This window comes from Sphaerothrix gracilis Ecp01 (genome assembly GCF_030405905.1).
Lineage (GTDB): Bacteria > Cyanobacteriota > Cyanobacteriia > Phormidesmidales > Phormidesmidaceae > Sphaerothrix > Sphaerothrix gracilis.
Map to the genome: position 1 here is coordinate 225670 of NZ_JASATW010000005.1, position 56410 is coordinate 282079.

Annotated in this window: 52 protein-coding genes, 1 tRNA gene and 1 pseudogene (2 of these 54 running past the window's edge); 29 read left to right on the forward strand and 25 right to left on the reverse strand. The window is 54.0% G+C overall.

What is annotated here, in order from left to right:
* Positions 1-1016, reverse strand: the 5' portion of a protein-coding gene (locus tag QJQ48_RS07485; protein ID WP_346290587.1) for a TldD/PmbA family protein. 469 nt of this gene lie to the left of the window's left edge; the window shows 1016 of its 1485 coding nt (coding positions 1-1016); the start codon lies at positions 1014-1016; its stop codon lies off the left edge, out of view.
* A 228-nt stretch (positions 1017-1244) separates the two neighbouring features.
* Here QJQ48_RS07485 and QJQ48_RS07490 point away from each other — a divergent pair, with 228 nt between their 5' ends.
* Positions 1245-2636 (forward strand): adenylate/guanylate cyclase domain-containing protein, encoded by a 1392-nt coding sequence (locus QJQ48_RS07490; RefSeq protein ID WP_346290588.1) that lies wholly within the window; start codon positions 1245-1247, stop codon positions 2634-2636.
* Between the two features lie 26 nt (positions 2637-2662).
* Here QJQ48_RS07490 and QJQ48_RS07495 read toward each other — a convergent pair whose 3' ends face one another.
* Positions 2663-3376: a DUF1997 domain-containing protein gene (locus QJQ48_RS07495; RefSeq protein WP_346290589.1), complete on the reverse strand. Its 714-nt coding sequence runs from the start codon at positions 3374-3376 to the stop codon at positions 2663-2665.
* Positions 3377-3800: 424 nt separating this feature from the next.
* Here QJQ48_RS07495 and QJQ48_RS07500 point away from each other — a divergent pair, with 424 nt between their 5' ends.
* Entirely contained in the window at positions 3801-4460 is a 660-nt protein-coding gene (locus QJQ48_RS07500; protein WP_346290590.1) for an SDR family oxidoreductase, read from the forward strand.
* Positions 4461-4620: 160 nt separating this feature from the next.
* Positions 4621-4932, forward strand: coding sequence for a hypothetical protein (locus QJQ48_RS07505; protein WP_346290591.1), 312 nt, complete (start codon positions 4621-4623; stop codon positions 4930-4932).
* Positions 4933-4934: 2 nt separating this feature from the next.
* Here the strand turns inward: QJQ48_RS07505 and ccsB are convergent, their stop codons facing one another.
* On the reverse strand, positions 4935-5957 hold the full coding sequence (gene ccsB / locus QJQ48_RS07510; protein ID WP_346290592.1) for a c-type cytochrome biogenesis protein CcsB: 1023 nt from the start codon (positions 5955-5957) through the stop codon (positions 4935-4937).
* A gap of 68 nt (positions 5958-6025) precedes the next feature.
* Positions 6026-7831: a DUF3352 domain-containing protein gene (locus QJQ48_RS07515; protein ID WP_346290593.1), complete on the reverse strand. Its 1806-nt coding sequence runs from the start codon at positions 7829-7831 to the stop codon at positions 6026-6028.
* A gap of 79 nt (positions 7832-7910) precedes the next feature.
* Here QJQ48_RS07515 and QJQ48_RS07520 point away from each other — a divergent pair, with 79 nt between their 5' ends.
* From QJQ48_RS07520 to QJQ48_RS07540, 5 genes are all read left to right on the forward strand, one after another.
* Entirely contained in the window at positions 7911-8546 is a 636-nt protein-coding gene (locus QJQ48_RS07520) for a CatB-related O-acetyltransferase (protein ID WP_346290594.1), read from the forward strand.
* A 110-nt stretch (positions 8547-8656) separates the two neighbouring features.
* Positions 8657-9571, forward strand: coding sequence for a 2-carboxy-1,4-naphthoquinone phytyltransferase (gene menA, locus QJQ48_RS07525; RefSeq protein ID WP_346290595.1), 915 nt, complete (start codon positions 8657-8659; stop codon positions 9569-9571).
* On the forward strand, positions 9555-10514 hold the full coding sequence (locus tag QJQ48_RS07530) for an o-succinylbenzoate synthase (RefSeq protein ID WP_346290596.1): 960 nt from the start codon (positions 9555-9557) through the stop codon (positions 10512-10514). Before menA ends, QJQ48_RS07530 begins: the two co-directional genes overlap by 17 nt.
* Positions 10499-11914, forward strand: coding sequence for a 2-succinylbenzoate--CoA ligase (locus QJQ48_RS07535; protein WP_346290597.1), 1416 nt, complete (start codon positions 10499-10501; stop codon positions 11912-11914). The genes QJQ48_RS07530 and QJQ48_RS07535 overlap by 16 nt, the downstream gene beginning before the upstream one ends.
* A 177-nt stretch (positions 11915-12091) precedes the next feature.
* Positions 12092-12442 carry a 4a-hydroxytetrahydrobiopterin dehydratase gene (locus tag QJQ48_RS07540; RefSeq protein ID WP_346290598.1) on the forward strand — a complete coding sequence of 117 codons (351 nt, stop codon included), beginning with the start codon at positions 12092-12094 and terminating at the stop codon, positions 12440-12442.
* A gap of 4 nt (positions 12443-12446) precedes the next feature.
* Here the strand turns inward: QJQ48_RS07540 and QJQ48_RS07545 are convergent, their stop codons facing one another.
* The 7 genes from QJQ48_RS07545 to QJQ48_RS07575 all read right to left on the reverse strand — a co-directional run bounded on the left by QJQ48_RS07545 (position 12447) and on the right by QJQ48_RS07575 (position 19481).
* Positions 12447-12746: a hypothetical protein gene (locus QJQ48_RS07545; RefSeq protein WP_346290599.1), complete on the reverse strand. Its 300-nt coding sequence runs from the start codon at positions 12744-12746 to the stop codon at positions 12447-12449.
* 43 nt (positions 12747-12789) lie between these two features.
* Positions 12790-13851 (reverse strand): ABC transporter permease, encoded by a 1062-nt coding sequence (locus tag QJQ48_RS07550; RefSeq protein WP_346290600.1) that lies wholly within the window; start codon positions 13849-13851, stop codon positions 12790-12792.
* 15 nt (positions 13852-13866) lie between these two features.
* Positions 13867-14379, reverse strand: a complete 513-nt coding sequence (locus QJQ48_RS07555; RefSeq protein WP_346290601.1) for an adenine phosphoribosyltransferase — start codon at positions 14377-14379, stop codon at positions 13867-13869.
* 230 nt (positions 14380-14609) lie between these two features.
* Positions 14610-15518, reverse strand: a complete 909-nt coding sequence (locus tag QJQ48_RS07560) for a fasciclin domain-containing protein (RefSeq protein WP_346290602.1) — start codon at positions 15516-15518, stop codon at positions 14610-14612.
* Positions 15519-15849: 331 nt separating this feature from the next.
* Complete coding sequence (locus QJQ48_RS07565) at positions 15850-17712, reverse strand: PhnE/PtxC family ABC transporter permease (RefSeq protein WP_346290603.1); 1863 nt, start codon at positions 17710-17712, stop codon at positions 15850-15852.
* A 66-nt stretch (positions 17713-17778) separates the two neighbouring features.
* On the reverse strand, positions 17779-18537 hold the full coding sequence (locus tag QJQ48_RS07570; RefSeq protein ID WP_346290604.1) for a phosphonate ABC transporter ATP-binding protein: 759 nt from the start codon (positions 18535-18537) through the stop codon (positions 17779-17781).
* Positions 18538-18542: 5 nt separating this feature from the next.
* On the reverse strand, positions 18543-19481 hold the full coding sequence (locus QJQ48_RS07575) for a putative selenate ABC transporter substrate-binding protein (RefSeq protein WP_346290605.1): 939 nt from the start codon (positions 19479-19481) through the stop codon (positions 18543-18545).
* Positions 19482-19589: 108 nt separating this feature from the next.
* Between QJQ48_RS07575 and sfsA the strand changes: the two genes are divergently transcribed.
* From sfsA to QJQ48_RS07590, 3 genes are all read left to right on the forward strand, one after another.
* Positions 19590-20324: a DNA/RNA nuclease SfsA gene (gene sfsA / locus QJQ48_RS07580; protein WP_346290654.1), complete on the forward strand. Its 735-nt coding sequence runs from the start codon at positions 19590-19592 to the stop codon at positions 20322-20324.
* 587 nt (positions 20325-20911) lie between these two features.
* Positions 20912-21112 carry a DUF2811 domain-containing protein gene (locus QJQ48_RS07585; RefSeq protein WP_346290606.1) on the forward strand — a complete coding sequence of 67 codons (201 nt, stop codon included), beginning with the start codon at positions 20912-20914 and terminating at the stop codon, positions 21110-21112.
* A 322-nt stretch (positions 21113-21434) separates the two neighbouring features.
* Positions 21435-22160 carry a PHP domain-containing protein gene (locus QJQ48_RS07590; protein ID WP_346290607.1) on the forward strand — a complete coding sequence of 242 codons (726 nt, stop codon included), beginning with the start codon at positions 21435-21437 and terminating at the stop codon, positions 22158-22160.
* 432 nt (positions 22161-22592) lie between these two features.
* Here QJQ48_RS07590 and QJQ48_RS07595 read toward each other — a convergent pair whose 3' ends face one another.
* Together QJQ48_RS07595 and QJQ48_RS07600 are read right to left on the reverse strand one after the other, a co-directional pair.
* The gene (locus QJQ48_RS07595; RefSeq protein ID WP_346290608.1) at positions 22593-23801 is read right to left on the reverse strand and encodes an energy transducer TonB family protein; all 1209 of its coding nucleotides are present in this window, start codon (positions 23799-23801) and stop codon (positions 22593-22595) included.
* Positions 23802-23851: 50 nt separating this feature from the next.
* Complete coding sequence (locus tag QJQ48_RS07600; protein ID WP_346290609.1) at positions 23852-24628, reverse strand: precorrin-2 C(20)-methyltransferase; 777 nt, start codon at positions 24626-24628, stop codon at positions 23852-23854.
* A 386-nt stretch (positions 24629-25014) separates the two neighbouring features.
* Between QJQ48_RS07600 and QJQ48_RS07605 the strand changes: the two genes are divergently transcribed.
* From QJQ48_RS07605 to QJQ48_RS07615, 3 genes are all read left to right on the forward strand, one after another.
* Positions 25015-25088, forward strand: a tRNA-Pro gene (locus QJQ48_RS07605).
* 307 nt (positions 25089-25395) lie between these two features.
* On the forward strand, positions 25396-26130 hold the full coding sequence (locus QJQ48_RS07610) for a Tic22 family protein (protein WP_346290610.1): 735 nt from the start codon (positions 25396-25398) through the stop codon (positions 26128-26130).
* 306 nt (positions 26131-26436) lie between these two features.
* Entirely contained in the window at positions 26437-27048 is a 612-nt protein-coding gene (locus QJQ48_RS07615) for a TetR/AcrR family transcriptional regulator (protein WP_346290611.1), read from the forward strand.
* 30 nt (positions 27049-27078) lie between these two features.
* Here the strand turns inward: QJQ48_RS07615 and QJQ48_RS07620 are convergent, their stop codons facing one another.
* A complete protein-coding gene (locus tag QJQ48_RS07620) occupies positions 27079-27573 on the reverse strand; it encodes a HugZ family pyridoxamine 5'-phosphate oxidase (RefSeq protein WP_346290612.1) in 495 nt (164 codons plus the stop codon).
* Positions 27574-27685: 112 nt separating this feature from the next.
* On the opposite strand from QJQ48_RS07620, the gene QJQ48_RS07625 reads away from it, so the two are divergent.
* Complete coding sequence (locus QJQ48_RS07625) at positions 27686-28255, forward strand: SRPBCC family protein (protein WP_346290613.1); 570 nt, start codon at positions 27686-27688, stop codon at positions 28253-28255.
* A complete protein-coding gene (locus tag QJQ48_RS07630) occupies positions 28256-28933 on the forward strand; it encodes an SOS response-associated peptidase (protein ID WP_346290614.1) in 678 nt (225 codons plus the stop codon).
* Between the two features lie 52 nt (positions 28934-28985).
* Here the strand turns inward: QJQ48_RS07630 and QJQ48_RS07635 are convergent, their stop codons facing one another.
* Both QJQ48_RS07635 and QJQ48_RS07640 read right to left on the reverse strand, forming a co-directional pair.
* Positions 28986-29987: a lipase family protein gene (locus tag QJQ48_RS07635; protein WP_346290615.1), complete on the reverse strand. Its 1002-nt coding sequence runs from the start codon at positions 29985-29987 to the stop codon at positions 28986-28988.
* Between the two features lie 209 nt (positions 29988-30196).
* Entirely contained in the window at positions 30197-33277 is a 3081-nt protein-coding gene (locus QJQ48_RS07640) for a coiled-coil domain-containing protein (protein WP_346290616.1), read from the reverse strand.
* 438 nt (positions 33278-33715) lie between these two features.
* On the opposite strand from QJQ48_RS07640, the gene QJQ48_RS07645 reads away from it, so the two are divergent.
* The 6 genes from QJQ48_RS07645 (at position 33716) to QJQ48_RS07670 (ending at position 39338) form a co-directional block, all read left to right on the forward strand.
* Complete coding sequence (locus QJQ48_RS07645) at positions 33716-34300, forward strand: DsbA family protein (RefSeq protein WP_346290617.1); 585 nt, start codon at positions 33716-33718, stop codon at positions 34298-34300.
* Positions 34301-34356: 56 nt separating this feature from the next.
* Complete coding sequence (locus QJQ48_RS07650; RefSeq protein ID WP_346290618.1) at positions 34357-35406, forward strand: glycosyltransferase family 4 protein; 1050 nt, start codon at positions 34357-34359, stop codon at positions 35404-35406.
* 23 nt (positions 35407-35429) lie between these two features.
* On the forward strand, positions 35430-36779 hold the full coding sequence (locus tag QJQ48_RS07655; RefSeq protein WP_346290619.1) for an FAD-dependent oxidoreductase: 1350 nt from the start codon (positions 35430-35432) through the stop codon (positions 36777-36779).
* Positions 36780-36852: 73 nt separating this feature from the next.
* Positions 36853-37260: a ketosteroid isomerase family protein gene (locus tag QJQ48_RS07660; protein WP_346290620.1), complete on the forward strand. Its 408-nt coding sequence runs from the start codon at positions 36853-36855 to the stop codon at positions 37258-37260.
* A 9-nt stretch (positions 37261-37269) separates the two neighbouring features.
* Positions 37270-38007 carry a ZIP family metal transporter gene (locus QJQ48_RS07665; protein WP_346290621.1) on the forward strand — a complete coding sequence of 246 codons (738 nt, stop codon included), beginning with the start codon at positions 37270-37272 and terminating at the stop codon, positions 38005-38007.
* 437 nt (positions 38008-38444) lie between these two features.
* Positions 38445-39338, forward strand: coding sequence for a WecB/TagA/CpsF family glycosyltransferase (locus tag QJQ48_RS07670; RefSeq protein WP_428843031.1), 894 nt, complete (start codon positions 38445-38447; stop codon positions 39336-39338).
* An 18-nt stretch (positions 39339-39356) separates the two neighbouring features.
* Here the strand turns inward: QJQ48_RS07670 and QJQ48_RS07675 are convergent, their stop codons facing one another.
* Positions 39357-43169 (reverse strand): hypothetical protein, encoded by a 3813-nt coding sequence (locus QJQ48_RS07675; RefSeq protein WP_346290622.1) that lies wholly within the window; start codon positions 43167-43169, stop codon positions 39357-39359.
* A 207-nt stretch (positions 43170-43376) separates the two neighbouring features.
* Between QJQ48_RS07675 and QJQ48_RS07680 the strand changes: the two genes are divergently transcribed.
* The 7 genes from QJQ48_RS07680 (at position 43377) to QJQ48_RS07710 (ending at position 48894) form a co-directional block, all read left to right on the forward strand.
* The gene (locus QJQ48_RS07680) at positions 43377-44861 is read left to right on the forward strand and encodes a GUN4 domain-containing protein (RefSeq protein ID WP_346290623.1); all 1485 of its coding nucleotides are present in this window, start codon (positions 43377-43379) and stop codon (positions 44859-44861) included.
* A 36-nt stretch (positions 44862-44897) separates the two neighbouring features.
* Positions 44898-45416: a GUN4 domain-containing protein gene (locus tag QJQ48_RS07685; RefSeq protein ID WP_346290624.1), complete on the forward strand. Its 519-nt coding sequence runs from the start codon at positions 44898-44900 to the stop codon at positions 45414-45416.
* A gap of 10 nt (positions 45417-45426) precedes the next feature.
* A complete protein-coding gene (locus tag QJQ48_RS07690) occupies positions 45427-46155 on the forward strand; it encodes a 16S rRNA (uracil(1498)-N(3))-methyltransferase (RefSeq protein WP_346290625.1) in 729 nt (242 codons plus the stop codon).
* A gap of 295 nt (positions 46156-46450) precedes the next feature.
* On the forward strand, positions 46451-46624 hold the full coding sequence (locus tag QJQ48_RS07695; RefSeq protein WP_346290626.1) for a hypothetical protein: 174 nt from the start codon (positions 46451-46453) through the stop codon (positions 46622-46624).
* Between the two features lie 93 nt (positions 46625-46717).
* On the forward strand, positions 46718-47701 hold the full coding sequence (locus QJQ48_RS07700) for an ABC transporter ATP-binding protein (protein ID WP_346290627.1): 984 nt from the start codon (positions 46718-46720) through the stop codon (positions 47699-47701).
* Positions 47698-48540: an ABC transporter permease gene (locus QJQ48_RS07705; RefSeq protein WP_428843032.1), complete on the forward strand. Its 843-nt coding sequence runs from the start codon at positions 47698-47700 to the stop codon at positions 48538-48540. The genes QJQ48_RS07700 and QJQ48_RS07705 overlap by 4 nt, the downstream gene beginning before the upstream one ends.
* A gap of 78 nt (positions 48541-48618) precedes the next feature.
* On the forward strand, positions 48619-48894 hold the full coding sequence (locus QJQ48_RS07710) for a hypothetical protein (protein WP_346290628.1): 276 nt from the start codon (positions 48619-48621) through the stop codon (positions 48892-48894).
* A gap of 11 nt (positions 48895-48905) precedes the next feature.
* Here the strand turns inward: QJQ48_RS07710 and QJQ48_RS07715 are convergent, their stop codons facing one another.
* The 8 genes and pseudogenes from QJQ48_RS07715 to QJQ48_RS07750 form a co-directional block, all read right to left on the reverse strand.
* Positions 48906-49217 (reverse strand): thioredoxin family protein, encoded by a 312-nt coding sequence (locus QJQ48_RS07715; RefSeq protein ID WP_346290657.1) that lies wholly within the window; start codon positions 49215-49217, stop codon positions 48906-48908.
* A 99-nt stretch (positions 49218-49316) separates the two neighbouring features.
* A pseudogene (locus QJQ48_RS07720) lies at positions 49317-49793 on the reverse strand (nucleoside monophosphate kinase); the annotation flags it as partial.
* A gap of 388 nt (positions 49794-50181) precedes the next feature.
* Positions 50182-51930: an amidase family protein gene (locus QJQ48_RS07725; RefSeq protein WP_346290629.1), complete on the reverse strand. Its 1749-nt coding sequence runs from the start codon at positions 51928-51930 to the stop codon at positions 50182-50184.
* 361 nt (positions 51931-52291) lie between these two features.
* Positions 52292-52594, reverse strand: a complete 303-nt coding sequence (locus tag QJQ48_RS07730; RefSeq protein WP_346290630.1) for a DUF2442 domain-containing protein — start codon at positions 52592-52594, stop codon at positions 52292-52294.
* A 105-nt stretch (positions 52595-52699) separates the two neighbouring features.
* Positions 52700-53956 (reverse strand): SUMF1/EgtB/PvdO family nonheme iron enzyme, encoded by a 1257-nt coding sequence (locus tag QJQ48_RS07735; RefSeq protein WP_346290631.1) that lies wholly within the window; start codon positions 53954-53956, stop codon positions 52700-52702.
* Positions 53957-54150: 194 nt separating this feature from the next.
* Positions 54151-55170 (reverse strand): HEAT repeat domain-containing protein, encoded by a 1020-nt coding sequence (locus QJQ48_RS07740; protein WP_346290632.1) that lies wholly within the window; start codon positions 55168-55170, stop codon positions 54151-54153.
* A gap of 3 nt (positions 55171-55173) precedes the next feature.
* Positions 55174-55974 carry a zinc-dependent metalloprotease family protein gene (locus QJQ48_RS07745; protein ID WP_346290633.1) on the reverse strand — a complete coding sequence of 267 codons (801 nt, stop codon included), beginning with the start codon at positions 55972-55974 and terminating at the stop codon, positions 55174-55176.
* A gap of 15 nt (positions 55975-55989) precedes the next feature.
* Positions 55990-56410, reverse strand: the end of a protein-coding gene (locus QJQ48_RS07750) for a hypothetical protein (RefSeq protein ID WP_346290634.1). The gene runs 647 nt beyond the window's last position; the window shows 421 of its 1068 coding nt (coding positions 648-1068); its start codon lies off the right edge, out of view; it ends in the stop codon at positions 55990-55992.

Consider the following 56410-nt stretch of genomic DNA (forward strand, 5'->3'; position numbering starts at 1 on the left):
AGGGTGCGCTGGGCGGGCATGCCCTCGTCGTCCATGTCGATGGTGCCAAACTCATCGGGAGAAAGGCCCTCATCCCAGGCGGTGAGGTTTTCGTGGGCAATCTTTTCCCCTTTCTTGTCAATGAAGGGGGTAGTACCGCGTTCGATCTGGGTCGTTTCGAGGAGATGGCCGCAGGCTTCGTGGAAAATGACGCCGCCAAACTGGTTTGCCATCACGATGGGATAAGCGCCTGACTCGACATAGTCGGCATAGAGCATTTGCCCAGCGGCTTCGGCCACTTCGCTGGCAGTGGCCTCATAGTTCCAGTTTCTCAAGAAAGCCGGATCGCTGGTATCTCCGACCCGCTGCCCGATTGAGGTACGATGCTCGCCGTCGGCGCACAGCAAACTGTAGCCTACCGACTGGGTAAGGCGAATGTCACGGGCAAAGGTGCCGTCACTGGCTGCGACCAGCACTTCTTGCCAGTCGCGGAAATAGGCAGCGCGCCGGGCCTGGGCGTGGTTGGCCTTTTTCTCCAGAGTGGCATTGGCCGCTAGTAAGATATCGCCCATCTCCTGCATGGAACTGCAGTTTGACAGCCAACCCTCTTTCTGGCGGGTGGTGGCGTAATCCCGCACTAGTTCCAGGTTGACGATGGGGACATGGGCGTTGGCGCTAGGCAGATTCAGCCCTAAGATAGCCAGCCCTTTTTCTAAAGCCGCTTTTAGCCCTTGAAAAGACAGGTCATTGGTGCTGACATAGCAGTCACCTTTGCCCCGGAAGACGCGGACACCCGCCCCGGTGACTAAGCGAGGCGAAATACTGGTAATACCGTCGTCTTCAGCCAGACAGCTAATATAGTTGCTGCGCTCTAGAAAGAATTCAATAAAATCAGCGCCAGCCGCTCGGCCCAGCCCCAACAGTGTCGATAGGGGCGCTTCCCAACTCTGGTCGAAGCGATCGCGGGTAGCGCTGTACTGGAGGGCAGGAATTTCCTGGGTGCGTAAAAAGGAGCGAGAGAGAGTAGCGAGGGTCATGCAGGCAATATCCTTAAGCGAACGACCGCAATGGCTTCTATAGTCTAGCAAACTCCCCAGAAGCTAGGCTGACGCTGCCGAGCTATGAATCTGGGTGGCTTGTTCCCTCTCCATTCGCTCAGGCCATCCTCAGTAGGTTCTCAGCGGACTCTTAGAGAAAGCCGCCGCTTTTAGCCGGAATTGGCCAAGCAGACTCGGTAGGATGAATAAAAGTTTGGGCAATTCGGCATGTCTGGAATTCTACAGTCCTCCCTCGGCCTGCTGAAGTCGCGGCTTTCGCGCCGCATTGTTGCAAGCATTTTTCTCAGCATTGTGACAATTGAAGGTATTATCTTTGTGCCCTCTTATTTTCGGCGGCAGCGAGAGAAGCTGGCAGAGCTAGAGCAGGTTTCGAGCGAAGTTCTATTTACTGTTAAAAACAATCTGATGGCCGGCATGGCGGCTCAAAACCTGCTGGATTCAGCTCAGTCTAGAATCAAGCCTGACTCGGTTATTTTGGGAGCAGCCCTGTATCGGGTAGAGGGGGACTTAGTCAATACTTTTGGCGAAATGCCAAAGATTTCTGATGAAGCCTTGCAAGCCCGCTCCACCTGGAGCAGTTTGCGCCGCCAAGGCGATCGCTACGATGTTGCCTGGCCGGCTGAAAATTTTCAGGATCAGTTCGTCTTCGTAGTGCGTTTAGATGCTACGGGCGTTAAGCAGGCGATGAGGCAGTATGCCCTGGCGATTGGGGGACTGGTGATTATAATTTCTGCCTTTGTCACCCTGGTTACAGTGGTTGTGCTAGAGCGAATTTTGATCGTGCCGATTTTGCACCTGCGCGACGATTTGCTAGCGGCGGGGGAGGCGGTGAGTCAGGCGCAGCCGCCCAATTTTCATACAGCTACATCGCAGCGACAGGATGAACTGGGAGAAGTGGCCCAAGCCTTTAACCAGATGTTTCAGCGCATTCGTCAGGAAATTCAGGAACGGCAGCAGGCAGAGACGGCATTGCGCGTAGAGCAGGAAAAGTCTGAGCGACTGTTGCTGAATATTTTGCCCGCCTCCATTGCCCAGCAGCTCAAAACAGAACCCGGCGTCATTGCCTCTCGTTTTGAAGAGGTGACTATTTTGTTTGCCGACATCGTGGACTTTACCGGACTGTCCTACCAGGTTTCGCCAAATCGTCTGGTCTGTCTTCTCAACGATATTTTTTCCAAGTTTGACAGTATTGCTGAGAGCTATGGTTTAGAAAAAATCAAGACCATTGGGGATGCCTACATGGTGGCAGGTGGACTCCCCTACCCTCGCACCGACCACGCGGAGGCGGTGATGGCGATGGCGATCGCCATGCAGCATACCCTTAAAGAATTTCAGCGGCCCGACGGTCAGCCCTTTCATAGCCGCATTGGCATCAATACCGGCCCGGTGGTGGCCGGTGTGATCGGTATTAAAAAGTTTAGCTATGACCTTTGGGGCGATACGGTGAATGTGGCTAGCCGTATGGAATCTCACGGCGTTTTGGATCGGATTCAGGTAAGTGAAGCCACCTATCTGCGCCTCAAGCACCAGTATGAGTTTGAAAGCCGCGGCCCGATTGAACTCAAGGGTCGCGGCCAAATGAAAGCCTATCTCTACTAGTGTGACCTTGCTAAGACGGGCTGGAGCTAGGCGTTTTCGCCAGAGCGCCGCCGCTGCCAAAAGCGGGATTTTCGCTGTTCCGGCAGGGGGAGATCCAGCGTGGTATGAAAATCTTCCTGGACTTTGTGGGTCAGGCGGTTGGAAACCTGACGGACAATTTGATTCAGCACGCGATCGCCCGTACTCTTTACCACTGAGCGTGGCAGAGCCTGGATAAAGCGGGGAAACTGCAGGTCAACTAGCAAATTAAGTTCCCATTCAACCTGAGTCAAGGCGTTGGGGGTGTCATTTCCAGCTCCCTCAATTAGCCGCATCGCTGCCTGAAAATCCACCTGATAGCCCTGAGGCTTATATCCAGGTACCGGAATGGTTTGAATGCGATAGATGCCCTGCTCTTGGGGCAGCAAATGCAGGCCAATTTTAGGCTCGACTTCATAGTCCAGCGCCCCAAAGCGGCCAATAGTCAGAGCGTAGCCGTTAGTGCTGAGAACATCTGCCTGCATGGGATGAGCACAGCGGCGAAACCAACCCTGATGCGCATCTAGATACTGGGCGACTGTCTCGGCATCAGCAGACATTGTCATATGACCCACGTAGTGTCCCTGCAGTTGCAGAGGAGCCGAATTTTTCAGGGGGATACCCTCTTCGGCAACGTCTGTGCGATCAATGAGTCCCGATACCGCGTCGAGAATCTGCTCAGAGAATTCAGGAGAAGGACGTTTTGTAGATGGAGACTGCATAGATGCTATAGAAAGTTGCTTATGCTTGCAAATTAGAAGATGCTTAAGTGGGTCTATTGGTTATTCAGTCTGAACCATGCATTTTACGCTGAGATTTTAAAAATTAGGTATACCTAATTTTGCATGTCTGCTGATCTCTGAATTTTCTGCTGGTTTACCAAACTGCTTCAGCATAGCGTAGGCAAATTTTACGTCACCATCGTTGATATACGGAGAAATCAAAACTCTGCATCCTCTATAAACTGAGCTTTCTCTAAAGTGATTAACCCCAAGTCCACAGTCTTGCTTTAACAAAATTCTGCCCTCTAGAGATGCAGTCCAGGCTACAGTTTCCGTCTTCTGATTGAAGATTTTAGCCAGTGCTTTAGGTTTACTGAGTAAGAAAGCAAATTTAGCATTTATTTAGTTTTAGAGGCTAGTCAGTATGAAAGTTTTGGTGGCAGGGGCAACAGGGGAAACGGGCAGACGCATTGTGCAAACGCTGAGCGATCGCCAGATTGCCGTCAAAGCCTTAGTGCGTGACTCAGATAAAGCCAAGCGAATTCTACCCACCGGCGTTGAAGTGGCGGTAGGAGACGTGCTGGAACCAGCGACATTACGTCCGGCTCTGCAGGACTGCACCGCCGTGATTTGTGCGACGGGAGCCAGCCCCAGCCTAGATCCTACTGGGCCTTACAAGGTGGACTACGAGGGGACTAAAAACCTAGTTGACGCTGCCACGGCTCAGAATATAGACCGCTTTGTGATTGTCTCTTCCCTCTGCGTGTCAAAGTTCTTCCACCCGCTCAACCTGTTCTGGCTGATTCTGTACTGGAAGAAGCAGGCTGAAGACTACATCCAACAAAGTGGATTGACCTACACTATCGTGCGACCCGGCGGGCTGCGCAATGAAAACGATCAGCGACCTTTAGTGATGGAAGGAGCAGATACTTTATCTGACGGCAATATTCCCCGGCAAAAGGTGGCTGAAGTCTGCGTAGAGGCTCTATTTCAGCCGGAAGCCAATAATAAAATTGTTGAGATTGTGGCTGAGGAAAAAGCAGAACCGCGATCGCTCGATACGCTGTTTGCCAGCGTGGCCTGAGTTGGTGAATGCCGCAAAATAGCTCAACTTTTAGCTCAGTCTCATCCTGGCCTCAGTCAGTTTCGCTTAAATGGAGTTAGAGACCGGATCATGATGCTGCGATCGCGGCTCAATTCTTCTGGCTCACTAGGTTCCCTCTAGATTCAAGGAGGTAGCTGTAATGCGTAAACGGAGATTTTGGCTAGCTGGTTTGGCTATTGGAACATTTCTAGGACTCTCAGCCCCGGCGATTGCCCAGCAGGGAGGTACCGCCTCGCTGCAAACTACGGGCCGCTCTACCGGAGACCTATCCGAAGCACTGGGAGAAACCCTCTCCGTCTGGGATGCGGACACGCTAGAAGATGCTTCTGAGCGCCTACAGATTAATACCGGCCCAACCGAGCAGCGAGACAGCCTGACAATCGTCAACATCTCGGAAGACGGTAAGGTTCAGGTGGTCGGCGAAGATGCGAGTGAGAGTGATAGCCAATAGGTTTAGAAGAACCAACCGTAGCTGTGGAGTCCCTTGCCTAAAATGTTGACGCCCAAATAGCAAATCCAAACTACGGCAAAGCCGGAGGCGGCTAAAATGGCGGGGCGTCTTCCCTGCCAGCCTTTAGTGATGCGAGCGTGCAGATAGGCGGCAAAGACCAGCCAGGTAATTAGCGCCCAGGTTTCTTTCGGATCCCAGCTCCAGTAGGATCCCCAAGCTTCGTTGGCCCACACGGCCCCGGCAATAATGCCGATAGTCAGCAGCGGAAAGCCTAAGCCGATAATGCGGTAGCTAATGTTGTCGAGGGTGTCAGCCAGAGTTAGGCGCTGGGGTGACAAGGGTTGGTCGGTTTCTGTATCTGTCTTGGGCCTGTCTAGAACGGCAGTAGCTCCTCCCGCCGCCTCTAGCGTCAGGGCCTGATTCGCCGGAACGTTTTCAGCCGTGACTTCACCAGCTCGCTTGAGCTGATACCGTCCTTGGCGAAAACCCCCTGTGCCGACAGAACTGCCTTTGAGGGTTACAGGCTGGCCTCGTGTCACAATCAGAAAGGCCACCGCCAACAAGGAACCTACTAGCAAAGCCGCGTAGCTCAGCAACATGACGCTGACGTGCATCATGAGCCAGTTAGACTTCAGGGCTGGCACTAGAGGTTCAGATACTTGCATATGCCCAGGCAGAGTGATAGCTGCAAAGGCCGTAATTGCCATTGCCACCGGAGCGGTGATGGCTCCCACTAGGCGACTACCGCTCATGCTCTCTGCCACTAGATGCATCGCCGTAATGCCCCAGGCTAAGAAAAAGAGAGATTCGTACAGATTGCTAAGGGGGAAGTAACCGGCCTCAATCCAGCGAGCCGTTAGCAAAGCAGCAATACAGAGATTGGCTACGGCCATTCCTAAGCGGCCTGTCGTGGCCAAAAAAGGAACGCCGGGAAAAGCCACTCCGCTCCAGTAAATCAGCATTGTGACAAAGAGAATAGCGAAAGCCGCGTTATCTAGCCAGCCTTGCAAAGTCACCAGATCCATGAGCACTTGGTTGAATTTCAGTATGTCTATTATGCTACCGATGGCTCCAAGACAGCAGCGAGTTTTCTTTATTCTTCAGCTTCGGTGGGGGTAGATGCTTCGGTTTGGGGAGAACTGGGTACCGCATCAGTAGTCTCAGGTAAATTCCCCGGACGCTTACCCTTCGCTAATTTGACATAAACATTGTAAAGAATGCTGCGCTCGTCTGCGATCGCCGTGGTGACTCCAATCGTTTGGATAGCTTCTAATACTGACGGCTGTTGGCTCTCGCTCAGGTCGGGTAGCAGGTCTTTTTGTAGGCGCTTTATTTGCTGCAAATCAACGAAAAAGTGACCGTTATTGGCGCTGAGATCAGCCGTGATCACGTTCTGAAACTGAGCGGTTTCGGCCAGGCTCTTAGCTTGGCTAGCAACGGCTTCAGTCGCATTGGCTCCCATGCTCAAAAATACGGTGTCGCCCTCCAGCCAGCCGTGAGCAAACGTGGTTGACTGGAGGGCGGATGTCCAGCGGGTAATCGACTGCCCCTCAGTTTTGTCTGCCTCTACCTGAAACCGATAGCGATCGGCTACCACCTGATCAAGCTGGGCCAGAGTCGCCTCGGCAGCCGTGCGATCGCTCGCTTCCACTAAAAAGACAAAGTCAACGGGGAGACTGCCTGATTGCTCACTTGACGGGGCGGGCAGTGCCGCCAGCGCAAACTCCCCTGCCATCCACGGCATCAAATCAGCATCGACATCCAAGCCCAGCGTGGTTTTGATCCCCACCCTCAAGTTATTGGGATCAAACGGTAGGAGCGCGCCAGCGGTAGCGCCTTCGCTGTAGTCTTGCCAGAACTGCTGCAGGTTGCCGCCTGAGGCCATAACGGCTGTTTCAGCGGGGAGGCGTCGAGACATCTCGCCAGCTTCGTTACTGACGGTGTAGGTGCGATCGCTGCCAGCAGCTAGCCAGCTCAGGCTGCTGATGCGTAAGCCATCGGCGGCAACTTCTACCGTGCCGACTAGGCCCTGGCTGTCCTGAAAGAGCTGCAGGCTGCCGGGGGGAATTGGGGGCTGAGCGCTGGTGGCGACTGATTCGCTCAATACGGGCAAATTGACGTAAAACTTGGCAAACGCCTGAGCGTTGACGACCTGAGCAAAAGAGCGAGCATACTGGGGTAAATCAGCCATTGACTCACCGCCTTTGAACGTGTCAATAGCGGTTTCAGCCGCCGCTGCCGTTGTGGTAATCGCGATAAACTGAGCATCTAAAACAGCCGCCCACAGGCGATCGCCCTGCTCGCCTTCAAACTCCAGCACCTTGACGCCGCGATATTCGCTGGTGGCGATCGCCTCGGTTTCAGCCGTCGTTGGCGTTGATGCGGTAGCTGACTCAGCCGTTTCAGGCGTAGAGGCCGCCGTTTCTGCTGGTGATTCTGAAGTGCCTAGCAGGGCCTGGGCCTGCAGCGGGTCGGCAATCGGGAGGACAGCGATCAGGGGCTGCTGTATGTCTAGGCTATTGGCGGGCGGCAGACTTTCGGTAGCATCCGCTTCTGACGGCGGCAGGAGGGCAAAGGTGATTTCATCGGCTACCCAGGGGGCTATATCGCGCTGAAACGAATAGCCCTGGGTGGTCAAGAGGCGATCGCGCCAGCGCGCTAAGGTCTGGTCGAATTGGGCCTGCGTTTCAGGGGTGCCTAACTGGCGTAGCCGCTGCCACTGCCGCTCATCGGTGCTAACGCTGACTACCAGGGATGCCTCATCAGGAATCACCTCAATGCCGGCGGGCAAGTCTGCTGACAGTCCTAAACGGCGAGATAAAAACCAGTAAGCTCCAGCACCGCCGCCAATCAGCAAAAGTGCCGTTCCAATCGTTAGCAGCAGAGGTGGCTTTTTCATCACAGCGGCTCAAACAAATCGCTTTGCCAATCTAGCAAACTGCCGCAAACATTTGCTGCTACAACTAAATAAAAAAGCTATGGCAACGCAGCAAGGGCCTTCCCCCACGGCCAAGCACCCAATCACCGGGCAGTCGCGGCTGGTTTACCTGAAGAACATTATTACCAATCCTAATATTCTCGTTGGTGACTATACCTATTACGACGATCCTGTTGATCCAGAAGGCTTTGAGCGCCACGTGCTCTACCACTTTGACTTTATTGGCGACAAGCTGATCATTGGCAAATTTTGCGCGATCGCCTCAGGGGTCACCTTCATCATGAATGGGGGCAATCATCGCACCGATTGGTTCACCAACTATCCTTTTCCGGTTTTTGGCAATGGCTGGGAGGAAGCTATGCCGGAAACCTGGCCCGACAAAGGCGATACGGTGATCGGCCACGATGTCTGGCTGGGCTACGGGGCGACTTTGATGCCGGGGGTACATGTAGGTGACGGCGTGATTGTGGCGGCTAAGGCAGTGGTGACGCGAGATGTTGAGCCATACACGATCGTAGGGGGCAATCCGGCAAATCTGATTCGCCCTCGATTTGAACCCAATGTGGTGGCGGCCCTGCTAGAGATGCAGTGGTGGCACTGGGAGATTGAGAAGATTACCCGCCATGTCAAGGCTATTTGCGGTGGAGATCTGGCGGCGCTGCGGCAGGCGCTCTAGAGCTTGGCAAATTTACGATATGAAACATGAGGCTGACCAGCAGAGCGCTATGCTAAGCCTGAATAGGATTACGACTTTTTATAAATCTGCTGACATACTGCTTAGAGAGCATGACCCTACAGACGGTTCAGCCCAATAACAAGAAACTTTGGCTAGCGGCGATTAAGCCCCCCATGTATAGCGTTGCCGTGATGCCTATCTGTGTCGGCACGGCAGTGGCTTTCTTTGAAACCCGGATATTTCATCCAGGCATCTTCACTATTTTTTTGCTTGCCGCCATCCTGATTTTGGCCTGGGAAAATCTCAGCAACGACGTGTTTGACTCAGACACCGGCATTGACGTTAACAAAGCTCATTCGGTGGTGAATTTGACCCGCAGCCGCTCGTTGGTGTTCTGGCTGAGCAATCTTGTCTTGGCGCTGGGAATATGCGGCATCTTAGCGATCGCCCTGTGGCAGCGAGATTTTACGGTGCTGGGGCTGATTCTGCTCTGCTGCCTGCTGGGCTATGTCTATCAGGGGCCGCCTTTTCGCTGGGGCTATCAGGGGCTAGGAGAAATTCTTTGCTTCTTCAGCTTTGGGCCGCTGGGCGTGGGCGCGGCCTATTACAGTCAGGCCCAAACCTGGTCGGTGACGGGGCTAGCCGCTTCGGTGATTATCGGCATTACTACATCGCTGGTGCTGTTTTGCTCCCACTTTCATCAGGTAGAAGATGATTTGGCGGCGGGTAAGCGATCGCCCATTGTCCGCATGGGTACCTGGCGCGGGGCGCTGCTGCTGCCCTGGATCGGCGGCAGCGTGTTTGCTATTGCGATCGCTTTTGTAGGGCTGGGCTTTTTCCCAGCGTGGACGCTGCTGGTGCTGGCGAGCCTGCTGCCGGTAGTGCGGCTGTGTCAGCACGTGCGCCGCTACCATAATCAGCCGACACGAGTCCATGACGCCAAGTTTGTAGCGATCGCCTTTCACTTCTGGAGCGGCCTGCTGCTCTGCCTGGGCTTTCTGATTCCCCATGCTCTACCGCTGTGAGTTTCGCCCTTACCGCCGTCCTTTTCGCCAACCGCTGCAGACCCGGCATGGCGCCTGGACACTGCGAGAGGGGATCATTCTGCGGCTGTGGGATGAAGCGGGCCAGGTGAGCTATGGCGAGATTGCGACGCTGCCCTGGTTTGGTACTGAAACCCTGGCCGAGGCGTTGGACCTTTGCCGTCAGCAGTCAGCGGTGACGGCGGCGGCGATCGCCCAGATACCCCACACTCTACCTGCCTGTCAGTTTGGCTTTGGTGCAGCAGCGGCTCAGCTAGGGCAAAAGCCAAGGGCTGAATTTACGGCGCAGACTATTTGTGGCTTGCTGCCGACTGGCGCTGAGGCGCAGACCGCGTGGCAACCGCTCTGGCAGAGCGGCCACCGCACCTTCAAGTGGAAGATTGGCGTAGCCGAGATCGCTGACGAACTGAGTGAATTGGAAAAGCTAGCCGAGAAATTGCCCCCGGCAGCTAAGCTGCGACTGGACGCTAACGGCGGCCTGACGTTTGAGCAGGCGCAGACCTGGCTACAGACCTGCGATCGCCTGCAGATTGAATTTTTAGAACAGCCCCTACCGCCTGATCGACTTCAAGAAATGCGGCAGCTCAGCGATCGCTATCAGACCCCTATTGCCTTAGACGAGTCGGTTGCTACGCTAAAAGATCTCAAATACTGCTATGACCAGGGCTGGCCGGGATTATTTGTGGTGAAAGCGGCGATCGCGGGTCTGCCGGAGCCACTTTACCAGTTTTGTCAAAGCTGCCGCGATCGCCTAATTTTTTCCTCAGTGTTTGAAACCCCCGTTGCCCGGCAGGCTGTTTTAGCCTTAGTCACTCAGCTTTATCCAGAAGCAAGTTCTCTGCCCTATGCCTTGGGCTTTGGCACCCAGCAGTGGTTTGCCGACTCGTTTGATTCCGACTTTGAGCAGCTATGGCAGAGTTTGTGAGTGCGGCAGCTCTGCTCCAGCAGCGCTGGGGCGATGACTGGCTGATTGGGGCTGATAGCCAGCGATTCTGGCAGGCGGTTGAGGCGCGATCGCAGCAGGTCACTCAGCTCCGGCAGCCGCAAGTTCTCTTGGCAGAAGCCGATCCCGTTCTCTTTTTGGCCGGTTTCATGGCGGCATGTCGCTGTGAAGCCACCTTATTTTTAGCCAATCCCGACTGGCAAGCCCAAGAGTGGCAGCAGGTAGCCCAGCAGGTTGGGCCTGTTCAGGTCTGGGGGCGATCGCCTATTGCTGCAGTCCAACAGTCGTCCTTGCCAATGTCTCAAATAGGCTTCAGGGTTTGTATTCCCACGGGCGGTTCTTCTGGGCGAATTAAGTTTGCTGTCCATACCTGGGAAACCCTATGGCAAGCAGTTCAGGGCTTTCAGCAGCACTTTCAGGTTGCCTCAGTTAGCACCTACTGCACGCTGCCGCTCTATCATGTCAGCGGCCTGATGCAGGCGCTTAGGTCTTTCATTTCAGGGGGGCGACTGGTGGTTCAGCCTTTTAAGTCGCTAGAGCAGGGCAACCGACTGCTGGCAAATCCGGCTGACTGCTTTATTTCCTTAGTACCTACCCAACTGCAGCGCTTGCTGAATACAGGTGAGGTTGTGGCCGACTGGCTAGGACGCTTTCAGGCCGTTTTGCTGGGGGGTGCTCCCGCTTGGCCGCAGCTCCTAGCGCAGGCGCGGCAGCAGCAAATTCCGCTGGCCTTGACCTACGGCATGACTGAAACAGCGGCTCAAATTGCCACCCTGCTGCCAGCAGAATTTTTTGCAGATAACACCAGTAGCGGTAGACTACTGCCCCACGCTCGGATAGAGATTTTAGGAAAGGCTGGCAGTTCTCTACCTGCTGGACAAGTGGGACAGATAGCGATCCAGGCGCGATCGCTCCATTTGGGCTACTATCCCCATTTTTCAAGCTCCAATTCTCAGCCAGAGAGTCTCTCTTTTCGACCCGACGATTTAGGATTTTTGGATGCGGCAGGCTATCTGCATGTCGTCGGGCGCCACAGCGACAAAATTATCAGCGGCGGCGAAAAGGTGTTTCCGGCAGAGGTCGAGGCAACTATCCGAGCAACCGGCTTGGTGCGGGATTTGTGCGTGATCGGTCTAGTCGATCCGGATTGGGGACAAGCGGTAACGGCGGTTTATGTGCCGACTCAGGCCAGTGTTTCAGCGGCGGCGATCAAGCGGGCGATCGCTCCCCAACTCACTGCTTACAAGCATCCCAAACGCTGGATTGCGGTAAGCCGACTTCCCCGCAGCGCCCAGGGCAAGCTCAACCGTCAGGAAGTTATTAGCATAGCCCAGCGTGCTAGTCATCTATTGGCCCTGCAGGGGGCTAGTCAGCGCAGCTAAGTTTCTATGACTGATTGAAGATGATTTCCCTGCCTAGATATGATCAAATGTAGGCGATCGCAATTGTTTTCTGGGTTAGAACCTCAGCGTCGTCCACCCGGGGTTAAAACCATTTAGATCAGAGCTTTTGTTCTCCGTAAGGTGAGCTGGAGCTAACAGTAAATTGGGAGAAAATCGATGGCTGACAACCTAGCGCAGCAAAAATGTAGTGCTTGCACAGGCGATTCTCCGCCCATCACCGAAGCGGAAATTCAGCAGCTCAAGCCCCAGATTCCAGACTGGCAAATTCAGGAGCAGGATGGTGAAAAGCGGCTTTCACGGGCATATAAATTCTCCGATTTCAAGCAGGCGCTGGCCTTTACCCAGCGGGTAGGCGAAGCTGCTGAGGAGCAGGGACACCACCCGGCGCTTTTGACCGAGTGGGGCAAGGTGACGGTGACGTGGTGGACTCACGCCATTAACGGCTTGCACAAAAATGACTTTGTAATGGCGGCGAAGACTGACGAAATTGCAGCTCAGATGTCTTAAAAAGCTAAGGCTCGCGATCGCGCACCATAAACTCAACCTGCGGCGTCAACGGATCTTTCACCAATCCCACGCCGCGAAAGCTCCAGCGATCCATGACCTGAGTGAGCTGCGTTCCTGAAACTGGCTCTAGGGCAAAGCGCTCAGCTATATCCTCTGCGTGAGTGTTGAGATAGCTCATAGCTTCATAATCTGCTTGAAACAGGAGGAGAAAACTGCCAGTTGACGCTTCGTCCGTACGCGGTCGCGCGGCTAGGTAGCGGCCATCTATATTGGAGCGCAGCAGGTAATAGCTCTTAGAAAACATAGTCGATATACAATCAGGGGCTTTAGCAGCTTGGGGCGATCGCTTAGTTCATCTCCGTTAGCTTGATTCTGGGATCAACGAATGTTAAGGCCAAATCCGCCAGCAGGTTACCGACAATCAGCATCACTGCGCCCATCATCAGGCTAGCCATTACCAGGTACAAATCCTGAGCCTGCACCGCCTGCAGAATTAATCGCCCTAGCCCCGGCCAGTTGAAGTAATTTTCCGTAATAAAGGCACCCCCCAAGAGGGCCGCAAACTCAAAGCCTAAAAGCGTAATCAGCGGATTCACTGCGTTCCGCAGCGCATGAACATAAATCACCCGGTTCTCCGGTAAGCCCTTAGCTCTGGCTGTTTGAATATAGTCTTGCCGCAGCACGTCTAGAAGCTGCCCGCGCATGATTCGCTGTAGACCCGCAAAGCTGGTAATGCTGAGAGCCAGGGTCGGCAAAATCAAATGCCAGCCCACATCTAGCACTTTACCCAGCCAGGTTAAATCGGCGTGGTTAATGCTGGTGCGCCCTCCCACCGGGAACAGAGGCGCGGTGCTTTGGGCCAGAAACAGCAGCAGCAGGCCGGTAATCAGGGTAGGAAAGCCCTGCCCAAGATAGCTCACCACGCGCAAAATGCGATCGGCGAGCTGGTTTTGCTTGACGGCGCTGAGGATGCCCAAAGGCAGCGCGATCGCCCAGGTGACGATAATAGAAGCGATCGAAAGCAACAGCGTGTTGGGAATGCGCTCCCACAGCACTTCAATCACCGGGCGCTGATAGGCAAAGCTAATGCCAAAGTTGAGCTGCGTTACAACCTGAACCAGCCAGCGCCAATATTGCTGCCAAATAGGTTTGTCTAAGCCAAACTGGGCTTCTAGCTGCTGAATGGTTTCGGCTGAAATCTGAGGGTTCTGTCGTTGAGCGGCCAAAAAGTCACCCGGAGCGAGCTGAATCACAAAGAAGCTCAAGGCTGAGGCGAGCAGCAGCGTCAATAAGGCTTGCAAAATCCGCTTGACAACATAAAGCGTGGTGTCGCTAGTCAAAAAGCTTTTGGTAGCCAGATTAAGGTCAGAGAGCTTATTGGACGCTTGAGAAGACCGAGTAGAGGTCATACCAGATTTCTAACTTTAATATTGAACCAGCGTCACGATTGGGACTTTTGGCAATCTTTGACGCCCTGCGAGGAATGTGAGTTCAATGATAAAGCCAAATCCGACTAGCTGGCTGTTGGACTGCTCAATCAGTTTAGCGGTTGCTGAGGCGGTGCCACCCGTGGCGATGAGGTCATCTACTACCAATACCCTGCTTCCGGGCGGGAAAGCATCTTGATGAATCTCAAGGGCATCTCTGCCATATTCCAATTCGTATTCGGCGTAGTGAACCGCCGCTGGCAGCTTACCTGGCTTACGTACAGGCACGAAGCCTAGCCCCATTTTGTAAGCCAGAGGCATGCCAAAAATAAAGCCCCTGGACTCAATTCCAGCAATATAGTCCGGGGCTAGATCGGCGCATTTCTCAGCCATGCTGTCGATCGCAGATTGCAGTCCCTCCGCGTTGGCTAGCAGCGTAGTGATATCTCGAAAGGTGATTCCCGGTTTGGGAAAATCTGGGACGTTGCGAATCAGCGCCTTTAAATCCATAAAGTGGGTGTTTAGCTGGGTTGAGCTTTGAGAGATTAGCGATCTGAGACAAATTTTTCTGTAGCGATTTTCGCTTACCTAGGCCGCACTCGCAAGTCAACAAAATAGGTGCGGAAAGTTCTTCCGCACCTGCTTCAAATTAAATTACGAGTTTGCCTAATAGCTAATCTGGGCCGAAATCAAGATTTCAGCGCCTGTTTATGCTGAAGGTTTAGACAATGAAATCCAATCTAACTGCCTAGACGCGCCACAATATCGTCGCGCAGTTCACGGGGCATTAGCACCCGGCTGACGACGTGAATCACCCCGTTGCTAGCTTGAATATTAGGCTGAACCACGCTGGCGTCGTTGATAATTACGCTGCTATCAGTTACTAACACAGCCAGTCCGCCATTGAGAGATTCCACCTTACCCGTAGAGAGTTCGCCAGAGGTTACTTCGCCAGGAACGACGTGATACTGCAGAACACGCTGTAAAAGATCTTGGTTCTCTGGCAGCAGCAGCAGATCTAGAGCGCCCGTCGGGAGATCGGCAAAGGCGGCATCAGTGGGAGCAAAAACGGTGAAGGGACCTTCTCCAGATAGGGTATTGGCCAGTTCTGCCGCTTGAACAGCTTGAACCAGCGTGTTGAAGGAAGAATTGCTAGAAGCCACCTCAACAATGTTCATGCTGCTGGTATCAACCGCCTGCGGCTCGGTTTCCTCCATTTCGTTCATCGGATCCATCTCTTCCATTGGATCCATTTCGTCCATTGTATCCGTGTCTTCCATCGGATCCATTCCTGCTGGATCCTGTAGGGGGTCAGCCGGCTCCGTTAAATCTCCTTCAGTGGGATCCACGGGTTCCATCTCGCCCATTGGATCCATCGGCTCCGGCTCTTGCAGCGGATCGCTAGGGGCGGTCAGGTCGTCTTCAGTGGGATCAGCGGGCTCCATTTCGTCCATCGGATCCATCGGCTCAGGCTGCTGCAGCGGATCCATCGGATCGGTCGGATCGACTTCCTCAGTGTGGTCGTCCGCCAGCAGCAAATTGGATTGTGCAATCTCCGCCGCAGAGGCCGCCGGAGAGGCGATCGCTAAACCTAGCGTGCCTGCCAGTGCCGCAACGCTCTGAACAGCCTGATTGAAACGAATTTTCATCTTTGATTCCCTTTAATCTAAGGTTTAACGTTTCTTCATAAAATAGTTGGGGGAGAGGATGTTCAACCTCTGCCATTAGACTTAGATTCCGCGGGGGAGATCTCTGACTTGTCCAGGTTTCAGCAGATCACTGTCTAAACTTCTTTCAGGGGCAGATATCCGGAGTTTAGGATCAATGTACGGGCTGCTCTCTAGGTTCATTTTTAGCCAGCGTCTGCGCGATTTACTGAAAGAGCCAGCAGAGTAAATACTTCAGCCCTGTCTGCCTTTGATTTGATCGCGACTTTGCAAAGTACAGGAGCTGGGGATTAATTCTGATGAAATTAAGCTTTTAGCTTTTGAGCGATCGCCGCATGGCGGCACTGACAAGATCAACCCCAAAAGTCAGCAGCACGAAACCGCCCAGCGTCACCGTGAGGCCAGCGTAATCAAAGCTGCTTAACTGCTCGGTCATCAGTCGCCCTAGGCCGCCCGCACCCACCAGTCCAACTACAACCGTCTCTCGCAGGCAGACTTCCCAGCGGTAGAGAATGTAGGCTATGAAGCGCGGCCCGTTCTCTGGCAGGATGCCGTACAAAATCGTTTGCGTTGCAGAAGCACCCAGCGATCGCAGCGATCGTACTGGCCTGTCATCGATATTTTCGTTCACTTCAGCCATCAGCCGTCCCAGGATGCCGAAGTTGTGCAGCCCCAAAGCGATCGCTCCCGGCAAAATTCCTGGAAATAATATATAGAGAAGCACCAGCGCCCAAATAGGCGTCGGCACTGCGCGGCTCACCAACAGGACTAGCCGACTTAGCCCCAGGACACACCAGCCGCCTAAATTTTGGCGATCGCCCTGTCCGACAGGCTGCAGCACTCCCCCTGCTCGCCAAATCGTCTGTGCTGCCAGAAAGGAAAAGACAATGCCGCCGAGTCCTGCCAGCGCAATCCCTAAGACCGACATCGCCACCGTCTGTGCCGCCAGCCCCGCCAGCATTTGCAACTGCTTGCCTGTCAGCGGCTCTGGTCTAGCCTGAACCAGAATTTCCCAGAGCAGCCTGCCGGTGCGATCGCTCCAGAGTTGGCTCCAGTCTAGCTGTAGGCTCCAGAAACTAAGGGGAATGACGAGGGCGAGAACGAAGAGAGATAAGGAGACAAGAGGAGAAGAGGCGCGGCGGGAAGAGGCAGAAAGATAAGAGTATTGCGGTTTTTGCGGGTTTGGTTCGAGAACGGTACTGGCGGACTCTGCCGTCAGGGCCTTAGACAGCCCAGCTTCTGAGGTCTTTCCCCCGCCAAGAGCCAATGTTCTGCTCTTTCCTCCACCTGTCTGACGGCCCCGTCGCGTGTGCAAATCCAATCGGCTCGTAAATCCCAGTCGCCGCCGCAGCCAGCCGCTCCAGGTGTCTACGGCACCGTTGAGTAAGATCAGGGCGTAGAAGCTTGTCCACAGTTCTTCATAGCGGAGAGACTGCAGGCTGAGCAGGATCTGGTAGCCCAGCCCGCCAGCGCCAATTACGCCAAGAATGGCTGCCGAGCGCAGCGAACACTCAAAGCGGTAAAAGCTGTAGGACAGCAGATTGGGGAGTGCCTGCGGCAGTAGGCCATAGAGCAAAGCATTCAGGGGCGGCGTGCCGGCACTAATCAGCGCCTGCAGGGGTTCCTGGGGCGTTTCATCTAAAATTTCGGAAAAAACCTTCGCGACAATGGCACCAAAGGGCACCGCGATCGCGAGCACCGCCACCAGCGGATCTAGCCCCAGAATATTGAGGAAGAAAAGACCCCAAATCAGCTCATGAATGGCACGCGGTACGGCTAGAAAAGCCCGAATTGTCAGCCAAAGAGGCTGCCCAAAACGCTGGCGCTGAGGCTGCAGTGTCCGCCACCAAACGGCAGAAGCCAAAATGCCTGCTCCCAGACCAATCAGCAGGCTGAGCAAGGTGCCGCAAACTGCATAGGCCAGGGTAATGAGGGTGGCTTTACCCGTCAGAGCGAGAAATTCTGGCGCTAGTTCAGGCCGGAGGCTGGCCTGAATGAACTGCCAAAATTGCGGCCAGCCCCCCCAGTTAACTAGCGATCGCTGGCCCCAACCCGTCAGGTACAGAGAGAGGGCGATCGCTGTCACCGTTATGCCGAACCAAGCTGTTCGCCCCGTTCTTAGGCGCGAAGAAAAATTGGGCTGAGCGGGCGTGGCTGACTGACGCAAAAAATCCATTCTGGTTGAGTCTTGGCTCAGGCAAACGGTATGAGGCCAGAAACCTATAGCTGCCGCTATTTGCGATTAATTACCGCCGACTGGAGACAAGGCATAAAGCTGGCTAAACAGGCGATCGCTGGCCTTGGCTGCCGGACAGTCAAACAGGATTTTGCCATTGCGCAGGCCCACAATGCGATCGCAGTGACTCCGGGCAAAATTGATGTCGTGCAGACTGATAACCAAGGTTTTGCCTGTCGTCTCGTTGAGGTGGCGTAGTAAGTTCATTACTTCTTGCGATCGCGCCGGATCAACGCTAGCAATCGGCTCATCAGCTAGGATAGCGGCTGGATTCTGCACCAGTACGCGGGCGATCGCTACCCGCTGCTGCTGCCCGCCTGAGAGGCGATCGGTTCTAGCATAGAGCTTATCAGCAATGCCTACTTGGGCCAGAGCCTGCGCTGCCGAGTTGACCTGTAGCGGCCAGAGCAACGACCAGAGCGCTTTCCACAGCGGCCAACGCCCTAGGTGTCCGGCATTGACGTTGTGAATGACTGACAAATTGCTGACTAAATGGTGCTGCTGATAAACCATGCCGATCTGGCGCTGGATCTGCCGCCGCTGGCGACTCGTCGCTGCCGCCAGGTTCTGCCCTAGCACCCAAACTTCGCCCTCAGAGGGCACTAATGCGCCGTTTAGCAGACTCAGCAGGGTGCTTTTGCCCGCGCCGCTTGGCCCCACTAGCGCCACTCGCTCTTGCGGGTAGATCTGCAGGGAAATATCTGCTAAGGCGGATAGCGAACCAAACCGACAGCTTACCTGTCTTAGCTCAAAGAGGGGCCGCATGATAGCTATTGAATCTTGCCAATCTCTCGGCCCACCTGCTCAATCTGATCGTAGTTGCTGTTTTGAGTTGGGATGAACCGCTCGGCCCCAAACAGCTCTAGAATTTCCTGATGTTCTGGATTGCTAGGGTCAAGCTGGAGCAGAGCCGCCTGTACCTTTTCGACAAAATCTTCGCCGTATTCCGCCTTAACGGCTGGATTAATGACCCAGTGATAGTCATAGTAGGCCGGAGTGCGCCAAATCACCTCCACTTTTTCAGGATCGATCGCCCCTTCCGCTAGACGAGCTTCCCAGACCTGCTCGTTGAGTGCTCCGGCCTCATAAGTGCCAGCCTCCACTAGCTTAATAGTGGCGTCATGATTACCTGAAAAGCCGACTTCTCCTTGGAAATCAGCCAGCGTTATCCCGGCCTGCTGCAAGAAATACTGGGGCATTAGCCGCCCCGACGTTGAAGACTCGCTGCCGAAGGTAAAGGTGCGCTCTTTAAGCTGCGTTAGCTCTGCAATGTCGTCGATTTCTGCTAGGTCACTGCCGGTATTGGCAATGAAGACGCTATGGAACTGGGCGTCAATCTGGCGCTGGGCGATCGCCTCTGCTCCCTCCACCTGCAGCCGCGCCTGTACCCCGGTCAGCCCGCCAAACCAAACCAAATCCAGGTCGCCCACCTTGAAGGCAGTGACGGCAGCAGCGTAATCGATCACAGGCTCATACTCAACCGGCACGCCTAGCTCGGCTGCTAAGTAGTCTGCCAGCTTAGTGTAGAGCCGCTGTAGCTTTTCAGGATCTTGATCGGGAATAGCTCCTACCGTCAATGTCTCAGCGGCTGCATCTGCAGGCACTGAACCCTGGGTTTCGGGGGTTGCTTGGGGGGTACAGGCGGCCAAGGATACTGAGCAGCAAATCAGTAAAACGCGGGCGAGCAAAGAACATCTGGCGGTCATCATGAGTGGTCAATCACAGATTGGGAAAAGGAAATCTCAATTTTGCCGAGCTTGAATTCGGGCTGCTGCCGTGTCACCCTGATGGGCGTTGATCTCAGTGGTGGGGTGGGGATGTCGTCATTTTGGTTTTACAGCTATCCAGAACTCTATGTGGGCACCTTAGTCCGACGGTATAAACGCTTTTTGGCTGACATTGAGCTGGATTCTGGCGTCACTATCACTGCTCACTGCCCCAATACCGGACCCATGACGGGGGTGTGCCAAAGCGGCAGTCGGGTCTTGGTTTCTCGCAGCGGCAATCCTAAGAGGAAGCTAGCATACACCTGGGAAGCAATTGAGGTCAACGATACTGAGCCAACCTGGGTGGGTATCAATACAGCCTTGCCCAACCGGGTGGTGCGCTCCGCCCTAGAAGCTAGACTTTTTCCGCAGCTAGAACCCTACACGGAAATTAAACCTGAGGTGCCCTATGGCCGCGATCGCAAAAGCCGGATTGACTTTTTGCTGACGGGTGGGCCAGTCCCAGTTTACGTAGAGGTTAAAAATACCACTTGGGCGCAGGGGCGCTGTGCCCTGTTTCCTGACACGGTGACAACACGCGGGCAAAAGCATCTGCGCGAGCTGACGGCCCTGCTGCCGCAGGCAAGAGCGGTAATGCTGTACTTCATTAACCGAGCCGATTGTCTGTCGTTTGCCCCTGGCGATACAACCGACCCGGAGTATGGGCAGCTCCTGCGACTGGCGATCGCCCAGGGCGTTGAAGTTTTGCCTTGCCGCTTTGAAATCACGCCCCAGGGAATTTCCTACTTGGGTTTGGCCCCGCTCAAACTGCCGCCACTGGGCTAATCGGGCTATGACAGAAACGCTGGGCTACCGGCAGCATTAAGTCCTTTCTCAGGAAAATTTACAAACTTCCCAAAAACTGAGGACTTTGCATTTCTTATTTTTTATCCGAGTTTTCCCCATCTATTCCACAGAGTTTCCACAGCTTTCCCTAAAGTTTTCCACAGGATAGCTGACGTTTTCCACAGGTTTTTACGCTGGCATCAGAGTCTCACGGATTTCTCTGGATTTTTCAGACAGGGCCGCTAAGCTCTCATAAAAAGCGATCTTTTGTGAAGCAATGTAACGAAGCTAGGCTTCTATGCCTGATTCTTCCGTAAACCTTGAGTTTGTCTGAAGCGTTTCGCAATGCTTCGCAACATTGACAACCCTACCCCCCCATAGCGCACAATGATGCGACCACCAGATGAAAGCGCTTTGGCCTCAGCTTGTATTTTTGTTCCCAAACCTTCGGGAAAAGCACAAGCGTAGGCTAGGTCAGCGCTGCTTTGGGCTGTCTACTTGTCAGCACTGGCGGTCAGCACTAACCCTAAGCACTTAGATTTGTCTGCCTGAAAATTTGCTCCATGCCGTAATTTCTGAGGTTCCTGATGAACACGACGATTAGTATCCTGGCTGAAATTCCTGAAGAACTCCATGAATCGCTCAAATGCTTTCTAGAAACTCACCCTGCGTGGGATCAAGACCGCGTCTTTTCAGCCGCGCTCTCTCTATTTCTGTTGCAAAATAGCGACGGCGATCGCCGCGCTTCGCGGGTCTATTTGGACACCTTGTTCAACTATGCTGCTTAGGCTCCAGGCAGACGTTGAGAATGACTTAATACTTGTTCTCAACGTCTACTCAACGGTCTTCGCAGTTTCTAAGTAGGTGGACTTAACTATTTGTAGGATGGGTCAGCGACAGCGTAACCCGCGCGGGTGTTAGGTTTCGTTCCTCAACCGCGGCCTACATTTACTTCTGTTTAACTGCGCCTATTTACTTATTGAATGCTTAATCGCTAATTTATCTGCACGGCTATTTGGGCTACTTTGAGCATGAATCAAAGAATTGGGCTAGCCGTTTTACCAGTGCGGATATAGTATAAAAAAAGCGATAAGTCAACTTAGTTTAATTATGGCGGTTAATCCTGCCCTGGTTTCGACAGTGGCAGTGCGGGGCGCTCTGAAACTTCAGCAAATCTTTGCCACCGTAGATGCTCAGAGCTGTCCCAATAGCTACAACTTTCACATGCACACGCTCTGCTCGGACGGACAGCTAGAGCCGGAAGCACTGGTGGAGCAGGCTATTTCTATTGGCCTCGTAGAATACGCGATTACCGATCATCACACCGTCAAAGGCTATCGTCGCGCTAAAGCCTGGATGGAAGACTGGCAGTGGCGTCATCCGGCCTCAGTTAGAGGTAAAGCTCGAAAACGCGCAGCGCTACCGCGCCTTTGGTCAGGCGTTGAGATCACGGCCACCCTATTAGACGCCGAAGTGCATATCCTAGGCTACGCTTTTGATATTGATCACCCCGTCATCCAGCCCTATCTACAGGGCCACAGCCGCCGCGAAGGCGATCGCGCCGCGCAAAAAGTCATTGATGCTATTCAGCAAGCGAACGGCCTAGCTGTTTTAGCGCATCCGGCCCGCTATCGCCGCTCTGCTGAAGACTTAATTCAGGCTGCAGTGCAGCTAGGCATCGACGGGGCAGAAGCCTACTACGCCTACGATAATCCTGCTATTTGGCGACCTAGCCCCGACAAAACTAAAGTCGTTGAGCGCCTGATAGATGATTACGGCCTGCTGCGAACCTGCGGCACCGATACCCACGGCAAGAGCCTGCTGAAGCGAATCTGACCCAAACCAGCAAAAGGTCTAGCTTACTTTGGCATACTCTCAAAAAACATCAGGCCAATTAGGCTGGCACAGACTAAAGCCATCATAAAGCCAAGTCCTAGAGCCTGACCCAGTCCGGTGCGAGAAAAAGCAGCTTTCATATCGTTTACTCGTCAATGTTATGAAAGCAAGATATCACTTGCTTACGAGTCGCTACGATAAATGAATTAATGCTTCACAAAGTTAATAGTGCGTTACATCAGCGTTTTGCTCCGGCTTGATCTACTGCTAAAACAGTTGCTTAAAACAATTAGGAGTCACGCAGCTCAAGATTCAAGACGCTAGCGGCAGAGATAGGATCCCCTTTGTCCCCCTCGATAAGGGGGCGATCGCCGGGGGAATCTTGCGAGCAGTTATTCAGGCTTTGTCAAATTCGTAAGTCCCGACAGCCTTTTAGTCAGACTCTGCTGAAACGCCTTGAGACAGCGCTTGCGGGTCGGTGCACTCTGCTTCAGAGTATTGGACGGGGACAGTAAACCGAAGAGCCTGGTAGGAGTCGCCCGCCGCAACGTCAGCATTGCCTACTGCCTGGAGAGCCGCCTGATTTAAGCCTGCATAGCCAGTACTCCTGAGCAAGGTAGGTTCGCCTACGGGTTCACCTGCAGGCGAAACAACAACGCCTACTTGGGCAGTGACAGGCGGTACCGGCAGGCAAATCCGCAAAGGATAGTCAATCGGAATTTCCGCCGCTGGCTGCAGCGGCAGTTCAGCAATTTCTAACTCAGACTTAAACTCAGCTAACCAGTTGGCTGAGGTTGTTTCTGCCGCTGCACTGGTGGTACCGGCTTCGCTATAGGTATAGGCAGTCTGAAGTGCTTCTAGCTCCTCTTTTAGGGGATTAGAGGCAGCTGCATCCGTTTGGCTGCTAGCGGGATCGGCTTCGCTGTTAGCCTCTTCGCCAGCAGCAGCTTGACTCCCGGCTGTGGACTGCGTTGCGGATGAACCGGGTGATCTGAGGTCATCAGCGCTGCGAGATGGGCGCGTGGAAATTTGTAGGTTATCGACCCCGACAGTGCGCTGATCCAGTTCTTCAGCCGTAATTTCTCCCACGCCATCTGTCACTGAACCGCTACGGGGCTGATTCGAGCGCGACTGAACTGTGGTTTCAGGTCGAGACTGACCTGAGCGACGGGTTTGCTGCGAGGAGCGTCCTCGTGTTGCCGTCCGTCCCGGAGAACTGGAAGGATTGCCTCTCACAGGCGTATTGCCTATGGGCGGATTGTAGAAAAAAGGATTGGGAGGTAAGGGCTGGCTGTCGGAGAGGTAGGGCGTGGCACCAGAAGCAGTGCTATTAGGAGACTGGAGAGGCGCTAGGGAACCTGGCTGGGGCAGCAGCGAAAAAGTATTGGAGTTACCCGAAAAATCAGGCAGACGTTGCTGTTCAGCCGGCGTTAGTTCGACTAAGGGTACCGTGCGCTCATCGGCTATCGGCTCCGATTCGGCCAAAGACGCCAGTGAAAATGAGGAAAATTGGGGAGAGGCCGCAAACAAAATCCCATGAATGCCAATCGAAACGACTGCGGCTATACCGGTTGGCTGCTGCAGCGGGCCTAATAGTCGGCGATAGTTAACAGATTTTAGAGCCGAAAATCGAGAGAACATAGAATGGTTAGTCACCCCCGCCGAGTTATACAAACTGACCGCGATCGCCCTTAAAAAGTTGCGCTGACGCCCTGTAGCTGCAGAATTGCTGGCTGGCGAACCTGGACAATCAGCAGTGAAAAATAGGGCAGCTTTAGATCATGATGCTGACTGAGACCAGCATAGATCACCTGATTCGATCCTGTGGCATTCTGCACGATAAAGCTGCGGTCTAAAAGCTGATGCTGCTGCAGAATCGACCAGACCTGCTGATAGACTGAACTCATTTTCAGTAAAACAATAACGTCCGCCCAGGCAATTACTTGCTCTAGCTGTTCTGGGGCATAAAAGGCTGGCAAAACGGCCAGGTTTTGGGCCTGAATTGTCAGGGGGATGCCCAGGACTGCTGCCGCTGCCAGAGGCGAACAGATCCCTGGAACCGCTTGAATCTGACTTTGTGGATAGCAATGATGCAGGGTTTGGGCCAGATAGGTGAAGGTGCTGTAGAAGCTGATATCGCCTTCGCTGGCGAATACCACGTCTTTTCCCTGCTGTAGATAGGCCCAGACCTGGGCTGCTGCCTGCTGCCAAGCCGCCTGCAGCTCGGCTTCATCCTGCACATAGGGAAATCTTAGGGGTAACTGGATCTGTTGGGGGGACAGCCACTGGGCGATCGCCTGCTGCGCCATGCCGGGTCGATTTCCGCTGCCTGCTGGAAACGCCACCACTGCTGCCGCTTGCAAATGCCGCAACGCCTTTAGCGTAATGAGTTCTGGATCACCTGGCCCCACCCCAATGCCATACAGCGTTCCCAGTCTCCGATCTGATGCCTGATCAAACTCTGTCACTTCACTATTCCCCTCTCCCTCGTTGCCATCCAATCCCTATTTAACTGATGAGCTACGGAGTTTAGAGTTTGAGACGCTAGTAGTAGTGAAAAAATCTCCCCCTTGCTCCTGCTTAGTAAGGGGCGTAGCGACAGCGGGGCAGATCTCGCAATTAGCTGAAACCTCGTCAAGTGCCTAAGTCCTGTTAATCATTAATTGGTTAACTTGGTTAATCTCCAATAAAGACCCCTAGTCACTATTACAGATGCTTTTACCCATTGTCACTTTGCCGGGTGATTTAGCTGGCGCAGCGTCCTCTGGAAACAGCGCAGCGCCAACCGGGGGATTTGTCAGGCTAGAGCACAGCCGTTTCACTCAAAGCAGGCTATACTAAAAAGCGGAATTAACGGGATGTAGCGCAGCTTGGTAGCGCGCCTGCTTTGGGAGCAGGATGTCGCAGGTTCAAATCCTGTCATCCCGATTTATTTTATCTTCGTTATCGCTTGGAGGCTAACCGCCGAAGTCGGCGTCAATCAAGGTTTATCCTGAAGCTGGCCGATTGCTGTGAACAATAGAACAGGCGTAGCGCAACACACGGGTGGCGGAACTCTTGTTAGCATCTTTATGTCAAATGTTTAATGAAAACTAACGTAAAATTTTCAGAGACATTTTGTGACGTGAGCGCATAAGTCATTTCTGCTTAGATCCGTTTTGAGAAATGGCGCCATCTGATAAAGTCTTGTATTTGATTTAGGATCCTTTGGTACGGCTACCAGGAGCTTTTACTTATGAAATCACTCATTCAGCGAATTGCGACTTTGAGTTTAGTAGGCGGTACGCTGCTAAGCTCTCTCTTCGTCGGCGGTCTACGGGCACTCGCGCTGACCCAGGAGCAAATTGTCGATAAACTCTCGACTGTGCCTGTTTTTATCATCGTAGACGGCGAAGGGCGATCGCTGATGGCCGCTGCGTCTAATGGCGAAGAGTCGGTCGAAGTCCCGCTAGTCTTTATTGATGGTGAGGGCGCGGAAGGCTTTCTAGAAAATGCCCAGCAAAACAATGAGCCTTTTGCGACCGAAGCTCGCGTGGCCTCGATTTGGCTCGGTGATTTATACCAGCAGGCTCAGTCTCAGGGCGGTGACACAACTGATTTTGCCTACATTCCTTCTCCTGAAGAACTGCAGTCAGCTCAGGCTGAAGCGGGAGAAGAATTTGCTGGCGTTCCCCTGTTTGTTGCTCGGCTCAACGGCGGCTACCTGCCAGTGCAGCTTGGTGAAGAAACCTTAGTGCCGATGTTCTTTTCGAGAGAAGATCTGCAGGTGCTGATTGATCAGTTTGAGCAGCAAAACACTAGCGAAGACGCCAACGTCGAAATTGAAGTGGTGGCGTTGGAAGCGGTTTTGCAAAAAATGCAAACGCCTGACAACGATGAGCTAAATCAACTACTCGAAGTGGTGAGACTATTCCCTGATTCTGATGTGGTTGAGTTTATTCGCGATCGCCAGGCAGAGTCAGAGAACTAGTCGGACGTTGAGTTTAAGACTGTGAGTCGGGGCTGATAGGGCAAGTAAAGGATAGAAGCTAAGGACACCGCGTTAATAGCTTCTTGCTTGTTTTCTGCCGCATCAGTCTTTAAGCGAGGGCGTTCCTTGTGAATGCCCTCGTTTAGCTATGGCTCAATCATCAGTTCGATTATCAACTCGATCAACGAAATGTTACGCCATTGGGTAGCGAAGTCAGCCGTTTTGTGAGGTTGTGTGAAGCTGTCGGCTCTTCCCCCGGCAAGCAGAGGACAATATCGCTAATGCCCGTTACGACAAAGTTTTGCAATGCGTATTTTTAATCGAGCGCCTCTGACTGAAGGAGAAACTCAAACTAAGATCTTACGGGCGGCTCAGCGCTTGTTTGCTCAAAAGGGCTATGGCGGTACGACTACGCGAGATTTGGCCCAGGCGGCGGGCGTAGCGGAAGGAACTCTATTTCGCCACTTTGACAATAAAAAGGCAATTTTAATCGAAGTAGCCACTCAGGGCTGGATAGAAATTCTGACTGATTTGCTAACTGAGCTCAGCGAGATGGCAAGCTACAAGGCTGTGGCTCAAGTGATGCGGCGGCGCATGTTAAGCTTGCCTAAAAACTCTGACATGATGCGGGTCTGCTTTATGGAAGCGCAGTTTCACCCTGAGCTACGAGAGCAGATTCAGGCAGAAGTGATTGTCAAAATGACTGATGTGGCCGAAGCCTTTTTTCAAACCGCAATGGATCGCGGCACCTACCGCCAGATGAATCCCCGCGTCGTGGCTCGCATTTTTCTCGGCATGTTCACGGTAGCCGGGTTCAGCCAAATGACTTTAGCTGACGAAGCCTCCCCTAAAGATATGCAAGATCTGGCAGAAGGCTTAGCCGATATTTTCTTAAACGGCGTTCTCCCTAGAGATTAACTTTCTTCCTAGAGATTAACTAAAGATGCCCTACTGGCCTTTCTGCGCGGGCAATAAACTGTCGAGGTTGTCTGGATCAACCTGATAGGCGGCACCAAATCCCATGATAAAGCTGCCACCGGAGGGAGTGAGCTGGAAAATACGGAAGTCAGGTAGACTGCGCAGCATTTCAATGATGGTACCAAACCGCTGCTGAAAGCGATCGCAAACCTGTGTCCAAGCGGCATTATCTTTAGGCAGCAGCTCGGCGGTGCAGTCATAGCTGAGGCGCTGACGGGCAAAAATCTGCGGTGTTTTCGATTCATCTGCAATCAGCAAGATGCTGGCCTTACCGTTTGTTTCTAGATTCTGCGTATGGCTGGAAAGGCCGCTGGTAAAGATAAAAAAGCGATGCTGCTGATTCATGACGAAGGGAGCATAGCTGGCGTGGGGGCTGCCATCTAGGTTGAGAGTGCTAAGCATGAGGCTTTGCACTTCGCTGGGGAAGCGTTGGTAAGCTTCTAGAACAGACTCAATCTGGGACATCTTCGATCTAAAAGTAGAGGGCAAAGCGCCAAGACTCTATCTGTCTTCAGAGGAAAAGACTGGCGCTATTCTTTAGATTAACAATACTAAGAACTGTAAATTCGCCCCAACTATGGCCACTTCTCAACCCCCCACTAGCTCCCTTGACAATCTCATGAGCCACCTCGCTACGCCCGATCGCGCCGTTTTGGAGCAGGAAGGCGTCGTTGTTATGGGAGAAGACGGACAGTATACGGCAATGGTGTTAGCCAATGCGGACTGGCAGACCGCTTGGGCCGTTGTGCGGGATTATGAAAATTTTGCCCAGTTTTTGCCGACGGTGATTTCTAGCCGCATTGTGGAAGCTGAGGGCGATCGCAAGGTGGTTGAACAAACCGATGTCCGGGACGTGATGCTGACAACGGTGGAATCGACTTTGCGAACTGAAAATATTGAGAAAGACCGCGAAATTGCGTTTCGGTTGATCGAGGGTGATTTAGAAAAACTAGAGGGATTTTGGCGGATTGATTCAATTGCCGATGACAGTTCCGGCTCGCTGAAGGCTCTGATTACGCAGCAGGTCACGGCGCAAGCCGATATTGGTCTGCTAGACGGTGCCTTTTACAGCATTTTTGAAAACAGCCTCAAGGAAAACCTACAGGCGATCGCGACTGAAGCCGAGCGGCGCACCCGCGAAAGTTAGATGTGTGGACGATACAGCCAGAGTCATAGCGGGGAAGCGATCGCGGCGGCTTTTCAGCTAGAAACCGCCCCGCAGCTAACACCCCGCTACAATATTGCACCGACCCAGTCAGTTTCAGTCGTTTTAGCAGGCGAGGCCGGGCGGGAGCACGCTTTCATGCGCTGGGGATTGATCCCCAGCTGGGCCAAAGATGCGGCGATCGGCAATCGGCTGATCAATGCCCGCTGCGAGACGGCCCACGAGAAGCCGTCCTTTCGATCCGCTTTCCGGCGGCGGCGCTGTTTGGTGGTGGCTGATGGTTTTTACGAGTGGCACCGAGAAAAAGAGCGCCAAACAAAACAGCCCTATTACTTCCATCTGCGCGATCGCCCGCCTTTTGCCTTTGCCGGTCTGTGGGAACAGTGGCAAAACGATGACCAGACCATCCATTCTTGTACCCTGCTCACAACAGCTCCCAATGAGCTGCTGGCGACGGTACACAACCGTATGCCCGTAATTCTCCCAGCAGACGCTTACGATCCCTGGCTGGATCCGCAGGAGCAGCGAGTAGAAGTTTTGCAGCCTCTGCTTACTCCCTATGCCGCCGCCGAAATGCAGGGCTATCCGGTGAGCACGCAGGTCAACAATCCTAGCCACGAGACTGCCGCCTGCATTGAGCCGCTCGATCCGCAGGAATAGACCTTTGGGTGACTTGAGTTAATCAGCGCTAGGAACGATGTTGTGGGCGGCTTCAAGACAGGCTCAGCTCCCGCTCAATGTCCTTAACGTACTCAGAAATTTGGTGGTCTAGGATAGTGCGTGGCACATAGCGCTTGCAGGTTAACAGCGCCAAGACAACTTCTAACACCGTCAGCAGCAGAACCGCTGCGTCTGACCAGAAAACATTGGTATCAGACAGGAGTATATGCTGACGGCGCTTCGTAAAATAAACCCGCTCATCAATGTGATGAAAATCAATGAGCGGGGGCAGTCGTGGCGGCAGTCGCGGGACTACGTCGTTATGATTGACCACCCGATGCAGTCGTCCGGCTAAATCGGTGTTAATAGCCTCTGCTAAAGGCCGTTGCACAACGCGAGGGGAACCAAACGTATAGAGTCCGGTGACTTGACGATAAATCAGCGCTTTGTAGGCGGCCAGAGTCGCTAAAGCCCCCCCTAAACTGTGCCCGGTCATATAAAGCGGACATTGCGGGTCTAGCTCGCTGATGGCCTCGCTGATGCCGGGGGTTCCTTTCCATTCAATCTGTCTGGGTGGATAAATCTGCTGCACTTTTTGGCTCAGGGCGCTGCCCCAGACATGGTAAATACCTTCTAAGAAGCCGCCGTGGGCATAGAAATTAGCTCTGGTTCGCGGTTTTTTCTGAGTTGCTTTTATTTCTTGGGGGGCGGCTTCAATCAGGTTTTCGTTAGGAAAGAGACGCTTAACCAGATTGATATCGGTCAAAATATCAATTGAATCTTGTTCTGTGCCCCGGAAGGCCAGGACAGCAAATTGCTCACCTGCTGGAACGCCGGGATGAACGGCCAAAAAAGCCTGGGTGCCCCCCGCATCAAAAAAGACGACTCGCTCGAAATTTGCTTGTCTAAGTTCGGTGGCAACCGTAATTTTGTTCTCGTAAGCCAGCTGGGAGCACTGAGCTAGCCACCAAGCGATCGCCACTGTGTAGCCCTGCTTACCGGCTGGAAACGGTACCTGAGTCCACTGCTGAAAGTATCTTGGCTGGTAAGTCATACTGTGCCCCCCGATTTCTTCACCTGACCGTGTACTTTAAGTGCCCAATCAGCCAAGTGCCCAATCAGCCACTCTAAATTCAGCTACACGGAAATCCTATCCAATTTCTGATCAAACCCAAATGATCACATAAAGATAAAAAAAGACTCCTTCACTGAGGAAGGAGTCACTAAATTGAGCCAAATATTCAGCGAGGCAAAGCTGTCAAATTAGTTGATGACGGCAATACCACCGGCAATGCCGGAAACAATAGCTGATACCAGCGCTGTACCAAATAGCCACCAAGCAGCCGCTTCCGCTGCTTTTTTCGTAGCCTCTACCTGCTGATGGGCCTGCTGCTTGAGATCATGGAGGCGAACCTCTACCTGTTCCTCAATCCGCTGGGCGCGGCGGAGAACGCTATCACGAGCGGATTCAATCTGATCAATGACGCGGTTGGCATCGGCCTCAGAAATGCTGTCATGAGAGCTGACGACGGCTACTAGCGTATCGCGGTCAAACTGAGAGAGGCGATCGCGCAGAGCAGAGAATCCGGCTTGCGGGTCGTCAAACAGCTTGCGCACGTCGCGCTGAACGCCGTTGTAGTCTAACTCTGGCCGATCAAGCGAGTTGAGATAGTGACGGATACGGCCTAAAATCCGATCGACCACGGCGGCAATCCGCTGCTGCACCAGGTTCATCTGAGCCTGAATCCGATCGCGTACTGCCTCAACTCGGCCCACAATTTCATTGGCTTCTTCCCGTGAGAGGTCATCCCGCTGGGCTAGCAGCGCTACGAGAGTGTCGCGATCCATGCGCGAGAGGCGATCGCCAATCTTCTCAGCGCCCAAACGGGGATCGTCGATTAGGGTTTTGAGATCGCGCTTAATCCCCTCAGGGTGTAGCTCAGCTTTGTCAGTGCTGAGCAGGTAGTTTTCCAACGCCGTCTCGAAAGACTCAACCTGAGTCTGGGCGCGGCGAGCCAGGCGACGCGGCGATCGCAGCAGACTGCGAATCGAGTCTAAGACTTCGTCAATCGTCTGGTTGACTTCGGCCTCGCTGAGGTCATCGCGCTGGCTCAAGAGCTGGACTAGGGTATCGCGATCCATCCGGGCGAGGCGACTCCGAATCGCCTTAGCGCCAATCTTGGGATCGTCAATCAGCTTTTGCAAATCGCGCTTGATGCCTTCAGGATTGAGCTCCGTTTTGCCTGTGTTGCGCAGGTAGTCTGCGATCGCCGTGGTGGCATGATGATACTTTTCCTGCACCTGGTGGCTGAGCCGCCGGGGGGCGCTCATGGCCTGATACCAGTTGCGCTCTACCTGATTGACGATGCGGTTGACCTCGGCCTCTGAAAGCTCGGGGCGCTGGCTGAGCAGCTGTACCAGGGTATCGCGGTCAAAGTGAGCTAAACGGCCTCGCAGTTGGCGAATCCCCGTTTCTGGCTCATCGAGCAGAGTTTGCAGATCGCGCTCAATGCCGTCAGGGTTTAGCTCGGCTTTACCCGTGCTGCGTAGATAGTCTTGCAGCTGCTGCCACTGATTCTCCAGACGCGCTTTAGCTGCCTGCTGGACTCCTTCAGCATCGCCCACCTTGCGGTTAAGGATCTGCTGGAACTTGCTGGCAATCTGCTGGGCTTCTGTGGCATCTAGGTCAGGGCGAGTCACCAAAACCTGCACCATAAAGTTAGAACTTAGCAGCGTGTAGCGCTCTCGTAGCTGCTCGCTGGTGGCCTCCGAGTCTTCTACAATCGCCTCAAAGGCGCGATCGCCTAGGTCGGTCAGTAGCTCCTCTTTGGGCGTGAGCTGTAAGAAGATTTCGACTTCTCGGCGTAGCTGCTTTTGCGCCTGCATCCACTCAGCGGCCTGCACTTCCTGCAGCACATTTTGCCGAATGACTTCTAGCTGCAGCGAAGTCTGCTGAATTTCTGCCTGAGTTAGCAGGCCGCGAGACTGCAAGACGTCAACAAAATAGGGGCGATTGAGCTGCTCTAGCTGGCGGCGCAGGGCTGCCGGATCCGCGTCGCGATCGTAGAGAACGTTGCTAAAAGACTCTTGCAAACGCTCACCCCGCATTTGCCAAACGTAGGTATGAAGCAGATAGTTCTCGACGTCGGCCTTGAGCAGGCTGACTGGCTCGGCCTCACTGCTGCTGACCTGACTGGCAATTTTCTGGGCCTGATCTCCAAGCTGGTAGCGAGCCGACTGCACCTGATCAAGAATTTTTTCAACGTCTAGATCTGACAAATCGGTGCGGCCCATGGCAATGCCCATTGCCGTGTTCAGTCCTTGAGAAAGGGCCTGCTGAATCGGGCCAGAAGAGGTGCGATCGCGGCGACGGCGGCGCAGTTCTTCGAGCAACTGATCAAGCCGCTGATTGAATCCTTCGGTAATTTCTTCTGGCTGGGCGTTGCGGAGGTAGCTAACCAGTTCCTTAATGCCGCTATTAGAACTATTAGAAGAAGACTGCTGCAGCGACTGCTGCCATCTTTTATAGAGGCGATCGGCAATGCGATTAACTTCGCGGGCGGAAAGATCGCTGCGGCTGCTGACCAAATCCACAAATGCCTGACGATCGATCCGCTGTAGGGTTTCTGTGTCGCCTAAGTCCTGTAGGTTTGCTTCTCTGACAATTTGCTCGAACTCGGCCTCTAAATCGCTAATGTCCACTTCAGGCGATCGCAGGGTCGCCACATAGCTCTGCAGGGTGTCTTTGACGGCGTCAGGGTCTACAGTTTCAGCTAGCTCTCGCCGAACGGCGGCCGCAGCGGCTTCTGCGGTCGCTACGACCTGATTACTAGTGGCTTTGGCCCCGAGGGCAGCCGTGGCCGTTCCCATCAGGGTCTGAAAGCTCGTGGTTGCCTGCTTGACAACCGAACCCACCAGAGAACCTACCGTCGTGGAGCTAAACCAGACCAACAGGGTAAAGTAAAGTCCCCAAATTACCAGTCCGGTGATTGTGCCCAGCACCCAGTTGTCAAACAGGCTCAGCTTCACGGCTAACCAGCAGGCAAAAAACAGGGCTACGCTAACCGTCACTAATGTCCAAGCCCCAAAAGCAACGCTAATGGTCTGGACTGACAAACCGCTGTCGCTGCTATTGGAAGACTTACTGGAGCTGCTGTGACTGAGATAAGAAACTCCCGTTGCTACCGACAAATTCGTCAGCAGCATCTGAAAGCCGAAGGCCAAAATCAAACCCGACAGCAGCGCCACAAAAAACTGAGGCCCTGAAAAAACGAGAGCTGCTTCCTCAGGAGTATCGACGCCAGCGTCGGAAAGCTGCGCAATGAAGCGCCACGCAGTCAGCATCCCGTTAAAACCTATCATTGGACCCATCCTCAAAAACTTAAACTGTAACTGCAAACTTCCAGGCAGCAATCTCTCATCAAGAAAGGATTGCCACAAGTCAAAGCTGACTTATCTCTTTCAGACTTGTGTCTTTAGCCTGAGATTGCTTACTGCCCTAGCTAATCCAACATTTTTTCAGTTGTTTAAGCATCTCTCTACAGGCTGATACCAGGCCCAGAAGGCAGGCGCGATCGCTGTTGCTTGCACAGACGTAGAGCCGTACTGCTTTCTCCATAGCGTTAATTTTTTGCCAAAATTCAGTAGCACTTGAACTCCTTTTTGCCTGTTGACAGGTGAATAAGCCGCAATATACGGCTGTAGGAAGAGGGAGAAAGTCCCCAATTATTCCTACTATTTGGCAGGTGTCGTAAAACGCTTAAAACTAATTAATTATTTGTAATGTCAGTTCCTATTCCATCTAGACCTTACGGTTATCGAATTGGCTCTGGAAACGCGCCTATTCAAGCTGAAGTCTTCGTCGATATTGAGTGTCCTTTTTCCAAGCGTGCTTGGGAAACTCTGCAGAAGGTTGTGGCCGGTAGTGCCTCAGAGCAGGTTGCCTTTACGGCTCTGCCGACAGTCCTTTGCGATCACCGGCAGAGCTGGGATCTTACAAAAGCGGCTACCTGGGTAGCCAACGGGGATGCAGAGCGCTTTTGGCAGTTCTTTTCATATCTTTATCAACGTCAATCCCAGTTTTCTACAGCGGCTTTCAAACAAAAAACTCAGCTAGATTTACACAATTTGATTGCAGAGTTTGTAGAAGACTTTACCGGCCAGAGTCCCCCAACTTCCCTGTCTGAAAAGCTGGGCGACGACGGGCTAGAAAATCGAGCTAAGCACTCAGTTCGCTACGCCATTATTCGAGGTATCTGGTCAACGCCAACTGTCCTGATTAATGGGGCAAAAGCCGACGTTTTAGATTCCAGTGCAACCGTTTCGGACTGGCAAAATCTATTCGATTCACTGATAAGCCAAAACTAAGTCGGCGCTTATCTACAAGCGCCAATCGCCGCAGGAAGTACAAGGAGAGCCTAATTATGCGAATTGCCCAAGTTGCTCCACTTTGGGAGCGCGTTCCGCCGCCCGCCTATGGCGGCATTGAGCTGGTTGTGAGCTTTTTAACTGATGAGCTGGTGCGACGGCATCATGATGTCACCCTCTTCGCCACTGGCGATTCTCAAACCGAGGCCGAACTGGTAGCTGCGATCGCTGAGCCGATCCGGGGTAACGAAGCGATCGAGGAGCCAATGGTTTACGAGATGATTCAGCTACAGCAGCTGCTAGAGCGGCTTGACAACTTCGATATCATTCATATTCACAAATGGATTCCGCCGTTGCCCATCGCTCACATTATCAAGCGGCCCACGGTCTACACCATGCACAGCAACTTTGGTAAAGACCACCGCAAGCTTTACACCCGCTATCCGGAGCAAAACTTTGTCAGCATCAGTCGGGCGCAGCAGGATTTAGCGCCCCAGCTCAACTATATCGCGACGGTTTATAACGGCATTGATCCAGGGCGGTTTCCCTTTGTCGAACAGCCGCAAGATCCCCCCTATCTAGCTTTCTTGGGCCGCATGTCTCCCAATAAAGGGCCACATCACGCTATTGCCGTCGCCAAGCAGCTCGGACTGCCGCTGAAGCTAGCCGGGAAAGTGGATAAAAAAGACCGCGACTATTTTGAGCAAGAGGTGGCTGCTCACTTTGACGAAGCGCAGATTCAGTATTTAGGCGAAGTCAATCACGCTGAGAAAACCCAACTGCTCGGCCATGCGATCGCCACTCTGTTTCCGATTACCTGGCACGAGCCATTTGGTCTGGTGATGGTGGAGTCGATGGCGACTGGAACGCCCGTAGTGGCGATGCGGATGGGGGCGGTGCCGGAGGTGATTGAGCCAGGCAAAACCGGATTTATCTGCAATGATGTAGAGGACATGATCAGCTCGGTTTCCCAGGTTGATCAAATAGATCGGCGGCGCTGTCGGCAGCGCGTAGAGCAGCATTTTAGCTATGAAGCTATGACGGATAGCTACCTGGCTGTCTATGAGCAGGTACTCTCCTCAGCGCCGCCGCAGAAAGTCGCTTAGGTAATAAATTTTCAGACTCCACTATGAAAGATGCGCAAAATTTTGAGTACGATTTGCTCGTAGTTGGAGCCGGTTCAGCGGGGCTATCAGCGGCTAAGTCAGCGGCTAAGCAGGGCTGGCAGGTAGCGATCGCCGAGCAAGACACCATCGGCGGCACCTGCGTCAACCGGGGCTGTGTGCCCAAAAAGCTGATGGTATATGCGGCAGATGTTGCCCAGCAGCAGGCGATGGCGACGGGATACGGCTGGGTCAATCCCAAAGGACTTTTTGACTGGTCGGCACTGAAGCAGTCAATGCATCAGCATATCGCCAAGATTAATCAGTCCATGCGATCGCAGCTAGAGGAGGCAGGCGTTACCTACCTTGCCGGGCAGGCCCAATTCCTGGATGCCCATCAGCTTCAGGTCGGCGATCGCACTTATAGCGCGGCCCATGTTGTCATTGCCGTTGGGGCCCGGCCAACCCAGCTAGACTGTCCCGGCGCTGAGCTGGCTATTACCTCTAGAGACATGTTCACGCTGACGGCGCTGCCCAAGCGCATCGCCATCGTCGGGGCTGGCTATATTGGCGTAGAGTTTGGCAGTTTGCTCAACTGGCTGGACTGCGAAGTGACGCTGCTGGACGTGGACGATCAGATTCTCACCGGCTTTGATCAAGATATCCGCTGCGCTGTGCAAAATAGCCTAACTGAGCGGGGCATTCGCTTTATCGGTGGGGCCAAAGCCAAAGCCTTAGAGAAAACAGCCCAGGGGTTACAGCTTCATCTTTCCAATCAAACGGAAGCCCTACGGACGGACTGCATTCTGGCGGCGATCGGTCGGCAGCCGAACCTGGCCGGACTGGGCCTAGAGCAAGCAGGCGTGCAGACCGACTCCGGGGCGATCGCGGTGGACGACTATGGCTGCACCGGCCAAGCTCACATCTATGCGGTAGGCGACTGCACCCGGCGCAATAAGCCGCTGACGCCCGTCGCTAAGGCCGAAGGTGAGGCTGTCGCCCAAACGCTTTTAGGCACAGCTACGCCGATTGACTGCCCCTGTATTCCCTCAGCCGTATTTGCGCGCCCGGAAGCTGCAACGGTAGGGCTGACGGAGCAAATGGCGGCTGATGAGCTAGGGGAAGCCATGCAGGTGCGCTGTCAGTCTTTCCAGCCCTTGCGCTACAGCCTGACCCAGCAGTCGGAGCAGGGATTGGTCAAGGTGATTGTCAATCAAAAGTCTAACCAAGTGGTGGGGCTACACGTGGTTGGCGAACATGCGGCGGACATTGTGCAAGGCGTTGCTGTTGCCATTCGTCAGGGCATTACCGACAAGGCGCTGAGCCGCGCTCTGGGAATCCATCCCACGGTAGGCGAGGAAGTTTTGAGCCTGTGATAAACCTGGTTTAGACCGGAGAAAATGACGCATGACGCCCTCCAGTCTAAAAATTAGTACGACCTCAAATTTGATGACCTCAACTTCTCTGCTCGATCTGACTGTGACGCACTGGTCTGAGATTCCCACGCTCTGCCAGTATTTTGATCGACTCAACCAGAGTGAATTTGCCGCCGTTGCGGATCTATTCGCGCCGGAGGGGCAACTGCAGCCACCTTTTGAAGAACCCATTACGGGGGCAGAGGCGATCGCGGCTTACCTAGCTCAGGAAGCCAGCAATATGCAGTTAGAGCCGCTGCAGGGTGAACTGACTACCCTCGAAACCGGCAGCCTACAGGCCGAAATCAAGGGTAAGGTACGAACTCCTTTGTTCAAGGTCAACGTCGGCTGGATTTTTATTCTCAACCGCCAAGCCCAGATTGAATACGTACGGATTCGACTTTTAGCTTCGATGCAAGAATTGTTGAAGCTGCGCCGCTAACTGCTCGCTATGTTTGAGTTCGCGCCCTGGACAGTTTCGCTGCTAGGAGCTGCCTGCTTAGCCCTAGTTCATCTCTACGGCGTCAATCTGCGATTTTTAAGTCACTTGCCCCGAAGCTGGTGGCTTTCGTTTGCTAGCGGTGTCTCTGTGGCCTACGTCTTCATTCATCTGCTGCCCGATCTCAATCAGCATCAGTCTGTCCTAGACGAAGCTATCCCGCTAGCTTTCATTGAAAGTCACGTCTATATTATGGCGCTGTTAGGGCTGGCGGTTTTCTATGGTTTAGAGCGATTAGTCAAACGGTCTCAGCAGCGATCGCCCCAGAAAACGGATGAAACCGCCAGTCTTCGAGTTTACTGGCTACACATTGCCGTCTTTGCTACTTATAACGCTCTTATTGGCTATTTGCTCTTGCACCGAGAAGATGAAAGTCTGCGGGGACTGCTGTTCTTTTTAGTGGCAATGGCGCTGCATTTTTTGGTAAACGATGTGGGCCTGCAGCAGGATCACAAGCGCACCTATCATCGCTCAGGCCGCTGGATCTTGGCGTCAACTGTGTTGACCGGCTGGATCATTGGCAATACCGCTGAAATTTCGGAAGCGGCGATCGCTGCGCTGTTTGCTTTTCTAGCCGGCGGTATTATTCTCAACGTGCTTAAAGAGGAATTGCCTGAAGAACGAGAGAGCCAGTTTTGGGCTTTTGCTACGGGAACTAGCGCTTATGCTGCCCTGTTGCTGGCGCTTTGAAGCACTTACAGGCCAGGGAACTGTCATAGGCTCGTTGTAGCCTGTCGCACCTCTGCCAGCAAATATAAAGCTTTTGACCGTGCTGGCCTAGATTGACACAAGTGCAATATCTGTATCATTCTATACCTCTAGAGTTAGAGGATCCGCGAAAATGACGGGAAATAAAACTATCTCAGGGAAGATGGGAATTCTACAGGCGGTGTCGTAAGTTGCTAGTACCCGTAGTTGAGAAAACGGCTGTCTTCACGAATCGTTTAAAAACCGAGCGTAAAGCGATGAAACTTTTACAAAAAGTAAACCGTCTTGCACTACTGATTCTACTTTAGTAGAGGTTACTGATTTCTGGCTAGGCTATCTGGGTGCAATTAATCCCGAAAACTTATCTTTCCTGCCCGAACATAGGGTTTTACTACAAGCTGCTCTGAGAAAAATTCCTGATGACTTTAAACACAGAAACCAATAGCTCTATTCTTCCCACTAATAAAGTTCAGGCGCTCTATGCAGATCTCCGTAAAGCATCGCTGACCTCAATGGCCCGCGAGATCAAGCAACGGAGCCTCAAGCAGCGGCAAGACATCATTGCCAGAGAACGTGTCCGCATCTTGGACATTGAAATCGATAATATGGCTGCTTCTGATTTTCTGCAGCAGCTCAATCAAGGCGTTGTCTTTACGCCCAATGTCGATCACGTCATGAAGCTGCGGCAAGACGCGGAATTTGTGCGGGCTTATAAGCAAGCAGACTACAAAATCTGTGACAGCCAAATTTTACTCTATGCTTCCAAGTTTTTAGGAACGCCTATTAAGGCAAAGATTTCCGGCTCCGATTTATTGCCGATGTTTTGCCATCATCACCGCCACAATGAGCAGATCAAAATATTTATGCTGGGCGGGGCTGAAGGGGTAGCCGAACAGGCCCGAAAAAATATTAACGCCCGGAGTGGCCGCGAAATAATCGTGCAGGCCCATTCTCCCTCTTACGGCTTTGAACAAGACGAGGCCGAATGTCAAAAGATTATAGACATGATTCAGTCCTCTGGTGCTAACGTGCTGGTGGTAGGGGTAGGGGCACCCAAGCAGGAAAAATGGATCGCCAAGTATCGGCATCAGTTGCCTAGCATTGACATTTTCCTAGCCGTTGGAGCCGCGATTGACTTCGAGGCGGGCAACAAGCCTAGAGCGCCCCGATATGTGAGCGAATTGGGGTTTGAGTGGCTCTATCGGCTGATGTCAGAACCACGGCGGCTCTGGAAACGCTATCTGCTGCGCGATATGCCTTTCCTCTGGATGATTTTGCAGGCTAGACTCAAGCGCGAACAACGGGCTTCTTAACCTAAAGTTGAGCAGCCGCTACTGCCAGTGGTTGAGTCCGCTGCGCCAGTTATGAGCTAGGCTGATCCACTGTTCGCGGCGGCGTTCAAAGTCGGCAGCGACCCAAATCAATCCGATTCCGGCCACGATGCCGATCATCCACTTAACTAGAGGATACTCGGCATTGAGGAGAATCAGCTGATTGAGCACATTGAGTACAAAAATGATTGTGCCAACGTAGAGAAAGGCCCGAACTCGTAGGCCCAAACCCACTAGCAGAGACACTAGGCTGACTACGGCAACCGGCAGCCCTGTCCAAGGTTCAAATAGCAAACAGTAGAGCAGAATGGTGCCTAGCCCCAGCACCCGCAGCCAGTGCCGCTGGGACTTATGGGCCGGTAGCTGCCAGAGTGGATCTACCTGCGCTACATAGAGCAGCGAGCCGCCCCACAGCAAAACATAGTAGATGCCCTGACTGACAATATTTTCAATCAGCCAGCGGGCGATCGCCCAGTCGATTAGCACCAGGCTCAGATAGCTCAGCCGGATTTGCTGCTGCCGCCAGCTCAGCCAGCCATAGAATCCAGCCGCCAGCCAGAAGTTAACTAAATATAGCCAAATTGCTCCCACAGCAGTCACTAAAATCGGCAAAGTGCGGCCTGCCTGCTGCCAGGGACGCGGCGGCCAGCCCCAGTGCGACCAGGGAAGCTGATAAAGTCCGACGGCAAGGATAACCGCGATCGCGCCGCTCCATCGATCTAGAGGGGACAGGGCCGGAAACAACAGGCGCATGTAGACAATCAGTCCTAACCCTTGTGCTAGCCCTCCATAGAGCCAGGTTTCGGACTGGGCGGCGCGGCCTTGCCACAGCGGATAAAGAGTCACGGCGATCGCCAGGACTAAGGCCAAAGGCGTCAGCGTTAGGTTGGAGAGGATGACGCTGGGCAGCGTTAGAAACAGCAGCAGTGTCGCCACGGCCCAGTGTAGATGAGCTGCCGCTGTCAGCGCCAATTGCGGGTAGCGCAGTCGCTGCTGAATCCACCGCCCTGCTAGCCGGTAAACGCCCATAATCAGCGCAGCCACGCCCGCCAAAATGACCAAACCGTCTCCCGGATCGCCGCCCGTCGCCTGACTGAGCTGATACAGCACTAGCTCATACCAGGCTAGGGATCCGCCCGCCAGCGCCAGCCATCCCAGCCAGCGGCTTTGCCAGCGGCGCCCGACCTCTAGCACAATTAGGGCAGCGCCCAGGGTGATCCCTCCCGTTGTGGCCGTAAAATCAGTACTGCGCAGCGCGATCGCCAGTCCGCCATAGACCAAAGGTAAGACCTGCAAACTGGTCAAGGTCAGCCGCTGCCGCCCCCGCAGCCAAGTGGCGATCGTCAGGCTCACCAGCCCCAACCCAACTGTGGCTGTTGCCAGCGCTAGCAGATCGCTGCCGCCTAAAGCTTCAGCCATAAGCAGCTCTATGCCCCAGCCAGTCAGATAGACGCCAGAATTTTGGGGCGCTCGCCACTGCCGCCAAAGCGGTGCCCCGGTCAAAATCGCCATTGCCACTAGGTAGCTGGGCTGGAGCGATCGCCCATCGGCATATAACAGAGCCACTTCAGCCGTCAGGCACAGCAGCAAGCTCAGACAGAGAACATAGCCCCAAATATCGACGGCTCTGGCATACAGATAGGCTCCGGGGGGGCTCGTCCATGCTTCAGCGTCAGCAGGCCCAAATCGGCGCTGCAGCAGGCGCTCCGTCAGCCATAAGGCCCAAACCGCGATCGCCCCAATGGGATACCACTGCACGCCGGTTAGTCTGGGCATACCAGGCAGGACATCCTGAATTAGGCAGACGCCCCCACCCAAGCCAAACAAGACAGTCACCAGCGCTACGGACAGTTTGGCCCAGCCGCGACTGAGAAAACCGCTTAACACCGTTGCCAGACCTAACCCGACGAGCCGCGTCCAGGGCAAAAACAGCGTCAGGGGGACAGTCAAGCCAGTGGCTAACAAACTTAGCTCGCGGCTATAGCGTCGCTGGGGCGTCCGGTGAGTCAGCAGCGTCAGGCCCACGGGCAAGGCTAGTCCCGCAAGGCTCCAGTCAAAGCCAAGCAGCTTATTTTCTAAAGCCGTGAGCAAATTGAAATAGCTGAGTCCGGCTAGGCCGCAGCCAAAATACCAGGCGCTCTCTCGCCAGGGGCGGTGGCTATCTCCCCAGCTCAGCCTCCACTCTAGGCCGGTAGCCCCCAGACAGATCACCAGCCAGTGTCCGGGGGGTAAGTTGGGCCAGCGATCAGCAATGGCAACAGCTACCGCCAATAGGCTGGCAGCATGGGTGGTATTAATCAGCAGCGGGGAGGCAGGCGATCGCCGCCAAGTGACAACCAGCAGCGTCAGGGCAGCCGCAATCAGGGTCAGCGCCAGCACGGTTAGATCTAAGCTACTGACGGCGATCAAAATGAGTCCGAGTCCTAAAGCCAGTCTTTCCGAGAGCTGAGCTAGTCGTGGCTGGGAGCGCCGATATAGCCAGTCGGCCAGCCCGATGAGCAGGATGACCGGCGGCCAATAGGCAACCCCCAGCAGCACTTCTGGATTAGACTCGGTTCCTGTCCAGCCTGTAGTCAGGGTTGTGGCGGCTTGCTGCCAGCCTGCTGGCAGGCTGCGCCAGCTCAGCCAGATTACCTGCAGGGTGATTAACAAAGCGGCTAGCAAATGCCGCGATCGCCAGGTTTTGACGAGCTGCAGGCCGCGCAGCCCTAATCCCAAGAGGCTGACCAGCACTGCTTGCCCAGGTACGGTAAACACCGCCAGCAGCCAGCCCAGCCAGAGCAGGCTACGCCCGCTCCACAGCCACAGACCGCTTAAGGTAAGCTGCTCGGTAGCGGTGATCATCAGCCAAACAAGCAGGGCGCCGCAGGTGCCAACGGCCAGCCCTAAGTCAGCAATATCAATCTCAGGAGTCGTAAAGCCTCGCAGCAGCAGGGCTGACAGGCTGTAGATGACTAGCAGCGAGGCGGTAGTGGCTGGATTAAAGGAGGCCGCTTCTGACTCTGGATGCCGCAGCGGCCTCAGAAAGGCGATCGCCGTCGCAACCGTACCACCATAGAGAGCCGTCAGCGGCAACCCCAGACTGTTCCAGCCCAGTTGCAAGTAGGCCAGCCCTAAAAAGACCAGCGCCCAGACCAGTCGCCTCGACTGCCGATGGGCTGCAGACTGGGGTAGCTGGGGATAGCGCCACACCGTACAGCCTGTTAGCAATGCCATCGCCAGCAGGCTGACTAGCAAACCCGTGGGCGATCGCCCAACCCGCAGCCCGTCGATGGCCCACAGATTGATGGGAACTAGCAGCAGCGCCACGATACGCAGCGTTTTAGCTGTGAGCTGGAGTCGCGGACGGGCAGCCGCCCAGCGTCCACCTAGCCAGAAAATTAGGGTATAGGCCAAGAGCACTAAATATTGACCCACTACGCTGAAGCGACTCCACTGGGTCGCGGCCAACACTGCCGATGACAGCACCACCAGCAGCACGCCTAGACACAGCAGCCAGACGACGCTTAGCTCAGCCATCAGCCGCTCTAGGAGCTGATTGACAGGCTGGGTTAGCCGAGTTGTCCAGGCAGGTGTGGGGGGGCGGGCGATCGCCTGCGCCGTCGCGGCGGCGGTAGGTGAGACGGGATTGGCAGCAGCGGCTGGCGGCTTAGCCTGTTCAGGCAGACTAACCGGGCAGCTCAGCGATGTTTGTCCCAAATAGCTCACCTGCTCATCAGACAACAGCTCTAGCTGTAGCCAAGCCTCTAGGCCCGCTAACAGGGCCGGATGATCGGTAGAAACTTCAACCCGGATAAACTGCTTAGACGACATCAGTAAAAACCGCAGGGGGACGCCTCATGATGATATCTCCCGGCTTCTGTAACTCATGCTGTTGTGACACGCTTGTAACTGTTCAGCGGCTCTACGAAAACGTCGGCGCTGGAATAAATAAATTTATTTGGTTAGAAGCGATCGCGGCTACCCATTGCCTGGTATAACATTGGGCAAATATCTCAGGTATTTTCAGGCAGGCTTTAAATGAGCGAGACACGCATGACGGCAGATTCCAAAATTTATTTCGCCCTGCACCTGAGCGACGACACCCTGAATGAAGGTGAACGCAATCAGCAGCTCCGCGAAATACTGGAGAAGATCCGTCTGATTAAAGGCATCGACGCTCGCCGCCCCGTGATCGATGCCGCCGCAAATGGTCATCGCGGTGATATCGAGATTGCTGAGCTAGAAGTCGATCGCCTCCGTCCCCTTTTGCAGCTACTGAGTAAGCGTTTAGAAAAGATACCGGTTGAAATGCGCATCGATCTGTGGGCTGGCTCAACCCATTTGCAAACTCAGACGCGAGAGGCGGCAGAGGTTTCAGCCCTGCTGCCTCTCGCCCGGCGGCTTTTGCCTAAGCATTTGGTTTACGCGGGTAAGGCAGAAGCCTATGCAGCCGGGGATGGCTATACGCCTGTGGAGGAGGCCAATCTGGAACTGCTGCGCCATCAGCTCAATCTCAAGCCTGAAGAGGCCCAAACAATTCAGGCCCAGGCTTTGGGCCCCTACAAGACTCTGCAGCAAAAGCAAGCGCGCTACGAACAGATCTTAGCTGAGGAAATTCAGCGGCAATATCCCTTCAGCCCGGAGACGGAAGCCGAGCTAGAGCGCCTGCAGGAAAGTTTGGGATTGGCCTACTCAGACATTGCCGATATTCGTGAAAAGCATCTCTCCAAAGTGCGAACCGATCAAAGGCAGATTCGTCAGCTCACGGCAGAAAATGCTCAGATGCAAGGAGAAATCACGCGGCTGCAGAATGAAAATACGCGGCTGCAAACCACGCTGCTACAGCCACAGCCAGTCCCTGAAGAAGACAGGCGGCCCGTGCGCGATCGCTATCGCCAGGAGTTCCAGCAGATTATTCAGCATACGCTCTATCCCAATGATTTTGATCGAGGTCGGCTAGAGCAGGCCCGCCGCATTTGGCAGCTTTCGACTGCCGAGGTTGAGGCGATTGAAGAGGCGGTCACTGACGAGCTGTATGGTTCCATCCGCTCCAGCAAGGACGTAGACTATCGCCGCCTGCGACAGTTGCTGTGGTCGCAGCAGTGGCAAGAGGCCGACCGAGAAACCGAGCGGGTGATGCTGCGGGCAGGCAGTCAGGACATGCGACCGCTCAGCAGCTCGTTAATCAACAGTTTCCCCTGCCTCGATCTGACGACTGTTGACGGCCTTTGGCAGCGCTACAGCAGCAGTCGATATGGTTTTCAAGTCCAGCGCCAAATTTATGCCAATCAGCCTAGCAGCCAAGATTTTCTGCGCGTTGTTGGCTGGCAGGATAACTGGGGCTGGGGCAGCTTCCTCAAGATTACCAAAGCCTACAGCGAGCTACAGTTTACTGACGCGGCTCCGCGCGGTCATCTGCCGACCTGGCGCTGGGCCTGCACGACACTGGAAAGTGTCTATAGTATTGGCTCGGCTGAAATAGATGCCTTTTTTGATCGGTTAGCTCAGTGCCTGCCGTCGTAGTTTTTTCGTTGCAGTTTCCTATATGCAAACTACCCAATGCAAACCATCCTTCCGGCTCTAGACTATCAAGACCTTGACCATCTGCTGGCGGCTCAGGAATGGCAAGATGCCGATCGCGCTACGGCAGATCTGCTGCGCCAGGCAATCGGTCAGGCTGAGCCGATTGGGCTGGGCGTGGAGGCGATCGCCTATTTGCCCTGTGCTGACCTGCTTCAGATTGATCAGCTTTGGCTACGGCACAGTGCCCGCCGATTTGGCTTTTCGGTGCAGCAAGAAATTTATACCTCGCTGGCTCACGATGCAGTGCAATTTAGCCACGCGGTTGGCTGGACGCCTTGGGCCGCTAAGCCTTTTGCCTTCTTCCGCTTCTACAGTCGGCTCAATTTCACCTTAGAAGCCCCTATTGGCCAGTTTCCGGCTCTGTGGTTTTGGCAGCTTTCCCTCGAAAACTCTCTGCTGGCCGGCGGCTTTGGCAGCGGGCGCGGGGCGGGCTTTGTCGATGCTGATAAGCTAGATGCTTTAATGCTCAGACTAGAGCGCTGCAGCCTACAGTAGAGAACTATCTGTGCAACGGATTACGATTACGGCGGCTCAGCTACAAACAGAGTCAATTCAGCTCACCCCGGAGCAGCAGCACTACCTGCGGCGAGTCCTGCGGCTACAAGCGGGCGATCGCTTTCTGGCTCTAGACGGGCAGGGGCAGCAGTGGCTAGCGGCCCTTACCGATGAGGCGGCGATCGCCCAAATTTTGGCAACCGCGACCCCTAGTCTGGCTGCCCTGCCGGAGGTGATTTTGGCGGCAGCTTTACCTAAGGGCAGCGGCTTTGACGAGGTGGTGCGGCAGGCCACTGAGCTGGGTGTCACCGAGATTTGGCCCATCATTAGCGATCGCACTCTGTTGCGCCCCAGCCCCCAAAAGCTTGATCGCTGGCGGCGGATTGCCGCAGAAGCCGCAGAGCAGTCGGAGCGGCTGACTGTACCCCGGATTGCAGCCCCGCTGTCTTTTGTCCAGCTCTTGCAACTCACTGATTTGGATAAAACTTGCTATCTCTGCAGTGCCCGCCAGTCCCAGTCCCATTTGCTGAGCTGTCTGCTAGAGCAGGTTCCCAATGCCCTGTTGTTGGCGACTGGTCCGGAGGGCGGCTGGACAGCAGCAGAAGTTGACGCAGCGATCGCCGCAGGCTATCAGGCGGTATCTCTAGGCCCCTCTATCTTGCGGGCCGTCACGGCTCCACTGGCGGCTCTAGCGCTGGTCAATGCCGCCCGTAGTTTACAAGCTGGTCCGGTAATGTGAACGCTAAGGCGGCTGAAACTAGGCCCGAACGGGCAGCTTTTGTTGCATATTATTGAGCCAACGCCTACCTGCTGGTCCCTGTGGTAGGCTATGTGGCGCTACCGGGTACAGCCTCTGCTTTGTCCTGGAACATGTCCAAAACCACAAAGTCGGCAGCGTCTTTGCCGGGATATCTCAGTCGGATCTTACCCTGGGGGAACTGCTGAAAAAAGAAGCGGAATCTAATGTCCGGTAGCGAGGTCCAGACACTGACGCCTCTGCTCTATCTGTTGACTCAGGATGCGATTAGAGAACCGTGCGACTACATATTGATACCCGCCAGTGGCAATCCAGCAATCACCTAGATTTTTGCCGCGTGACCCTGCCGATTCGTTTTAAGTCCGCGATCGCTGCCCGCTGGATTAAACGCTCAACCCGTAGCCCTCAAATCAAGGCCACAGGTGCCCTTAGCCGGATTCTGCGCCAATGAAACTTTCTGGCCAGGGATAATTCCATCAAGAAAGAGATAGTGGATGCCAGCCCGACTCGATAGAGTAGTACTTGAGTCCTGCTGAGCGGTGCCATGTCCATTATCTCTGTAGATCATTTGAGTAAGCGCTATCCGGTTGCTATCAAGCAGCCAGGGCTGAAGGGAACCCTGCGCCATTTCTTTCGCCGGACCTATCGCTATGTGGAGGCCGTGCAGGCAGTTTCCTTTGAGATTCAGCCGGGGGAAATTGTTGGCTTTTTGGGGCCGAACGGCGCTGGCAAAACCACGACGCTGAAAATGCTCACCGGACTGATTCACCCGTCTGACGGTCAGGTGCAGGTAGCTGGCTACACCCCTTTCCAGCGCCACGCCGATTTTCTACACCAGATTACGCTGGTGATGGGGCAAAAGCAGCAGCTTTTGTGGGATTTGCCAGCGATGGATTCACTGCGGATTAACGGGGCGATCTACGGCATTACCGACAAAGAGTTTCGCTATCGGGTGAGTGAACTGGCTGAGATGCTGGCGCTGGGGGATAAACTCAGTCAGCCGGTGCGGAAGCTTTCCCTGGGTGAGCGGATGAAAGCTGAAATGCTGGCGGCGCTGCTCCATCGACCGCAAATTTTGTTTTTAGATGAACCTACTTTGGGCTTAGACGTGAATGCTCAGGTGGCGGTGCGCAGCTTTTTGCAGGAATACAATCGCCGCTATGGGGCTACCGTGCTGCTGACCAGTCACTATATGGCCGATATCACGGCGCTTTGCCAGCGGGTACTGCTGATCTATCAGGGGCGGCTGATCTATGACGGTGGCTTAGACCAGCTATTAGAGCAGTTTGCGCCTTACCGGGAGGTGAAAGTAGAGCTGGACTGTCAGATCAGCGCCCAGGATCTGCAGGGCTACGGAGAGGTAGAAACCTTAGAGGGCTGCGTGGCCAGCCTGATTGTGCGGCGCGAGGCCCTGACTCAGACCGTGGCGCGGCTGTTAGCAGAACTGGAGATTAAAGATCTAACCGTCACCGATCCGCCAGTTGAAGAAGTGATTGGCCGGGTATTTCAAGCGGGAGCAATTTCATGAACCAAGATTCCCAACTACCTCTGCGGCCTCGGCGTTCTGGCCGCTCCTCGTTCTCAAATCTGTTTCACCTGATTAAAACTCTCCTGACGGTCTACTACGCCTACATGGTGGAGTACCGAGCGGAACTGCTGTTCTGGGTGCTATCGGGTACTTTTCCGCTGATCTTGATGGGAATTTGGGCTGAGGCTGCTCGCAGCGGCCAGTTCGGCCTAGAGCCGGTTGAATTTGTCCGCTATTTTTTGGCAGTGTTTCTGGTGCGTCAGTTCACGGTGGTGTGGGTGGTGTGGGAGTTTGAGCGAGAGGTGCTGGAGGGCAAACTCTCCCCCAATTTGCTACAGCCTATCGACCCGGTGTGGCGGCACTTTTTTAGCCACTTAGCCGAACGTTTTGCTCGTCTGCCACTGGCGGCGATTTTGATTGCCTTTTTCTTTTTGCTCTATCCTGAGGCACTTTGGCTTCCCAGTCTCAGAGCGGTTTTCGTCGGACTGATAGCGATCGCCCTGTCTTTTTGCCTAAGATTTTTGATGCAGTATACCTCGGCCATGCTGGCATTTTGGACAGAGCGGGCCAGCGCCATTGAGCAGTTTTGGTTTTTGCTCTATCTGTTTCTCTCAGGCATGTTAGCGCCTTTGGAAATGTTTCCGGCAGCGGTGCGAGCGGTGGTGCTGTGGACGCCCTTTCCCTATCTGATTTACTTTCCGGCCAGCATTTTAGTGGAAATGCCTGTTAACTACGCGCAGGGATTTCTAACGATCTTGATTTGGGGGCTAATCTTTTTTGGCCTCAACCGCTGGCTCTGGCGACGGGGGCTGAAGCAGTATTCCGGCATGGGAGCCTAAAGCGGCGCAGATACATCTCAGGTCTGAGCCGAAAACCCTGACGGCGGTTTACACTCAGATTTAATTTGACGCAAGCCTATGGAAACTACTCTCTTCGACCGGATTTTTCGCGACAGCAGCGGCGATATTGTCATTGCCCAGCCGCCCAACCCACCTATTCTGACTTGGCTAGCGGCTACTCTGCTAAACCTACTGCCGACAAGCGGCAATGTGCAAGCAGGCTTAGAGGCGATTGCCTTTGGTGCGCTCTTTACTTGGGCCTGGATGGAGTTGTTTCAGGGGGTTAACTATTTCCGGCGATCGCTGGGACTGCTTGTGCTGCTAGGGGCGATCGCCTCTAAGCTGCAGTGGTAGGCATGGCGTCGCTATGCCAAAAAGCGAGACACCACGGCGCTGTATTCTTGGTAAGGCTTCACGCCGACTAGGGTTTCCTGCAGTTCGCCCTCTTTGAAAAACATGACGGCTGGCATTCCTTTCAGCCCAAACCGCTGGGGAATCTGCTGGTTGGCGTCGAAGTCTATTTTCATGACCTTGACGCGATCGCCATAGGCGACAGCTAGCTGATCGATTAGCGGCGTCACTAGCTTACACGAACCACACCAAGCTGCCATGCAGTCTACCACCAGCACCGATTCTGCGGCGAGGAGTGAGTCTAGTTCTGCCTCGTCTTTGATCATGGGGGCGGCCCCGGTGGGCTGGCCTAGCTGAAACAGCTCGCTGGCAACTTCGGCAAAAGGCAGGCTGCCGTTAAGGGTTGTGAGCTGCGATCGCTGTTGATAATACTCCAGCACAGGGGCGATCGATTCTTGCTGGTGAGATAGACGCTGCCGAATGGCGGAAACTGGCTCGGCCTGCTTGTTCTCATTCCACAGGCGATTGACCAAAAGCCCCGTCATGGCCCGTAGATAAACAACCGTGGCTGCCGGCAGCCCTGCCTGAGCCAAAAACTCATCTAGCGCCTGAGCCTGATCTAAAGAACAGGGAAACCCTTCCAGCACCCAGCCCTGTAACATGGCATCGGGCTGCTCTAGTCGCCGCCGGATCAGCTTCGTCATCAGAGCCTCAGGAACCGGCTTGCCTGCTTCGGTGTATGAGCGAACTTCAGCGCTAAGCGACGACTGAGCGGCGATCGCCGCCTGCAACAGCTGGCCCAGCGAAATGTAGGGAAGCTGCCAGCGCTCAGCCAGCGCGATCGCCTGAGCTTCCACGCCTATCCCTGGAAGTCCTAACAGAATGAACTGCTTAGATTTCATTGACTGTACCCTTATCAGCGCTCTTTTGCGTTAAGTAGAGCCTCTTTTGAGAGACAGGACATCCCGCTCTCAGCAGAAAAATAGCTTGCTCCTATAGTGGAGCAGTAGGTTGCATCTGCTCGCGATGCCGCTGATTTTTTGTGAATTCTTTTGGATTTGGCGTTGCTGAATCAAGGGATGAACCGGGTGTTTTCCGGTCGTGAGCGAGACGCTCACGCTCCCTTGCCTATCGTTCAGATCGGTTAGTGCGAGCATCTTGCTCGCGTTTTAATTTACTGAGGAACTTGCTGTCAAAACTCGTCTGGGTGGACGCTTTAGCTCTAGAGCCTGACTGTCATTTTCTCAAAGGAAATTGAATTTGTAGGCGATCGCAGTCATCTGTCGGTAGTCAGCTTTCGTAGAGACAACGGCTCTGGCGACGTTTAACAAATTTCCAGCCGATGAAAATGCCGCCTAAGCTAAATAAAGCCACCGCTAAGTTTGGCTCTGGAACAGAAGCGTACTTGAATTCTTCGCCCGCTAGGGCAGGCGTGAGGGATGGGGCTTTGCGGAACTTTGTCGCTTGCTCAAAAGAGTAAGCGAATCCCAGCAGGCTAGACTCGCTGTAGGGACGGCCTGTAAAGGATAAGGTAAACGGTAAACCTTGCGAGCTGAAGCCCCCTGGCACGGTAATATCCGGCAGTCCGGTAGAGCTGGCAAACAAGACCTGTCGCGCTGGTGGATTGCCTGGTGGATCTATAAAGGTTGGATCCTCAACGCCGCTGACTGGACGTGCAAAGGTATCAATTGTGGGAAAGAGGAACGAGTCTAGATTGAGGGAGTCGAGCGTGTCAAGTAAAGTATTCCTTAAAAAGGGAGCTATCACTTCAGCCACTTCGAGATAATCCGCTTCTTCAGAGGCTCCTTCGGCGGCCGCAAATTCTAGCGTCCCGATGATTCTAGACGGTGTTTCAGAATCGGCGATCGCCGGAGATTCTAAAACCGCAATCAGCTCCTCTAGCGTCTTAGGATATTCAGGGGCCAAAGTTGACAGGTATTCTTCTAAATAGATCTCCTGCTCAACGGCGATCGCAGTGCTGTAGACACTACTTAAAGGTTCTAAGAAGTCATCTGCAAAAGAGATTTCGATGATTTCTGCGCCTAAACCTTCCATCACGGCTAAGGCTTTTTGGACTAGAGCCGTAATTTCTGGATCAACCCCATTTTCCACTCCTAAATAGTTGGTTACCAATCCTAGCCGCGCCCCTTTGAGCGCATCGGCATCGAGAAACTGGGTATAGTCGTCGTAAAACTTATCTAGCTCCACCGGTGGCGCTGCAATGGGCGTTTGAATACCGGGATTGTCCGGATCAAATTCCGCCATTACGCCCAGCGCGATCGCCGCATCTTCTACTGAGCGAGCCATTGGGCCAATCATATCCCGTGACAAAACAAAGGGAATGATGCCGTCTAGGCTTAGCAGGCCCCGGGTTGGCCGCACGCATACAAGCCCTTGAAAAGAACAGGGCGTGCGAATCGAACCGCCCGTATCGCTGCCAGTGCCAAAGGTGGCAAAGCTAGAGGCGATCGCGGCCCCTGTACCCCCGCTAGAGCCGCCCGACTGTCGCAGCAAATTGTAGGGATTGAAGGTTTGCCCGCCCAGAGAGCTGTAGCCCGAACCAGAGATAGCAAACTCATCCATCTCGGCTTTGCCAAAGATGATCGCGCCTGCGTCTCGCAGCAAGTCTACGACGAAGGCATCATCTGGAGGAACGGAGCCGACTAGCGCATCCGAGCCACCTGTAGTAGGAATATCAAAAGTGTCGTGGTTGTCTTTGAGCAGAATAGGAATGCCATGCAGCGGGCTACGGGGGCCACTGGTTTGTCGTTCTAAGTCTAAGGCTTTGGCAATATTGAGGGCATCAGGATTGGTAGCAATGACGGCATTGATAGCTGGCCCAGTATCGTCATAGGCCGCAATCCGATTCAAGTACAGCTCCACAAGCTGTTCCGAGGTTAAGGCACCTGCCTCGAAAGCTTTATTGATATCGCTGATTGTGGCATCTTGTAGTCGAAATTGGGCAGCAACAGCAGCTTCAGCTGCGACGATCGCTAAGGATGCCAGTGCCGTTGTTGCACTCACAAGGGGCTTTAGCATGAGCAATGAAGATTATTGAGGAGAGAGAAAGAGTATCTGAGCGCAAAGACAGCTAAAACAGGAAAACTCCTTGCGCTTTATGCTTACCTAGCAGATTCTCAGCAATTTCTCAGGAAAACTGTCCAGCCTGAACACTCTTTTCCCACCGCTGAAATGTTCTGTTTGATCCAGAGATACCTAAAGTTTTGCGGCGATCGATACGTCTATAACTAGCTCGCTCTCAGGTTCATTTGACGTCGAGTATGACACTTCTCGCTTTTTTCTCAGCGTCATGATCTGAGGTAAGCAGCTCAAATTCTCCAGGCTTTGGGATAGCCTGTCTTGAGACTGACTGTTTTTACTCAGGGCACTTGTGCTTGAACTATGCCGAAGGGCTGCGGGTGGCTAACCAGCGTTCAAAAGAATGAGAACTTTCACCGCTCTGTCTGCCTGTCAGCAGCCCTTCAATGCCAATGTGCTCGTCTAAATCAGTCCATTCAATTGCGTAGCCATCTCCTAAAAGCTGCCAGTTTTGCCGCTCTTTTTGAGAAGCATGAAGCAGCCGAGGATACCAGGACAGGGGGATTGTTATGCTGCGTCCATCGGTTAGGTCTACGATTAACTTTTCATCCGTGACGCTAACCTGAGCTGCGAGAGGTTCTGTTTCAAGCGTCAAAGTAGTCATGCCCAACCTCTATCAATATTGCTGAAAAAATTTTGAGGCGCTGCGCGCCAAAGAGGGCAAAAGAAAAAAGAGCAGAGGACAAAAGGGCTAGAGGGCAAAGGGTAACTAAAGAGTCCCTGGGGCGGAACAAACAACACGAAAACCGCCATAGTTGAAGCGGGAGCCCGGTAGATCGAAGTTGCGATAGGCAGAACGGCAATACCTAGGATAGAGGTCCCAGGAGCCGCCGCGAGCTATTCGAAGGTCTTGCTTTCCCCCTTTTATCCAAGCACTACCATCAATGGGAGCACCCTCGTAGCTGCTGTGCCACACATCGTGACACCACTCCCGGACATTGCCGTGCATGTCATAGAGGCCGAAGGCGTTAGGCGGAAAGCTACCTACATCCGTAGTTTGTTGCCGATACTTGCCTTTAGGGCCAGATCCATAGGTGTAGTTGCCGTCATAATTGGCTTGCTCCGTCGTAATCGTTTCGCCAAAGTAAAACGGGGTAGTGGTGCGGGCGCGGCAGGCATATTCCCATTCGGCTTCGCTGGGGAGGCGGTAGGTGCGCCCCGTTATCTGTGATAGCCGCTGGCAAAACTCCACCGCTTCATGCCAGCTTATGCTTTCAACCGGGCGCTGACTGCCCTTGAAGCGAGAAGGAAATGGCAACAGGTCGTGACTAATTTTGGGTAGAGCCGCCACCTCGCTCCACTGGGCCTGAGTCACCGGATACTTGCCCAGCCAAAAGGCTGGAACCGTCACAGAATGCAGAGGGCCTTCATCGTCGCTGCGTTCCTCTTCACCATCAGGAGATCCCATCCAAAAGCGACCGCTGGGAACTTTCACCATTTCTAGGGTGACGCCATTGCCCAAGGTTTCGATGAAATCGTCAGTAGCGGGCTGTTTGCTAGTTTTCTGGCGGGCAGCGATTAGCTGCTTGGCTCGCTGTCGCAGTCCCTTGGTGATATCGGAAAAAGCTGAGTCTTGAGGCATCCAGGTGACGACAGGCTGGGCGTTTTTGGGCATGGCCTGGAGCTTGCTGAAGGGGGCTTCCTCCCAGTCCACCGGACGCATGATGATTGGCACCACGATCGCCTCCCCCGCCTCATGCCGCTCAATGGCCCGGCTGATTTCCACATTCCAGCAGTAGTCAGAGGCGAGAAAGGGAGCGCTGACTAACAGCAGAATCAGATCTGCCTGTTCCAGATAGGTGCTGATTTCGTTATCCCATTCGTCTCCGGGTAGAATTTTGCGATCGTGCCAGGTGGAGATGTAGCCCTGTCGCTCCAGAATTTTGAGGTGAGCATCAAGTTCCTGACGGAGATCTTCGTCTTTGTGGGAGTAGGAGATAAAAACTTCTACGGCGGTGCCTGCCATGCCTGGTTGCTAAAAATTTCTTTGGCGGTTGTCTTATTATAGTTTCGCCCTCTGGGGTGCAATTTCCGCAGCGATTGGCTGAAATGGCGCGGCTATAGAGATCGGCGGCATACTGGCAAAAAGCGATCGCCCTCTGTGTCCAAAAGAGCGATCGCCCACATTTGCTCTAATTATCCAAGTCGCTGAGAATCCGCCTAACCGGGCAGTCTACCAGCGACAGGCCGATTGCGCCGGAAAAAGTCTGCTGCAATGACGGCGTTGACAATGCGGAACGTTCGCGGAGCCAGAATCCCTTCGATTTGCAGCGGTCGCCCGCCGGGTAGGGAAGTGGCTCTTAGCTGAAACTCTACCTGCTTCTCTTTTTGCAGAAAGGTGCCTGCGTAGTGAACTTTGCCAGTGCCAGCCGCTAAAAATAGAGCGCCTTCGCGCTGGGTGTTGGGATGGGTCAGGATGTAATAGCGGGGATACCAGCGATCTTCCTCAATCGCCGCGAGGCTCAACAGTGCGCCTGCAATCAGTTTGCGCTGAGTGAGGCTATTCGGCTCTGCTACAACGGTGGGGCTGAGCAAAAGCAGATAGGTATTGTTGAGGCAGTTGATTTCCCAGCCGACCTCAGCCGCAAGGTCAATATTCAGGGGATCTTGACGGATATCTGCAGCCACTTGGCGCAGCAGTTCGGCTGTCGCCTGTCGGGTTTCAACTGCATGGGTGCGATCGCCCTCTGGCGCAATCAGGTCGCGAGGCAGAGTTAGCCTAAACTCATCGCTGCTGTCTTCCCGATAGGCAATCAGGGTTGCGGCCCACTGGGCTGTCCGCTGCAGAGAACCGCCGTATTGCCGGGCGAAGCGCTGTAGTGTGGGCAGGCTGCGATCGCTGCCGATATAGCCTAAGCCCTTCACCACCCCCCGTAGTACGATAGGGTCTTCAATCGCCAGCGCCTCCGTCAGCGCGGCCTCTGCCTGATCCCGGTTGAGACTGGCAAGACCTACTGCTGCACCATGCCGCAAGCGACTGTCTCTTTCCCTGTCTGCCAACAGCCGCTGCAAATCCTCAAATTTGCCTTCGTACCTGAACGTCAGCAGCAGCGAAAGGGCCGTGAGGTCATCCAGCTTTGATGGGGTTGCGTAATCCGCTTGGAAAAGAACGGCCCGTAGTTCCTCTAGAGAATATTCACTGGACGCGATGAAATCCGCGTGTTGATTTTGGATAGTCATGGTTCAACAGCCCTCTTGGATAGAGCAGTGATTGCGGCAAGTGTTTCCTTCACTGCTGGTCAGCTCAACTGAATCCCGCAGGCTCGAAGCCGAGCCGGTTTGGGTCATCAGCCGCAGCGGGAAGCTGGCCTGATTGTTGGGATGGCGCAGTCCCAGGTAATGACCATTTTCATGAGCAAAGGTTCGGGCCATCCCTAAGCCTGCATTTCCATTGAAATCTTCTGCTCCTCTGGGATTGACCACCGAAGCATCCCGGTTATGGGAATCGCAAGCCGCATCGTCACTGTCGGTTGCAACGCCGTCGCAGGGGCCACAAATATCCGAGCGTCCCAGCAGACCGCCCATATTCATCATAAAGACGATGAAAACGTCGATGCCGTCATTATCAACTGACCACTGATCGGCCAGTTCATCCAGTTCGGCGTCGTTGTCTAGAATGTCTAGACCGTCAGCGTCTTCAGACGTGATGTACCAGTAGCGGACTCGTCCCACCCCGATTGACCGCTGGGCGTAGATCTCATGGGAGCGGTAAACGGCATAATCGGCGCGATCGTACATTTCGCCAAAGGTTGGATTGGTCGTAAAGTTATCCCAGCCCACTGCTATCACATTGACGTTGTAATAGTCTCCCTGCAGCAACTGCATCCTCTGCAGCAGCGAGACGCGGCTCTGCTGCCAGTCTGGATCGGCGGGATCTGCCGGATCGGCGGGCACTCGCTCCTGAATAAAACCGAAAAAGTCACGCAGGACTGAAAAGCTTGCCGGTGCTTCAATACAGTTAGCCAGCTCTCTAAGTGATGCCATTTTTTGCCTCCTCGCCTACTGCAAAGCTACTAGAACCGGGATCAGGTCTTGCCCTGACGGCAGCGGCTGCAGTGCTTTGCCAATTACGGCCCCAAATGCCTGCACGGGATTGCTGACTTTCATGGCATGTCCGGGGGTTGACGAAGTGGTTAACAAATCACCCACTTTGATGGCCCCCTGATCGGCATCTACTTTACAGAAAACGCGGCCCATAAGCGCGATCGGCAGATGATTGGCTTCACCTTGCTTCCGGCCCAGAACAATGCCGGGGCGATACGTGCCGGCTCCAGCCACGATACCGGCTACGCACTGGTCATAGGCTTGGTCGCTGACGCGCAGGCGGGAATCCTGGCTGATCACCATCACCGTTCCTGGCTCCGCAGATTCTAGAACCTCTACTTCAAAGTCTTCGGCACAGTCGGCATTTTGCAGAATG

Excerpts from the sequence above, each read along its gene's own strand:
- QJQ48_RS07740 (WP_346290632.1), bottom strand. The coding sequence starts at position 55,170 with ATGACTATCCAAAATCAACACGCGGATTTCATCGCGTCCAGTGAATAT.
- QJQ48_RS07530 (WP_346290596.1), top strand. The coding sequence starts at position 9,555 with ATGCTCTACCGCTGTGAGTTTCGCCCTTACCGCCGTCCTTTTCGCCAA.
- QJQ48_RS07555 (WP_346290601.1), bottom strand. The coding sequence starts at position 14,379 with ATGGATTTAAAGGCGCTGATTCGCAACGTCCCAGATTTTCCCAAACCG.
- QJQ48_RS07545 (WP_346290599.1), bottom strand. The coding sequence starts at position 12,746 with ATGTTTTCTAAGAGCTATTACCTGCTGCGCTCCAATATAGATGGCCGC.
- QJQ48_RS07735 (WP_346290631.1), bottom strand. The coding sequence starts at position 53,956 with ATGGCAGGCACCGCCGTAGAAGTTTTTATCTCCTACTCCCACAAAGAC.
- QJQ48_RS07725 (WP_346290629.1), bottom strand. The coding sequence starts at position 51,930 with ATGCTAAAGCCCCTTGTGAGTGCAACAACGGCACTGGCATCCTTAGCG.
- ccsB (WP_346290592.1), bottom strand. The coding sequence starts at position 5,957 with ATGGATCTGGTGACTTTGCAAGGCTGGCTAGATAACGCGGCTTTCGCT.
- QJQ48_RS07645 (WP_346290617.1), top strand. The coding sequence starts at position 33,716 with ATGTCAGTTCCTATTCCATCTAGACCTTACGGTTATCGAATTGGCTCT.
- QJQ48_RS07540 (WP_346290598.1), top strand. The coding sequence starts at position 12,092 with ATGGCTGACAACCTAGCGCAGCAAAAATGTAGTGCTTGCACAGGCGAT.
- QJQ48_RS07665 (WP_346290621.1), top strand. The coding sequence starts at position 37,270 with ATGTTTGAGTTCGCGCCCTGGACAGTTTCGCTGCTAGGAGCTGCCTGC.
- QJQ48_RS07630 (WP_346290614.1), top strand. The coding sequence starts at position 28,256 with ATGTGTGGACGATACAGCCAGAGTCATAGCGGGGAAGCGATCGCGGCG.
- QJQ48_RS07560 (WP_346290602.1), bottom strand. The coding sequence starts at position 15,518 with ATGAAAATTCGTTTCAATCAGGCTGTTCAGAGCGTTGCGGCACTGGCA.
- QJQ48_RS07635 (WP_346290615.1), bottom strand. The coding sequence starts at position 29,987 with ATGACTTACCAGCCAAGATACTTTCAGCAGTGGACTCAGGTACCGTTT.
- QJQ48_RS07705 (WP_428843032.1), top strand. The coding sequence starts at position 47,698 with ATGAACCAAGATTCCCAACTACCTCTGCGGCCTCGGCGTTCTGGCCGC.
- QJQ48_RS07655 (WP_346290619.1), top strand. The coding sequence starts at position 35,430 with ATGAAAGATGCGCAAAATTTTGAGTACGATTTGCTCGTAGTTGGAGCC.
- QJQ48_RS07685 (WP_346290624.1), top strand. The coding sequence starts at position 44,898 with ATGCAAACCATCCTTCCGGCTCTAGACTATCAAGACCTTGACCATCTG.
- QJQ48_RS07500 (WP_346290590.1), top strand. The coding sequence starts at position 3,801 with ATGAAAGTTTTGGTGGCAGGGGCAACAGGGGAAACGGGCAGACGCATT.
- QJQ48_RS07675 (WP_346290622.1), bottom strand. The coding sequence starts at position 43,169 with ATGTCGTCTAAGCAGTTTATCCGGGTTGAAGTTTCTACCGATCATCCG.
- QJQ48_RS07620 (WP_346290612.1), bottom strand. The coding sequence starts at position 27,573 with ATGTCCCAGATTGAGTCTGTTCTAGAAGCTTACCAACGCTTCCCCAGC.
- QJQ48_RS07650 (WP_346290618.1), top strand. The coding sequence starts at position 34,357 with ATGCGAATTGCCCAAGTTGCTCCACTTTGGGAGCGCGTTCCGCCGCCC.
- QJQ48_RS07575 (WP_346290605.1), bottom strand. The coding sequence starts at position 19,481 with ATGATGACCGCCAGATGTTCTTTGCTCGCCCGCGTTTTACTGATTTGC.
- QJQ48_RS07590 (WP_346290607.1), top strand. The coding sequence starts at position 21,435 with ATGGCGGTTAATCCTGCCCTGGTTTCGACAGTGGCAGTGCGGGGCGCT.
- QJQ48_RS07670 (WP_428843031.1), top strand. The coding sequence starts at position 38,445 with ATGACTTTAAACACAGAAACCAATAGCTCTATTCTTCCCACTAATAAA.
- QJQ48_RS07535 (WP_346290597.1), top strand. The coding sequence starts at position 10,499 with ATGGCAGAGTTTGTGAGTGCGGCAGCTCTGCTCCAGCAGCGCTGGGGC.
- QJQ48_RS07505 (WP_346290591.1), top strand. The coding sequence starts at position 4,621 with ATGCGTAAACGGAGATTTTGGCTAGCTGGTTTGGCTATTGGAACATTT.
- QJQ48_RS07625 (WP_346290613.1), top strand. The coding sequence starts at position 27,686 with ATGGCCACTTCTCAACCCCCCACTAGCTCCCTTGACAATCTCATGAGC.
- QJQ48_RS07730 (WP_346290630.1), bottom strand. The coding sequence starts at position 52,594 with ATGACTACTTTGACGCTTGAAACAGAACCTCTCGCAGCTCAGGTTAGC.
- QJQ48_RS07680 (WP_346290623.1), top strand. The coding sequence starts at position 43,377 with ATGAGCGAGACACGCATGACGGCAGATTCCAAAATTTATTTCGCCCTG.
- QJQ48_RS07515 (WP_346290593.1), bottom strand. The coding sequence starts at position 7,831 with ATGAAAAAGCCACCTCTGCTGCTAACGATTGGAACGGCACTTTTGCTG.
- QJQ48_RS07570 (WP_346290604.1), bottom strand. The coding sequence starts at position 18,537 with ATGCGGCCCCTCTTTGAGCTAAGACAGGTAAGCTGTCGGTTTGGTTCG.
- QJQ48_RS07550 (WP_346290600.1), bottom strand. The coding sequence starts at position 13,851 with ATGACCTCTACTCGGTCTTCTCAAGCGTCCAATAAGCTCTCTGACCTT.
- QJQ48_RS07745 (WP_346290633.1), bottom strand. The coding sequence starts at position 55,974 with ATGGCATCACTTAGAGAGCTGGCTAACTGTATTGAAGCACCGGCAAGC.
- QJQ48_RS07610 (WP_346290610.1), top strand. The coding sequence starts at position 25,396 with ATGAAATCACTCATTCAGCGAATTGCGACTTTGAGTTTAGTAGGCGGT.
- QJQ48_RS07700 (WP_346290627.1), top strand. The coding sequence starts at position 46,718 with ATGTCCATTATCTCTGTAGATCATTTGAGTAAGCGCTATCCGGTTGCT.
- QJQ48_RS07565 (WP_346290603.1), bottom strand. The coding sequence starts at position 17,712 with ATGGATTTTTTGCGTCAGTCAGCCACGCCCGCTCAGCCCAATTTTTCT.
- QJQ48_RS07615 (WP_346290611.1), top strand. The coding sequence starts at position 26,437 with ATGCGTATTTTTAATCGAGCGCCTCTGACTGAAGGAGAAACTCAAACT.
- QJQ48_RS07640 (WP_346290616.1), bottom strand. The coding sequence starts at position 33,277 with ATGCTGACTGCGTGGCGCTTCATTGCGCAGCTTTCCGACGCTGGCGTC.
- QJQ48_RS07595 (WP_346290608.1), bottom strand. The coding sequence starts at position 23,801 with ATGTTCTCTCGATTTTCGGCTCTAAAATCTGTTAACTATCGCCGACTA.
- QJQ48_RS07490 (WP_346290588.1), top strand. The coding sequence starts at position 1,245 with ATGTCTGGAATTCTACAGTCCTCCCTCGGCCTGCTGAAGTCGCGGCTT.
- QJQ48_RS07660 (WP_346290620.1), top strand. The coding sequence starts at position 36,853 with ATGACCTCAACTTCTCTGCTCGATCTGACTGTGACGCACTGGTCTGAG.
- QJQ48_RS07495 (WP_346290589.1), bottom strand. The coding sequence starts at position 3,376 with ATGCAGTCTCCATCTACAAAACGTCCTTCTCCTGAATTCTCTGAGCAG.
- menA (WP_346290595.1), top strand. The coding sequence starts at position 8,657 with ATGACCCTACAGACGGTTCAGCCCAATAACAAGAAACTTTGGCTAGCG.
- QJQ48_RS07585 (WP_346290606.1), top strand. The coding sequence starts at position 20,912 with ATGAACACGACGATTAGTATCCTGGCTGAAATTCCTGAAGAACTCCAT.
- sfsA (WP_346290654.1), top strand. The coding sequence starts at position 19,590 with ATGTCGTCATTTTGGTTTTACAGCTATCCAGAACTCTATGTGGGCACC.
- QJQ48_RS07715 (WP_346290657.1), bottom strand. The coding sequence starts at position 49,217 with ATGATCAAAGACGAGGCAGAACTAGACTCACTCCTCGCCGCAGAATCG.
- QJQ48_RS07710 (WP_346290628.1), top strand. The coding sequence starts at position 48,619 with ATGGAAACTACTCTCTTCGACCGGATTTTTCGCGACAGCAGCGGCGAT.
- QJQ48_RS07520 (WP_346290594.1), top strand. The coding sequence starts at position 7,911 with ATGGCAACGCAGCAAGGGCCTTCCCCCACGGCCAAGCACCCAATCACC.